At 70.3% G+C, this 56,994-nt stretch carries 50 protein-coding genes and 1 pseudogene (1 of these 51 running past the window's edge); 26 read left to right on the plus strand and 25 right to left on the minus strand.

Annotation, left to right across the window (positions count from 1 at the left end; all coding sequences use genetic code 11):
* The first annotated feature begins 25 nt into the window (after nt 1–25).
* Entirely contained in the window at nt 26–2,422 is a 2,397-nt protein-coding gene (locus tag ACFXK0_RS02750; RefSeq protein WP_379407948.1) for an ADP-ribosylglycohydrolase family protein, read from the plus strand.
* Between the two features lie 162 nt (nt 2,423–2,584).
* On the opposite strand, the gene ACFXK0_RS02755 is transcribed toward ACFXK0_RS02750, so the two are convergent.
* The 6 genes from ACFXK0_RS02755 to ACFXK0_RS02780 form a co-directional block, all read right to left on the minus strand.
* Complete coding sequence (locus ACFXK0_RS02755) at nt 2,585–5,104, minus strand: ABC transporter permease (RefSeq protein WP_379408073.1); 2,520 nt, start codon at nt 5,102–5,104, stop codon at nt 2,585–2,587.
* Between the two features lie 38 nt (nt 5,105–5,142).
* Entirely contained in the window at nt 5,143–5,919 is a 777-nt protein-coding gene (locus ACFXK0_RS02760) for an ABC transporter ATP-binding protein (protein WP_379407949.1), read from the minus strand.
* A gap of 55 nt (nt 5,920–5,974) precedes the next feature.
* A complete protein-coding gene (locus ACFXK0_RS02765; RefSeq protein ID WP_379407950.1) occupies nt 5,975–6,889 on the minus strand; it encodes a hydroxymethylglutaryl-CoA lyase in 915 nt (304 codons plus the stop codon).
* Nucleotides 6,886–7,056 (minus strand): hypothetical protein, encoded by a 171-nt coding sequence (locus ACFXK0_RS02770; RefSeq protein ID WP_336085865.1) that lies wholly within the window; start codon nt 7,054–7,056, stop codon nt 6,886–6,888. The genes ACFXK0_RS02765 and ACFXK0_RS02770 overlap by 4 nt, the downstream gene beginning before the upstream one ends.
* Nucleotides 7,053–8,264: a CaiB/BaiF CoA transferase family protein gene (locus ACFXK0_RS02775; RefSeq protein ID WP_379407952.1), complete on the minus strand. Its 1,212-nt coding sequence runs from the start codon at nt 8,262–8,264 to the stop codon at nt 7,053–7,055. The genes ACFXK0_RS02770 and ACFXK0_RS02775 overlap by 4 nt, the downstream gene beginning before the upstream one ends.
* An 85-nt stretch (nt 8,265–8,349) precedes the next feature.
* The gene (locus tag ACFXK0_RS02780; protein WP_379407953.1) at nt 8,350–9,117 is read right to left on the minus strand and encodes a deoxyribonuclease IV; all 768 of its coding nucleotides are present in this window, start codon (nt 9,115–9,117) and stop codon (nt 8,350–8,352) included.
* Nucleotides 9,118–9,236: 119 nt separating this feature from the next.
* On the opposite strand from ACFXK0_RS02780, the gene ACFXK0_RS02785 reads away from it, so the two are divergent.
* The 3 genes from ACFXK0_RS02785 to ACFXK0_RS02795 all read left to right on the plus strand — a co-directional run bounded on the left by ACFXK0_RS02785 (nt 9,237) and on the right by ACFXK0_RS02795 (nt 13,685).
* Nucleotides 9,237–10,373: a serine/threonine-protein kinase gene (locus tag ACFXK0_RS02785; RefSeq protein ID WP_379407954.1), complete on the plus strand. Its 1,137-nt coding sequence runs from the start codon at nt 9,237–9,239 to the stop codon at nt 10,371–10,373.
* 136 nt (nt 10,374–10,509) lie between these two features.
* Complete coding sequence (locus ACFXK0_RS02790; protein ID WP_379407955.1) at nt 10,510–12,351, plus strand: protein kinase; 1,842 nt, start codon at nt 10,510–10,512, stop codon at nt 12,349–12,351.
* Nucleotides 12,352–12,356: 5 nt separating this feature from the next.
* Nucleotides 12,357–13,685, plus strand: coding sequence for a protein kinase (locus ACFXK0_RS02795; protein ID WP_379407956.1), 1,329 nt, complete (start codon nt 12,357–12,359; stop codon nt 13,683–13,685).
* A 164-nt stretch (nt 13,686–13,849) separates the two neighbouring features.
* Here the strand turns inward: ACFXK0_RS02795 and ACFXK0_RS02800 are convergent, their stop codons facing one another.
* A complete protein-coding gene (locus ACFXK0_RS02800) occupies nt 13,850–14,128 on the minus strand; it encodes a hypothetical protein (RefSeq protein ID WP_379407957.1) in 279 nt (92 codons plus the stop codon).
* A 256-nt stretch (nt 14,129–14,384) separates the two neighbouring features.
* On the opposite strand from ACFXK0_RS02800, the gene ACFXK0_RS02805 reads away from it, so the two are divergent.
* Nucleotides 14,385–15,062, plus strand: coding sequence for a hypothetical protein (locus ACFXK0_RS02805; protein ID WP_379407959.1), 678 nt, complete (start codon nt 14,385–14,387; stop codon nt 15,060–15,062).
* A gap of 45 nt (nt 15,063–15,107) precedes the next feature.
* Here the strand turns inward: ACFXK0_RS02805 and ACFXK0_RS02810 are convergent, their stop codons facing one another.
* On the minus strand, nt 15,108–16,235 hold the full coding sequence (locus ACFXK0_RS02810; protein WP_379407960.1) for an acyl-CoA dehydrogenase family protein: 1,128 nt from the start codon (nt 16,233–16,235) through the stop codon (nt 15,108–15,110).
* 9 nt (nt 16,236–16,244) lie between these two features.
* Entirely contained in the window at nt 16,245–17,417 is a 1,173-nt protein-coding gene (locus tag ACFXK0_RS02815) for an acyl-CoA dehydrogenase family protein (protein ID WP_379407961.1), read from the minus strand.
* A gap of 191 nt (nt 17,418–17,608) precedes the next feature.
* Between ACFXK0_RS02815 and ACFXK0_RS02820 the strand changes: the two genes are divergently transcribed.
* The gene (locus tag ACFXK0_RS02820; protein ID WP_379407962.1) at nt 17,609–18,439 is read left to right on the plus strand and encodes a hypothetical protein; all 831 of its coding nucleotides are present in this window, start codon (nt 17,609–17,611) and stop codon (nt 18,437–18,439) included.
* A 35-nt stretch (nt 18,440–18,474) separates the two neighbouring features.
* Here the strand turns inward: ACFXK0_RS02820 and ACFXK0_RS02825 are convergent, their stop codons facing one another.
* Nucleotides 18,475–19,380: a hypothetical protein gene (locus ACFXK0_RS02825; RefSeq protein WP_379407964.1), complete on the minus strand. Its 906-nt coding sequence runs from the start codon at nt 19,378–19,380 to the stop codon at nt 18,475–18,477.
* A gap of 246 nt (nt 19,381–19,626) precedes the next feature.
* Between ACFXK0_RS02825 and ACFXK0_RS02830 the strand changes: the two genes are divergently transcribed.
* The 4 genes from ACFXK0_RS02830 to ACFXK0_RS02845 are packed head-to-tail and all read left to right on the plus strand — an operon-like array spanning nt 19,627 to nt 22,623.
* A complete protein-coding gene (locus ACFXK0_RS02830; protein WP_379407965.1) occupies nt 19,627–20,232 on the plus strand; it encodes an alpha/beta hydrolase in 606 nt (201 codons plus the stop codon).
* Between the two features lie 18 nt (nt 20,233–20,250).
* Entirely contained in the window at nt 20,251–20,649 is a 399-nt protein-coding gene (locus ACFXK0_RS02835) for a hypothetical protein (protein ID WP_379407966.1), read from the plus strand.
* Entirely contained in the window at nt 20,642–21,922 is a 1,281-nt protein-coding gene (locus tag ACFXK0_RS02840; protein ID WP_379407967.1) for a WXG100 family type VII secretion target, read from the plus strand. The genes ACFXK0_RS02835 and ACFXK0_RS02840 overlap by 8 nt, the downstream gene beginning before the upstream one ends.
* A complete protein-coding gene (locus tag ACFXK0_RS02845) occupies nt 21,919–22,623 on the plus strand; it encodes an ESX secretion-associated protein EspG (protein WP_379407968.1) in 705 nt (234 codons plus the stop codon). The genes ACFXK0_RS02840 and ACFXK0_RS02845 overlap by 4 nt, the downstream gene beginning before the upstream one ends.
* 52 nt (nt 22,624–22,675) lie before the next feature.
* On the opposite strand, the gene ACFXK0_RS02850 is transcribed toward ACFXK0_RS02845, so the two are convergent.
* Nucleotides 22,676–23,878: a lipid-transfer protein gene (locus tag ACFXK0_RS02850; RefSeq protein WP_379407969.1), complete on the minus strand. Its 1,203-nt coding sequence runs from the start codon at nt 23,876–23,878 to the stop codon at nt 22,676–22,678.
* Nucleotides 23,871–24,317, minus strand: a complete 447-nt coding sequence (locus ACFXK0_RS02855) for a Zn-ribbon domain-containing OB-fold protein (protein WP_379407971.1) — start codon at nt 24,315–24,317, stop codon at nt 23,871–23,873. The genes ACFXK0_RS02850 and ACFXK0_RS02855 overlap by 8 nt, the downstream gene beginning before the upstream one ends.
* 101 nt (nt 24,318–24,418) lie before the next feature.
* On the opposite strand from ACFXK0_RS02855, the gene ACFXK0_RS02860 reads away from it, so the two are divergent.
* The gene (locus tag ACFXK0_RS02860; RefSeq protein ID WP_379407972.1) at nt 24,419–25,186 is read left to right on the plus strand and encodes a GTP-binding protein; all 768 of its coding nucleotides are present in this window, start codon (nt 24,419–24,421) and stop codon (nt 25,184–25,186) included.
* Here ACFXK0_RS02860 and ACFXK0_RS02865 read toward each other — a convergent pair.
* Together ACFXK0_RS02865 and ACFXK0_RS02870 are read right to left on the minus strand one after the other, a co-directional pair.
* On the minus strand, nt 25,183–28,953 hold the full coding sequence (locus tag ACFXK0_RS02865) for an AAA domain-containing protein (RefSeq protein WP_379407973.1): 3,771 nt from the start codon (nt 28,951–28,953) through the stop codon (nt 25,183–25,185). The genes ACFXK0_RS02860 and ACFXK0_RS02865 overlap by 4 nt on opposite strands.
* 95 nt (nt 28,954–29,048) lie before the next feature.
* The gene (locus tag ACFXK0_RS02870) at nt 29,049–30,854 is read right to left on the minus strand and encodes a DEAD/DEAH box helicase (RefSeq protein WP_379407974.1); all 1,806 of its coding nucleotides are present in this window, start codon (nt 30,852–30,854) and stop codon (nt 29,049–29,051) included.
* Nucleotides 30,855–30,916: 62 nt separating this feature from the next.
* Here ACFXK0_RS02870 and ACFXK0_RS02875 point away from each other — a divergent pair, with 62 nt between their 5' ends.
* Both ACFXK0_RS02875 and ACFXK0_RS02880 read left to right on the plus strand, forming a co-directional pair.
* The gene (locus ACFXK0_RS02875; protein ID WP_379407976.1) at nt 30,917–31,774 is read left to right on the plus strand and encodes a carbon-nitrogen hydrolase family protein; all 858 of its coding nucleotides are present in this window, start codon (nt 30,917–30,919) and stop codon (nt 31,772–31,774) included.
* An 11-nt stretch (nt 31,775–31,785) separates the two neighbouring features.
* Entirely contained in the window at nt 31,786–32,406 is a 621-nt protein-coding gene (locus ACFXK0_RS02880; protein ID WP_379407977.1) for a phosphoribosyltransferase, read from the plus strand.
* 52 nt (nt 32,407–32,458) lie between these two features.
* Here the strand turns inward: ACFXK0_RS02880 and ACFXK0_RS02885 are convergent, their stop codons facing one another.
* Both ACFXK0_RS02885 and ACFXK0_RS02890 read right to left on the minus strand, forming a co-directional pair.
* Nucleotides 32,459–33,637: an alanine racemase gene (locus ACFXK0_RS02885; RefSeq protein ID WP_379407979.1), complete on the minus strand. Its 1,179-nt coding sequence runs from the start codon at nt 33,635–33,637 to the stop codon at nt 32,459–32,461.
* 48 nt (nt 33,638–33,685) lie between these two features.
* On the minus strand, nt 33,686–34,165 hold the full coding sequence (locus ACFXK0_RS02890) for a TetR family transcriptional regulator (RefSeq protein WP_379407980.1): 480 nt from the start codon (nt 34,163–34,165) through the stop codon (nt 33,686–33,688).
* Between the two features lie 403 nt (nt 34,166–34,568).
* Here ACFXK0_RS02890 and ACFXK0_RS02895 point away from each other — a divergent pair, with 403 nt between their 5' ends.
* Nucleotides 34,569–35,312 (plus strand): tyrosine-protein phosphatase, encoded by a 744-nt coding sequence (locus ACFXK0_RS02895; protein ID WP_379407981.1) that lies wholly within the window; start codon nt 34,569–34,571, stop codon nt 35,310–35,312.
* Here ACFXK0_RS02895 and ACFXK0_RS02900 read toward each other — a convergent pair whose 3' ends face one another.
* The gene (locus ACFXK0_RS02900; protein ID WP_379407982.1) at nt 35,313–36,560 is read right to left on the minus strand and encodes a class I adenylate-forming enzyme family protein; all 1,248 of its coding nucleotides are present in this window, start codon (nt 36,558–36,560) and stop codon (nt 35,313–35,315) included.
* A gap of 81 nt (nt 36,561–36,641) precedes the next feature.
* Nucleotides 36,642–37,436, minus strand: coding sequence for an enoyl-CoA hydratase/isomerase family protein (locus ACFXK0_RS02905; protein WP_379407983.1), 795 nt, complete (start codon nt 37,434–37,436; stop codon nt 36,642–36,644).
* Between the two features lie 117 nt (nt 37,437–37,553).
* On the opposite strand from ACFXK0_RS02905, the gene ACFXK0_RS02910 reads away from it, so the two are divergent.
* The 7 genes from ACFXK0_RS02910 to ACFXK0_RS02940 all read left to right on the plus strand — a co-directional run bounded on the left by ACFXK0_RS02910 (nt 37,554) and on the right by ACFXK0_RS02940 (nt 48,123).
* Entirely contained in the window at nt 37,554–38,285 is a 732-nt protein-coding gene (locus tag ACFXK0_RS02910) for a hypothetical protein (RefSeq protein ID WP_379408074.1), read from the plus strand.
* The gene (locus ACFXK0_RS02915; RefSeq protein WP_379407984.1) at nt 38,282–39,256 is read left to right on the plus strand and encodes an ATP-binding cassette domain-containing protein; all 975 of its coding nucleotides are present in this window, start codon (nt 38,282–38,284) and stop codon (nt 39,254–39,256) included. Before ACFXK0_RS02910 ends, ACFXK0_RS02915 begins: the two co-directional genes overlap by 4 nt.
* On the plus strand, nt 39,253–40,035 hold the full coding sequence (locus ACFXK0_RS02920; RefSeq protein WP_379407986.1) for an ABC transporter permease subunit: 783 nt from the start codon (nt 39,253–39,255) through the stop codon (nt 40,033–40,035). The genes ACFXK0_RS02915 and ACFXK0_RS02920 overlap by 4 nt, the downstream gene beginning before the upstream one ends.
* On the plus strand, nt 40,035–43,643 hold the full coding sequence (locus tag ACFXK0_RS02925; protein WP_379407987.1) for an ABC transporter ATP-binding protein: 3,609 nt from the start codon (nt 40,035–40,037) through the stop codon (nt 43,641–43,643). Before ACFXK0_RS02920 ends, ACFXK0_RS02925 begins: the two co-directional genes overlap by 1 nt.
* Nucleotides 43,644–43,748: 105 nt before the next feature.
* On the plus strand, nt 43,749–47,474 hold the full coding sequence (locus tag ACFXK0_RS02930) for a multifunctional oxoglutarate decarboxylase/oxoglutarate dehydrogenase thiamine pyrophosphate-binding subunit/dihydrolipoyllysine-residue succinyltransferase subunit (protein ID WP_379407988.1): 3,726 nt from the start codon (nt 43,749–43,751) through the stop codon (nt 47,472–47,474).
* A gap of 110 nt (nt 47,475–47,584) precedes the next feature.
* On the plus strand, nt 47,585–47,863 hold the full coding sequence (locus ACFXK0_RS02935; protein ID WP_379407990.1) for a type II toxin-antitoxin system Phd/YefM family antitoxin: 279 nt from the start codon (nt 47,585–47,587) through the stop codon (nt 47,861–47,863).
* Complete coding sequence (locus tag ACFXK0_RS02940; RefSeq protein ID WP_379407991.1) at nt 47,860–48,123, plus strand: type II toxin-antitoxin system RelE/ParE family toxin; 264 nt, start codon at nt 47,860–47,862, stop codon at nt 48,121–48,123. Before ACFXK0_RS02935 ends, ACFXK0_RS02940 begins: the two co-directional genes overlap by 4 nt.
* 26 nt (nt 48,124–48,149) lie before the next feature.
* On the opposite strand, the gene ACFXK0_RS02945 is transcribed toward ACFXK0_RS02940, so the two are convergent.
* From ACFXK0_RS02945 to ACFXK0_RS02955, 3 genes are all read right to left on the minus strand, one after another.
* On the minus strand, nt 48,150–49,388 hold the full coding sequence (locus tag ACFXK0_RS02945; RefSeq protein ID WP_379407992.1) for a protein kinase: 1,239 nt from the start codon (nt 49,386–49,388) through the stop codon (nt 48,150–48,152).
* Complete coding sequence (locus ACFXK0_RS02950; RefSeq protein WP_379407994.1) at nt 49,295–49,639, minus strand: protein kinase; 345 nt, start codon at nt 49,637–49,639, stop codon at nt 49,295–49,297. The genes ACFXK0_RS02945 and ACFXK0_RS02950 overlap by 94 nt, the downstream gene beginning before the upstream one ends.
* A gap of 426 nt (nt 49,640–50,065) precedes the next feature.
* The gene (locus ACFXK0_RS02955) at nt 50,066–50,374 is read right to left on the minus strand and encodes a hypothetical protein (protein WP_379407995.1); all 309 of its coding nucleotides are present in this window, start codon (nt 50,372–50,374) and stop codon (nt 50,066–50,068) included.
* Between the two features lie 207 nt (nt 50,375–50,581).
* On the opposite strand from ACFXK0_RS02955, the gene ACFXK0_RS02960 reads away from it, so the two are divergent.
* Nucleotides 50,582–50,944, plus strand: coding sequence for an ADP-ribosylation/crystallin J1 (locus ACFXK0_RS02960; protein WP_379407996.1), 363 nt, complete (start codon nt 50,582–50,584; stop codon nt 50,942–50,944).
* A gap of 1 nt (nt 50,945) precedes the next feature.
* Here the strand turns inward: ACFXK0_RS02960 and ACFXK0_RS02965 are convergent, their stop codons facing one another.
* Nucleotides 50,946–51,554: a hypothetical protein gene (locus ACFXK0_RS02965; RefSeq protein ID WP_379407997.1), complete on the minus strand. Its 609-nt coding sequence runs from the start codon at nt 51,552–51,554 to the stop codon at nt 50,946–50,948.
* A gap of 84 nt (nt 51,555–51,638) precedes the next feature.
* On the opposite strand from ACFXK0_RS02965, the gene ACFXK0_RS02970 reads away from it, so the two are divergent.
* Together ACFXK0_RS02970 and ACFXK0_RS02975 are read left to right on the plus strand one after the other, a co-directional pair.
* A complete protein-coding gene (locus ACFXK0_RS02970) occupies nt 51,639–52,196 on the plus strand; it encodes a TetR/AcrR family transcriptional regulator (RefSeq protein WP_379407998.1) in 558 nt (185 codons plus the stop codon).
* A gap of 93 nt (nt 52,197–52,289) precedes the next feature.
* Nucleotides 52,290–52,382: pseudogene (locus ACFXK0_RS02975) on the plus strand (biotin carboxylase N-terminal domain-containing protein); the annotation flags it as partial.
* Between the two features lie 108 nt (nt 52,383–52,490).
* Here ACFXK0_RS02975 and ACFXK0_RS02980 read toward each other — a convergent pair.
* On the minus strand, nt 52,491–53,603 hold the full coding sequence (locus tag ACFXK0_RS02980) for an NAD(P)/FAD-dependent oxidoreductase (protein ID WP_379407999.1): 1,113 nt from the start codon (nt 53,601–53,603) through the stop codon (nt 52,491–52,493).
* Nucleotides 53,604–53,683: 80 nt separating this feature from the next.
* Here ACFXK0_RS02980 and ACFXK0_RS02985 point away from each other — a divergent pair, with 80 nt between their 5' ends.
* Nucleotides 53,684–54,274 carry a helix-turn-helix domain-containing protein gene (locus ACFXK0_RS02985; protein ID WP_379408000.1) on the plus strand — a complete coding sequence of 197 codons (591 nt, stop codon included), beginning with the start codon at nt 53,684–53,686 and terminating at the stop codon, nt 54,272–54,274.
* A gap of 9 nt (nt 54,275–54,283) precedes the next feature.
* On the opposite strand, the gene ACFXK0_RS02990 is transcribed toward ACFXK0_RS02985, so the two are convergent.
* Together ACFXK0_RS02990 and ACFXK0_RS02995 are read right to left on the minus strand one after the other, a co-directional pair.
* Nucleotides 54,284–55,141, minus strand: coding sequence for an alpha/beta fold hydrolase (locus tag ACFXK0_RS02990; protein WP_379408002.1), 858 nt, complete (start codon nt 55,139–55,141; stop codon nt 54,284–54,286).
* A gap of 89 nt (nt 55,142–55,230) precedes the next feature.
* Nucleotides 55,231–55,731: a hypothetical protein gene (locus tag ACFXK0_RS02995; protein ID WP_379408003.1), complete on the minus strand. Its 501-nt coding sequence runs from the start codon at nt 55,729–55,731 to the stop codon at nt 55,231–55,233.
* Between the two features lie 277 nt (nt 55,732–56,008).
* Here ACFXK0_RS02995 and ACFXK0_RS03000 point away from each other — a divergent pair, with 277 nt between their 5' ends.
* Nucleotides 56,009–56,994, plus strand: the 5' portion of a protein-coding gene (locus ACFXK0_RS03000; RefSeq protein ID WP_379408004.1) for a hypothetical protein. 202 nt of this gene lie beyond the right edge of the window; 986 of the gene's 1,188 nt are visible here — the first part of the coding sequence; the start codon lies at nt 56,009–56,011; its stop codon lies beyond the right edge, outside the window.

Genomic DNA, 56,994 nt, shown 5'->3' on the forward strand with positions numbered 1-56,994 from the left:
GAAGTTCGGTGAACGGGGTGAGGCGATGTTGCGGCACGGGGAGGTCTTCGCCGGGTTCGTCATCGAGCGGGAGCTGGGGCGCGGCGGGATGGGCGCGGTGTACGCGGCCCGGGACCGGCGGCTGCCGCGGCTGACCGCGCTCAAGCTCATGCACCGTGACCTGTTCACCGACTTCGAGGTCCGGACCAGGTTCGAGCGCGAAGCCGATCTGGTCGCCCAGCTCGATCATCCGAACATCATCACCGTCTACGACCGCGGGATCGATGAGGACCGGTTGTGGATCGCGATGCAGTTCGTCGACGGTGTCGACGCGGCGGCGGTGCCGGTCCAGCAGCTCGGCGTCGAGCGGATCGCGCAGATCCTCACCCAGACCGCGAGCGCGCTGGACTACGCGCACCGTCAGGGCGTGCTGCACCGGGACGTGAAGCCGGCCAACATCCTGCTCTCGCGCACGGCAGGCGTGGGCGCGGGTTTCGACGAACGGGTGCTGCTCACCGATTTCGGCATCGCCAAACTCCTCGACGAGACCGGCGGCCTGACCCGCACCGGCCAGTTCACCGCCACCATCGCCTACGCCTCCCCCGAACAGCTCAGCAGCGCGCCGCTCGACGGTCGTGGCGACCAGTACTCGCTGGCCTGCACCGTCTTCCGCCTGCTCACCGGCACCGGCCCGTTCGACGCCGCCAACCCCGCCACGGTCATGCTCGGCCACCTCAACGCCCCGCCGCCCTCGGCCAGCACCCGCCGCGCCACCCTCCCCCCGGCCGTCGACACCGTCCTCGCCAAGGCGATGGCCAAGAACCCCGCCCACCGCTTCCCCACCTGCACCGACTTCGCCACCGCCCTCACCACCGCCCTGCGCCGCACCCCCACCACCGGCCCCCTCCCGACAACCCCGCCCGGCCCCGCCCCAGCCACCATCCCGGCCGCCACCAACACCGCCCGCCGCCTCGACCCCACCACCCCCGGTCCCGACCGCGCTGCACAGCCGATCTCCACCGCGCGACCCAGCACCACCGGTGAGCCCGGCCGTCACAACAACGACCACAACCACGCCCCCCAGCCGGTCTCGACCGCACATCCCAGAACCCCGGGCGAGCCCGACCATCGGCACGGAGACAACGCCCCATCACCGATCACCGCCGCACAACCCAGCACCCCGGGCGAGCCCGACCCTCGGCACGGCCACGACAACGCTCCGCCACCGATCTCCACCCGCTCCGGCACCTTCGGTGAGCCCGTCCGCCGGCGCGAGCCTTCCCGCGACGGTGCCATCGAAGGCGCGGGGCCCTGGATGTTCGCCGTGGAAGGCTGCCTGCTCGGTGGGGCGATCGGGGATGCGCTCGGGGCGCCGGTGGAGATCAAGTCGCTGCAGCAGATCCGGCGGGAGTTCGGGCCGGACGGGCTGCGCAATATGGAGACGCTGCGGATCTCGGAGGAGACGCAGCTGACGGCGTTCACGGTGGAAGCGCTGATCCGGGGGTCGGTGCGGGCCAGGGCCAATGGTGTCGGTGGGGCGACATTGGGGTTGTTGCAGCAGGGGATGCTGGTGTGGTGGCGCGGGCAGATCGGCGAGGTGCCCGAGCAGCCTGCCGCGTTGTTCAGCACGCTCAGTCAGCATGCCGAACTGGTCGAGCAGCGTGGCCTGGCGAATTCGGTGTACACCGCGCTGCGTCAGGCCGCCGCACGGCGGGCGCCGACCGATCCGCTCGGTACCCGCGACCAGCCGATCAACAGTTCCAAGGGCAGTGGCGCGGTGATGCGGGCTGCGCCGTGCGGGTTCGGGTACGCGGCCGACCGGTCGGGCGCGGCACAGAGTGCGATCTTCGAATTGGGTTGTGACACCGCCGCACTCACCCACGGTCATCCCAGCGGGTGGTTGCCCGCCGGCACGCTGGCCGCGCTCGTCTACCACCTGTCCCGGGGTGCGGACACCCGCACGGCGCTGGATCGGGCGCGAACCGAACTCGCGAGCTATCCCGACCACGCGGAGACCTCGGCGGCGCTCGAGGCAGCGAGCGCGCTGGCCGCGCGGGTCGCCCGCGCCGGCCGGCGGCCGACGCCGGAGGACCTGGAAACCCTCGGCCAGGGCTGGATCGGTCCGGAGGCACTCGCGATGGCGGTGTTCGCGATGCTCGCGGCCGAAGCCCTCGGCGGCTCCGCCCATCGGATCGTGCGCACCGGACTCCTGTTGTCGGTCAACCACTCCGGCGACAGCGATGCCACCGGCTCCCTGGCGGGCAGCCTGCTCGGCGCCCGCTACGGCAGTCTCGCCCTGCCGCGCCGCTGGTCGGAAACCGTCGACGCCCGCCCGGTCCTGATCCGTCTGGCCGCCGACTACTGCACCGAATTCGGCCTCGAGCCACCGAAAGACGATCACGGCCAGCCACCCAGGTCCTGGATCGAGCGCTACCCGGCCTGACCTACCGGTCCGGCAGTCGCCCATCGAGAACTCGCAGCATTCGCGCGCCAGGTACTCCCAGCTGACACCCGAAGCGGTATCCGGCGTCATCGTGCAATCCGGCCCGCGCCAGTCGTTTTTCTGACTGTGACACGACGAATTGCACGATGACGCCGGATGCTCCTACAGATCCGCGATGGCCGCCAGCGGTGGCGTGCGCGCGGCCCGGATTCCCGGCCAGACCGCCGCCAGCACACCCACCACCGCCGAGGCGATCAGTACCGACACCAGCTGGGTCCACGGGATGGTGATCTGGTCGATGCCCATATCGCGCAGGGTGCGCAGGAATCCGACACCCAACGCGATGCCGAGGACCAGGCCGACGATGGCGCCGAAGATGGCGATCAGCATGGATTCCAGGTAGATCGTGCGACGCACCTGCGCGCGCTGGGTGCCGACCGCGCGGAGCATGCCGATCTCGCGACGCCGCTCCACCACCGACAGCGCCAGCGTGTTGATGATGCCGAGCACCGCGATCACCACGGCGAGCGCGAGCAGGCCGTAGAGGATGGCGAGCAGGGTGTTGATCTGCTTGCCCTGGGCGCCCTTGAACTCCTCGCGGTCCTGGACCTGCACCACCACGAACGGCTCGGTGGCCTTCTCCAGATTCGTCCGCATCGCGGTGAGATCGGCCCCCGGCTCGGCCTTGACCAGCACGAAGATATTGGTGCGCAGGCTCTGCGGCATCAGCTGCTCGTAGACGCCGGGATCCACCACCATCGGCCCCAGCAGCGGATTGTTCGCGTAGACGCCGCTGACGGTCAGCTCGAGCTTCTTGCCGTCGAGGCTGGTGATCTCGACGTTGTCGCCCTGTTGCCAGCCGCGCTCCTCGGCCGCGGTCTCGTCGACCAGCAGACCGCGCTCGGGCACCGTCGAACTGCCGCTGAGCATGTCGATGTCCATGACCGGGTCGAGCGGGCCGTCCGGTGAGGTGGCGCCGACCTGCTCGCCGTCGACCTTGAACGCGACCACCCGGATGCCGGTGACATCGCTGATGCCGGGCACCTGGGTTCGCACCGCGTCCACCGCGCCGATCGGCGCACCGATCATCTGCGGTCCGGCCAGCACGTATTCGGCCTTCACGCCCTTGTCGATGAGCACACTGACGCTGGTCTTGGCCGAGGCGCCGAGAATGCCGATCGCCGAGACCAGCATCAGGCCGAGCGTGAGGGCGAAGGCGGTGGCGGCGGTGCGGCGCGGATTGCGGACCGCGTTGTTGCGCGCCATCTGCCCGATCGGGCCGAACGGGCGGGTGAGCACGCCGAGCACGATCACCATCGGCCGCGACAGCGCGGGCGCGGCGAGCAGCACGGCCAGGATCAACCCGAGCGCGCCCAGTCCGACGGTCACCGCCGCGCCCTTGCCGGTGCCCTGCGCCCCGACGTAGACGAGCACGCCACCGATGACCGCCAGCACCGCGCCGACGGCGGTGCGCAGATGCAGCGAGTCACCGGTGCTGGCGAACTCCGAGCGCATGGCCTCCACCGGCGGCACCTTCGCCGCCCGCCGGGCCGGTGCATAGGCGCTGGCCACGGTGACGATCAGGCCGACGAGCAGCGCGACGATCGCGGTGCGCGGCAGCACCGTCAGCGAGCCGGTGGGCAAGCCGAGGTCGAAGGCGTTGAGCAGTGCGGAGAGCCCGAAGGCCAGCCCGATGCCGGCGGCCAGCCCGATCATGCTGCCGATCACGCCGATCACCACGGCCTCGCCGACCACCGAGCGCCCGACCTGCTTGCGGCTCGCGCCGATCGCGCGCAGCAGCGCCAGTTCCCGCAGGCGCTGGGCCACGATCATCGAGAAGGTGTTGTAGATGATGAATGTGCCGACGATCAGCGCGATGGCGCCGAAGGCGAGCAGGAAGTAGTTGATGAAGGTGAGCGCCTCGGAGATCTGTTTCTTCATGTCCTCGCGGACCTCGTCGGCGTTCTGCACCTTGTAGTCGGGCAGCCCGGCGGCGAGGCGATCGCGCAGGTCGTCGGGCGAGGTGCCCGGCGCGGCCGCGATATCGGCGTAGGCCACGTGTGTGCCGTCGGTGAACAGCTTGCGGCCCTGCGGTTCGGTGAACATGGCCGCGACCACGCCGCCGCCCTCGGTGCCGGGCATTTCGTAGATGCCGGTCACGGTGACCTCGATCGGGTCGCCCTTGGACGGGATCAGCACCTTGGTCTTGTCGCCGACGCCGAGTCCGGCCTTCTCCGCGCCGGTGGTGTTGAGCGCGATCTCACCGTCGCGCGTCGGCGGGCCGCCCGCGACGAACTTCTGGGGTTCGCCGACCGACTTCTCCGGCGGCAGGTAGGACAGGCCGAAACTCGGTGCGCCACCGGTCTGTACAGCCTTCTTGCCTGCGGGATCGAGCAGTACGATCGGGCCGTTCACGGCCGGGGCCACCCGGTCGACACCCTCGGTCTTGGCCAGCGCGTCGACGATATTGGTCGGCAGGCCGAGCGACTGCTGCGCCTTCGGCCCGACGCGCACGTCGACGCCTTGAGCCTGGCCCTCGAAGATGCTGTCGAAGGTGCGTTGCAGGGTGTCGGTGAAAACGAACGACCCGGAGATGAAGGCGGTACCGAGGACCACCGAGAGCACGGTCAGCGCCAGCCGCACCTTGTGCGCGGCGAGATTGCGCAGCGCGACCTTGCGCATCGGGTTTCCGCCAGCGGTGCGCACCTGAGTCGGAGTGCTCACTTGTTCTCCAGCGCCTTCATCCGGTCCAGCACCGAGTCCTGCGTCGGATCGCGCAACTCGTCGACGATGCGGCCGTCGGCGAGGAACACCACCCGGTCGGCGTAGGAGGCCGCGCGCGGATCGTGGGTGACGATGACGACCGTCTGCCCGAACTCGTCGACCGAGGCACGCAGGATCGAGAGCACCTCGCCGGAGGAATGCGAGTCCAGGTTGCCGGTCGGCTCGTCGCCGAAGATGATCTCCGGCTTGCCGACCAGTGCGCGGGCACACGCCACCCGCTGCTGCTGGCCGCCGGACAGTTCGGAGGGCCGGTGGTCGAGACGGTCACCGAGGCCGAGCCGCTTGACCACGGTGTCGAGCCAGTCCTGGTCGGGTTTGCGGCCGGCGATATCCAGCGGCAGGGTGATGTTCTCCAGCGCGGTCAGCGTCGGGACCAGGTTGAACGCCTGGAACACGAAGCCGATGCGGTCGCGGCGCAGCGCGGTCATCTGCTTGTCGGAGAGCCCGGTCAGGGCGGTGTCACCGATGCTGACCTGCCCGGAGCTGGCGCTGTCGAGGCCGGCCAGGCAGTGCATGAGCGTCGACTTGCCCGAACCCGAGGGGCCCATGATCGCGGTGAACTCGCCCTTGACGAAATCCGCTGACACCCCATCCAAAGCCCTGACCTGTGTATCTCCCGTGCCGTAGAGCTTCACCAGATCAAGCGCTGCGGCCGCGGTCTCGGTGACGGCCGCCGGATCGACGGCCTCGGTCCCCATGGGGTGCGAAGTCATGGTGTCCAGTCTGGCGGGCCGCGGTGCGCTGCGCCATCCGGATTTCCCCCGAGACCTACCGGATGACCCAGTCGAACGCCTCGGCCTTCGAACGCGCGCCCTCGGCGGTGCGCGAGCGGTTCGGTTCGCCCAGGTCGGCGAGCAGTTCCTCGGTGAGGCCGACCAGGCTCGCCAGGGTCGCGGGGGTGAACCAGCCGGGGCGGGTGGCGAAGAGAATGTCCTCGGAGGCGGTGTTGCCGCTGGCGCCGGGCGCGAAGGGGCAGCCGCCGAGACCGCCGAGCGCGCCGTCGACCATGCCCGCGCCCGCGGCGACGGCGGCGAGGGTGTTGGCCACGCCCATGCCCCAGGTGTCGTGACCGTGGAAGACGATGCGCCGCGGCGGCGTGCTCGCGCGCACAGCGGCGACCAGCGCGCCGACCTGGCCGGGATGGGCCTGGCCGAGGGTGTCGGCCAGGACGATGTCGACGGCGCCCTCGGTGCGCGGGTCACGGGCGATCCCCAACACGCGCTCGGGGTCGACCGGTCCGTCGAACGGGCAGGTGAAGGTGGTGGCCAGGCACAGCTGGAGCTGCCCGCCCGCCTGCTCGGCGAGCCGGATCGCGTCGGGCATCGCGGCGACCGAGGCCTCGGTGTCACGGCCGATATTGGCCTTGTTGTGTGCGTCGGAAACCGAGAAGCAGTACTGGAAATTGCGCGCGCCCGCCGCCGCGGCCTTCTCGATATGGCGCGGCGTGGCCACCCAGACCCAGCATTTCGCCAGCTCGTCGGGGGTGAGCGCGGCGATCAGGTCGAGCGAGTTGGCCATCGGCGGGACCAGGTCGGGGCGGGCCATCGACCCGATCTCCAGCGCGGGCACCCCCGCGGCCAGCAGCCGCCGGACCACGTCGACCTTCTGTTCGGTGGGCAGCACCTTGCCGGTGAGCTGCAACCCGTCGCGCAGGGTGACATCGCGCAGCAGCGGCGCTGTCATCGGCGCTGCTCCGGCTCCTGATGCGGCACACACATCACGCCGCCGCAGGGCTTGTCACCGACACTGGCCGGGGTGGGGTGCACGGTCGGGCGCACGTGGCCGGGGCCGCGCGGTTCCCATTTGCTGCGCACCGGCGGGCGGCGCCTGCCGTGTACTCGCCTCGTCACGATGCCTCCAGCGCGTCGATCTGGTCCTCGGTCATTCCGAGCAACCCGCCGAGCACGTCTCTGGTGTGCTCGCCGAGGTCGGGGCCGACATTCCGGATCGGCAACGACTCGCCCCCGATGACCGGGACGATGCCGGGGAAACCCACCTGCTTGGGTTCGGGCTCGCCCACGTCGACGGGGAACGTCTGGATCATATTGCGTGCCCGATATTGCTCGTCGGCCACGATGTCGGCGGCGGTGTAGATGGGGCCGCAGGGGATGGCCGCGGCGTCGAGCAGCTTCAGCGCCTCGTCGCGGGTGCGCTGGATCGTCCACTCCGCGATCGAGGCGTCCAGCCGTTCCCGATTCCGCCAGCGCCCCGCGTTGTCGGCCAGTTCCGGGTCGACAGCAAGGTCGGCACGGCCGATGACCTGCATGTATCGCTGGAAGATGGCGTCGCCGTTGCCGCCGATGATGATGCTGTAGCCGTCGCTGGTCGGGTAGGCGTTGCTCGGGGCGATGCCCTCCATCCGCCCGCCGACCCGCTCGCGGTTGATGCCGTAGGCGAGATGGTCCGGGACCAGCGACTCCATCACCGACAGGATCGACTCGTTGAGCGCCACATCGATGATCCGCTCGGCCTGCGGCACCGGCCCGCTGACCCGTTCCCGCTGGAACAAGGCCATCACCGTGCCGAACGCGGCGTAGATGCCCGCGATCGAGTCACCGATCGACACCCCCACCCGCACCGGCGGACGGTCCGGGTCACCGACGAGCTCGCGCAGCCCACCCAACGCTTCGGCGACCGCGGCGAACCCCGGCCGCGCGGCCATCGGCCCGGTCTGCCCGTACGCCGAGATCCGGGTGATCACCAGTTCCGGATTGGCCGCCTCGAGCACCTCCGGCCCGAGCCCCCACTTCTCCAGCATTCCCGGCCGGAAGTTCTCCAGCAGCACATCGCACTGCTTCAGCAGCTCGAGCACCACCGCCCGCCCCGCCTCGGTCCGCAGATCCAGCACGATCGACTTCTTGTTGCGGTTGACGGTCCGGTACAGCATGGAGGTATCGCCCCCGTACAACCGCCAATTCCGTAACTCGTCGCCCGTCCCCGGCCGCTCCACCTTGATCACCTCGGCACCGAAGTCGCCGAGAATCCGCCCAGCGGTGGGCGCGGCAACATAGTTACCGAGTTCCAGGACGCGAACACCATCCAGCGGCCGAATACTCATGCAGAGAGTATGGCGGCTGGTACCAACGGGGAGTACGCGCCACCTACCAACACTCCCAGCCCCGCACATCCCGACTGAGGAGGGATCACACTACTTCTCGCAGGTAGGCGAGGTCGTCGGCGACACCGTCGACCGGGGTCTCCAGGATGACCGGGGCGCCCGCGGTGCGGCAGACCTCGGCCAGCAACTGCGGGTCGATGGTGCCGTCGGCGAAGTTGGCGTGCCGGTCGGCGCCGGAGTCGAACTCGTCGCGCGAGGAGTTCAGGTGCACCAGGTCGATGCGGCCGGTGATGGCTTTGATCCGTTCGACGACGCCGACCAGTTCCTCCCCGCCCGCCCAGGCGTGGCAGGTGTCGAGGCAGAAGCCCGCGCCGTAGTCGCCGACGGCGTCCCAGAGCCGGGCGATGGAGTCGAAGTGGCGGGCCATCGCGTGATTGCCGCCCGCGGTGTTCTCGATCAGGATCGGGACGGCGAATCCGCCCTTGTCCTGCTGGCGTTCGAAGAGCTTGCGCCAGTTGTCGATTCCGGTGTCGAGTTCGGCGTCGGAACGCACGTGTCCGCCGTGCACGACCAGGCCGAACGCGCCGAGCTCGGCGGCGGCCTTCGCCTGCTGGGCCACCGCGTTGCGTGATGGCATGCGCAGCCGGTTGTTCAGGCTGGCGACATTGATCTGATAGGACGAGTGCACGACGACATCGATCGGACTGGCCAGGATCTCGGCGGCCCTGGGGTGCGGCTGGGGTTTGTCCCAGCTCTGCGGGTCGACCACGAACAGCTGGATGACCTCGGCGCCGAGCTTCTCGCCGAAGCCGATCGGATCGCCCTCATCACGAACGTGTGCTCCAATGCGCATAGGCAAGACCCTAGACCCCGGCACCGACAGGATTCGGTGGCATGTTGCACTCGCGGGGCCCGGGGAGATACATCGGTAGAATTCGGACGGGTGCTCTGCCCTGGAGGGGGTGACTTCGCGTGTTGCGCAAAGGCGACGTGTTCGCCGGGTACACGATCCGGCGTGTGCTGGGTCAGGGCGGGATGGGCGTGGTGTATCTGGCGCGTCATCCCCGGCTGCCCCGGCTGACGGCTCTCAAGCTGCTCAGCCGTGAGCTGTCGGCCGACGCCGAGATCCGCCAGCGCTTCGAGCGTGAGGCCGATCTGGTCGCCCGGCTCGAACATCCGAATATCGTCAATGTCTACGACCGCGGCACCGACGACGATCAGCTGTGGATCTCCATGCAGTTCGTGGCGGGCACCGATGTCGCGACCGCCGATGTGAACGTGCTGACCCCGGACCGGGCCGTGCAGATCGTCATCGAGACCGCGACCGCGCTGGATTTCGCGCACGCGGGCGGTGTGCTGCACCGCGATGTGAAACCGGCCAACATCCTGCTGGCCAAGCCGCCGATCGGCCGCCCGGAACGGGTGGTGCTCACCGATTTCGGGATCGCGGCTGTGCGCGACAGCGAGACCACGCTGTCCTCGGCGGGCACGATCACCGCGACGCTGGCCTACGCCGCGCCCGAGCAGCTGGCCGGGGCGCCGCTGGATCACAGCGCCGATCAGTACTCGCTGGCCTGCACGCTGTTCTGGATGCTGACCGGTTCGGTGCCCTTCCCCGGCCCGAATCCGGCCACCGTCATCCAGGCGCACCTGAACCAGCCGGTCCCGCCGCTGCGCAGCCTGCGCCCCGATCTGCCGCCGACGCTGGACGCCGTGCTGGCCAGGGCCACCGCCAAGCGGCCCGACCTCCGGTTCGGCAGCTGCGCGGAGTTCGCGCAGGCCGCCAGGGCGGCGCTGTTCGCGGCGCCGGGTCCGTGGCAGCACCGGGTCCAGCACACCGCGACCGGGGTGGTGTTGCGCGCCCGCGAACAGCACACCCAGACACCCGGCTACCCACGGCCGAACACGCCGCCGCAGCCTTATCCCCAGCAGCCCACCCAGCATCCGCACGCGCCGTCGAGCACACCGGCGCAGCCGTATCCGCACGCGCCGCGACCGCCGTCGACACCAGCGCGCCGGGTCACACCGCGTCCGGCCACCATCGATTTCCCCGGTGGGCGTAACCATCCGGGCTATATCGTGCCGCCCCAGCACCGCCGTCCGCAATGATCGAGGCACCCGTCGGCGTCGTGACCGGCTGCTAAGGTTTCGTTGTTTTTCCCGTGGCGGGCCACCCGGCCGCGGCTTTCTTGCTGTACGCGCGTGCGCTGGTGGGTCCCGGCGCACGGCGGGAAGTGGAGCAGACATGCTGGCCAACGGAGATGTCTTCGCCGGCTACGTCATCGAACGCCAACTCGGCCGCGGTGGCATGGGTTCGGTCTATCTGGCCAAACACCCGCGGCTACCGCGCATGACGGCGCTCAAGCTGCTCAATCGCGAGATGTTCTTCGATTCCGAGGTGCGGGCGCGATTCGAACGGGAGGCGGATCTGGTCTCGCGCCTGGATCATCCGAACATCGTCACCGTCTACGACCGCGGTCTCGACGACGAACAGCTGTGGATCTCCATGCAGTTCATCGACGGCGTCGACGCCGCCTCGGTGGATCCGCAGACGCTGCCGCCCGCCCGCGCGCTGCAGATCGTGAAGGAGACCGCCGACGCGCTGGACTACGCGCACGGCATGGGCGTGCTGCACCGCGACGTGAAACCGGCCAACATCCTGCTCGCCCGTTCGGGCGCGGGCCGGGGCGAGCGGGTGTACCTCACCGACTTCGGTATCGCCCGATTGCGTGACGACACCGGACATCTCACCCAGACCGGCACCTTCACCGCCACCCTGGCCTATGCCTCGCCCGAGCAGCTCACCGGCGCCGCGCTGGATCACCGCTCCGATCAGTATTCGCTGGCGTGCACGCTGTTCTGGTTGTTCACCGGTTCCGGCCCGTTCGCGGCGACCAATCCGGCCGCGGTGATCCAGGGTCATCTGCAGCAACCGCCGCCGCCGCTGAGCAGCGTGCGCCCCGGTCTGCCGTACACCCTCGACGCGGTGCTGGCCAAGGCGATGGCCAAGCGCCCCGACGACCGCTTCGACTCCTGCTCGGACTTCGCCACCGCCGCGCTCGCCGCGCTGAACAATCCGAGCGCGCCCGCGCTGCCGATCGTCGGCCAACGGCCCACCACCGGCGGCGCCATCCCGCTGACCGGCGGTCCGCGCCCGACCACCGGCGGGCCCATCCCGCAGACCGGAGCTCCGCGCCCGACCACCGGCGGCGCCATCCCGCAGACCGGTTCGCCGTACCCGATCGCCTCGCCGATGACCGGCGGCGCGACGGGCACCGTCGGCCCGCAGGGCCCGTTGACGGGTGGTCCGATGACCGCCGGTCCGATGACAGCCAACCAGATGCCGACGCCGCAGACCACCGGCGGCGCCCCGACCCCCTATACCCAGCAGTCGCGGCCGCAGTACGCGCCGCCCGCCCCGCCGCGACCGCCGGCGAACAATTTCGCCCAGTATCCGCAGGGTGCGCGCCCGCCGGGCAAGTCGTCGAACAACGGGCTGATCATCGGCATCGTGGTGGCGGTCCTGCTGGTGATCGTGCTGCTGATCGCCATCGGCATCGCCGTCAGCGACGACAAGTCCGGTGGGACGACGACCACCACCACGACGACGACCAGCGTGGTCGCCGGTAAGCAGGTCACCCCGAACGCCGACGCGATCAGCGCCGAGTTCGGCCGGATGGTGCCCGCCGATGTCAACGGCGAGACCGGCTACAACCAGGCCACCTGCTGGGAGACCGATACCGGCTACACCCCGACGGCCAACGACGGCGACCCCGAGTTCGGTGCGTGGGTGTGGCAGTGGCGCTGCTACGGCGGCGACGACAGCGACGATCCGTTCTACCGGTTCTACGTCTACAACTCCGCCGCCGATGTGCAGGCGGTGATCAACGGCCTGCCCAGCAACACCAAGTCCGTCGACACCAACGGCGGCCAGCAGTACACCAACTACAAGTACACCGACAACGGGAACAAGATCATCACCCAGTTCACCGGCGATCCCGATCGCGCCCAGTTCCTGATGTTCACCGACGGCTACGGTGACGCCGCCGACGTGCTGAGCTGGTGGCGCTCGGCACCGCTGAACTGACCTCGATGCACGAGGAGACCGGCGTCTTCGCCGGCTACACCATCGAGCGGCTGCTGGGCCGCGGCGGCATGGGTTCGGTGTATCTGGCGCGGCACCCGCGCCTGCCCCGGCGCACCGCGATGAAGTTGCTGAACCGGGAACTGTTCTTCGACAACGAGATCCGGGCCCGGTTCGAGCGCGAGGCCGATCTGGTCGCCCAGCTCGAGCACCCGAACATCGTCACGGTGTACGACCGCGGCGTCGAGGACGAGCAGCTGTGGATCTCGATGCGCTACATCGACGGCTCCGACGCGGCCTCGCTGGCCGCCCCGGTCGATCCGGCGCGGGCGGTGCGCATCGTCGCCGAAACCGCGGCGGCGCTGGACTTCGCGCACAGCCGCGGGGTGCTGCACCGCGATGTGAAACCGGCCAACATCCTGCTCGAGCAGGCACACGGTGGCGAACGGGTGTATCTCACCGATTTCGGCATCGCCCGGCTGCACGACGACAATGCCGCCAAGCTGACCCAGACCGGAACCTTCACCGCCACGCTGGCTTTCGCCTCGCCCGAGCAGCTGTCCGGGATCGCGCTGGACGGTCGCGCCGACCAGTATTCGCTGGCGTGCACGCTGTTCCGGCTGCTCACCGGCACCACCCCGTTCGAGGCGACGAACCCGGTGGCGGTCATCTCCGGGCACCTGCAGCAGCCGCCGCCCAGCGCCCGCGCCCTGCGCGGTGACCTGCCGCCCGGGCTGGACGCCGTCATCGCGCGTGCCATGGCCAAGCGGGCCGACGAGCGATTCGCCTCGTGCGCCGAATTCGCCGCCGCCGCGGCCCAGGCGCTGACCGGCGGCCACACCGCCGCAGCCGCGCCGACCCGCACCTATCCATCGAACTCCCCCTTCACCCCGGCGCCCGGGTACCCGATGGCGGGCGCTCCGAACGGCGGCCGGCCGCCGACGCCGGGGCAGGGCTGGCCCGGCGCGAGTGGTGGATCCTGGCCCGCCGCTGGGGTATCCGGGCCGTCGTGGCCCGGCCCGACGCCCGGCCCGGCCGGGGCGAACGCGGCGCTCCGGACGGGCGAACGGCCGCAGGATGCCGCGCGTCCCGAGACCGGACCGCGCCGGTCCGCTGTCGCCGACGCCTATCTCGGGAAGAAACGGAAGTCGCGCTGGAGCGCGACGCCGGGCGGCTGGATCGCCATGATCCTGCTGATCGTGGCGCTGGTCGCGCTGATGGTCAAAGCCTTCGAGACCCCGGCGGACACCACGTCCTCGGGGCTGCCGTCGAGCGAGATCGCCACCTCGGCCACCCAGCTCCCGGCGGCCACCGCACCACCGCGGACCGAAAGGTGATCGACGCCCGCACCACCATGTTCAGGTACAGCCGAGGCGTCGTCGCCGACGAGGCCACCGCGCTCGGCTGACGGCACGCAGCCCTCTTGTCCAGCCCCGCGCGAGCGAGGTCGGAGAGGGCCGGGCAGTGGGCGGGACGAGTGATGGCCGGGTTCGGCTGGGGCTCAGGTTGTTTCGCGGGCGTCCCGGTCGGTGCGCAGCTTGAGCAGGATCAGGCCGGCGGTGCAGGCCAGGATCAGGCCGGCGACGGTGATCTCCACGTGTAGTCCGGCCAGGCCGAGCCCGGCGCCGACGAGTCCGCCGACGAAGAACAGCCAGCCCATGACCCGGGCGACGACCGCGAGACTGCGATTACCCGGCGGGGGCGACAGCGCGGGCGTGACGGCGGCCGAATCGGCGTTCGCCGTTGCGGTTTCCAGCCGGGACGTGGAATATGCTCCCATCAGATTCTCCCTCGATGACGCCGATCAGATTCTTGCGTCGCGCAGACCTCGCGCGTCAGGGGTTTCGTTCCGGGCGTCTCATGCGTAACTTTGCTCACACACGCTACGACCCGGAGACGACGAATGCGCGCGACACGTCCCCGCGACACGCCGAAGAGACCAATCCGATATGTGGACCATGACCATTTAAAATGCGCTGTTTTCGTCGACCTGCACTACTGTGAGGCGACTCGAAGCCGACGAGGAGTAGTAGGCGATGGATGACAGCAGGGCCAAGGTCGTAGGTCCGGCAATCGCTGTTGGCGCGGTGTCGCTCGGACTGATCATCATCGGTGCGTGCGGTGTCGGGCAGCAGGATGTCTATGTGCCGCCGCCACCGATCGAAGCAGATCTGGCCGTGGCGCCCGCCCCGATCGCCGACGAGGTCACCTCGACGACGAGCTCGCGGGTATCGATCCCGCCCTCGCCGAGCTGGCGCATCGCCCCGCACATGTCACCGCGGAAACCGTTCAGTCTCAGCTCCACCGAGACCACCCCGTCCGAGCCGCCCACTGAGGGCGCCCCCAGCGAGGAATCGCGCCCGTCCGAGGCGACCACCGAATCGCAGCCACCCGAGACGACCGTCGACGACCAGCCGGTGACCACCACCCGGCCCCGCATCACCACCCGGCCCAGCCCCACCCGGACGATCCCGCCCCGCACCACAACGCCCCGCACCACCACGCCCCGGTTCACCATCCCGGACGGGGACACCGAAATCACCATCCCGACCACGCGCGCCTACGACAACGGGACGCCGACGCCGACCGATTCCGCCGACACCGGCGCGACACCCACGCCCGCGGCGACCGGCGAACTCACCGACACCGAGGCGACCCTCCCCCAAGCGGCGACCACCGACCCGGCCACCCCACGCCGCGACACCGAACGCTGACGCCACGATGGTGCGCACCCGGGCACGCACCATCCTCGCGACGACCTAGAGCTGCGGCAGATCGTAGGTGCCGACGCGGTCGGCCAGGACCCGCCGGTGCTCGAGCGCACCACCGAGCGTCTGCCCGATCGCCGTCAGCCGGGCGACGTAATGGCTCACCGGGTACTCCGCGGTGACACCGATACCACCGTGCAGCTGGATCGCCTCCTGCCCGATGTGCTCGGCGGACTTGCCGACCTGTAGCCGCGCCCGCGAGGCCACCACCGGATCGTTGCCGCCGTCGGCCAGCGCCGCGGTGGCCCACAGGCTCATGCTGCGGGCCAGTTCCAGCGAGACGTAGCAGTCGGCCGCGCGCTGGGTCAGCGTCTGGAACTTCGAGAGCGTGACGCCGAACTGCTTGCGGGTCTTGAGGTATTCGGTGGTCAGCGTGAGCGCGACCTCCATCGCCCCGACCGATTCCGCGCACAGGGCCGCCTGCACGTAACCCTGGACCAGCGCGATCTGCTCGGCCGCGTCGACGGTGTCGCCGAGCAGTTCGCCGGTGGCGCCGTCGAAGTCGAACTGCGCGCCGCGCCTGCCGTCGAAGGTCCGGTAGGTCCGCCGCGTCACCCCGGCCTGCTCCGGGTCGACGAGCAACAGCCCGACCCCGCCGCCGGGCAGCACCGCGCTGACGATCAGCTCGTCGGCGCAGTCACCGCGCAGTACCGGATTCTTCACCCCGGTCAGCGTGTAGGCGTCGCCCTGCGCGGTCGCGGTGGTGGCGATCTCGGTGGACGGCCAGCGGGTCCCCGGTTCGGCGTGGGCGAAGGCGAGCAGCTTCTCGCCCGCGGCGAGTTCGGGCAGCAGCCGGGCCCGCTGTTCGGCGCTGCCCGTCAGCTTCAGCAGCGCGGCCGGGATCACCACCGCGTCCAGCACCGGTTCCGGCGCGAGCGCGCGGCCGAGTTCCTCCTGCACGAGCATCGCCTCGACCGGGCCCGCGCCGACGCCGCCGTCGTCCTCGTCGATGGTCAGACCGAGTACGCCGAGGTCGGCGAGCTGTTTCCAGGCCGCGCGGTTCCAGCCCGGATCGGTGTCGCCGGCCTTGGCCAGGGCTTCGCCGTCGTAGAAGCGGTGCAGCAGCTCGCGCACGGTGTCGCGCAGCATGGTCTGTTCGCCGGTGAGTTCGAGATCCATGTCAGCGCCTCACAATCCGAGGATCGTGGAGGAAATGATCGAGCGCTGGACCTCGCTCGAGCCTCCGTAGATGGACACCTTGCGGTAGTTCAGGTAGCCGGGGCCGGTGTGCTGGGCCCACGGTGGTGACGCGATGCCCTCGGCGCCGACCGGCAGCGCGTCGGCGCCGGCGATCTCGAGCAGCAGTTCGGTGGCCGCCTGCTGGAGTTCGGAGCCGCGCAGCTTCAGCACCGAGGACGCCGGATTCGGTTTGCCGTCGGCGGAATTGGACACCACCCGCAGCTGGGTCAGTTCCAGGGCGAGCAGCTCGTTCTCCAGTTCGGCCACCCGCGCGGCGAAGACCGGATCCTCGAGCAGGGTGCCGTGGCCGGTGCGGACCGCGCGGGCGTAGTCCTTGGCCAGCCCGATCTTGACCTTGGTCTTGCCGACACCGGTGATGGAGGTGCGCTCGTTGCCGAGCAGGAACTTCGCGTAGGTCCAGCCCTGGTTCTCCTCGCCGACGAGCTGGTCGGCCGGCACCCGGACGTTCTCGAAGAACACCTCGTTCACCTCGAAGCTGCCGTCGATCAGCTTGATCGGGCGCATGGTGACACCCGGCGACTTCACATCGAAGAGCAGGAAGGAGATGCCCGCCTGCTTCTTGGGCGCGTTCGGATCGGTGCGCACCAGGCAGAAGATCCAGTCGGCGTACTGGCCCAGCGTGGTCCAGATCTTCTGGCCGTTGACGATGTAGGAGTCACCGTCGCGGACCGCCGTGGTGCGCAGTGAGGCGAGGTCGGAGCCGGCGTCGGGCTCGGAGAAGCCCTGGCACCACCAGATGTCGAGTGCGGCGGTCGGCGGGAGGAAACGCTGTTTGAGTCCCTCGGAGCCGAACTGGGCGATGACCGGGCCGACCATCGAGGCGTTGAAGGTCAGCGGCTCGGGCACCGAGGCCAGCTGCATCTCGTCGAGCCAGAGGTGGCGCTGCATCGGCGTCCAGTCCTTGCCGCCCCAGGCCACCGGCCAGTTGGGTACGGCCAGGCCGTGGTCGTTGAGGATCTTGTTGGCGGTGACGATGTCCTCGCGGGACAACTCGTTCCCGTATTTCACGCGGTCGCGGATCTCGACGGGGATCTCGGTGCGATAGAACTGCCGGAGCTCGTCGCGGAACGCGACCTCTTCGGGGGACAGGGCCAACTTCATACGGGTCTCCCAGCGTCTAGTAAGCCGTCGAGAAGAAAACCTACCCCTTGGTAAACCTCGGTGTCGACTACATCACACCTCCCCCCGGCCGTCGCGTGCCGCGCCGGCTACGCTCCCCGGCCCGCGAAGCGACCTGGTACGTTGCCAGACGAGCCGGGGAACCGGCGACGAACACCATCGAGGAGTTACGGGTGAACGGCAGATCCCTCGCGGGCAAGGCGGCGACGGTCACCGCGGCGAGTATCGGCGCACTGGCGCTGCTGGCGACACCGGTCGGCGCGGCCCCCCTCGATGACGGCATCACCCATCTCACCGAGATCGCCGGCGAGGACACCGCGACCAAGGCCGGTGTCGACGCGCTCGCCAGCTTCACCAGTCTCGTCGGGGCCGACGCGCTGCAGGACGTCTCCGCGCAGTTCACCCCGTTCACCTACGCGGCGCCGACCTTCGGCTGTGGCAGCAACGGCCCGATCACCACGATCATCGCCGCCGCCACCTACGAGGGCCCCGGCCCGCGCACCGAGCTGAGCCTGACCCCCGGCGACATCCGCTTCAGCGCGAGCCCGCGCCACACCGGCATCCCGCTGTCTTCCGGGCTGAGCGTGGCCTGGGTGAATGTGAACACCGGCCACAGCGGCATCGTCGCCCTCGACGATCAGACCGAATACCACTCGCCGTCGCTGTCGAAGACCGTGCACACCGGCGCGGGCACGGTGATCGCCTCGATGTGGGGTTCCATCGACTACCCGGGCGCGCGCTGCGTGATGACCCCCACCGTCGGCACTTTCGTGATTCCCGACCTGCCGGTCGAGCAGACCGAGGCCCCCGCGGCCCCGCCCGCCCCCGCACCGGAAGTCGTCAACCCGGGCTCGGGCGAATCCTCCTCGGGCGCACCGAACACCCAGGCCCCGGCCCCTGAAACCCCCGCTCCCGCACCGGCTCCGGCCCCCGCGGAGACCACGACGCCCGCCCCCGCACCGGAGCCGCCGAGCGCCCCGTCCGCGGTCGAAGTCGGCGGCTGAACCCAGGCCGACCGCGTCGGCTCCGGCCGGTGGGTCTAGCCGATCGGGCGGATGCGCAGGACGGTTCCCTCTTCCGAACCGGCCAGCAGGGCCGACGGATTCGCCGGATCGGCGACCACGGCGGTGAGTGGCTGGGTGGACAGCACGTTGCAGGCGATGCCGGAGACCGGGTCGACCCGGACGAGGTGCCCGGCCAGCGTGGTGACGTAGAGGATGCCGTCGCGTACGACCAGGTCGTCGACGAAGTCGGGCATGGTGCCGAAGGAGGTCAGGTCGGCGATGGTGGTGCTGACGGCGGGGTCGGTGCGGGAGAGCCGCAGCACCCGGGCGACCTGGCCGGAGCCGGCCACGAAGTTCGCCGTGACGTAGACCGAATCCCCGGACACCGCAATGCCGTTGGGGCCGTCGACGGCGACACCCGCCCACCAGTCCATGTCCTCGCTGCCGTCGCGGCGCAGGCGGTGCACGCCGTCGGCGGCGGTCACGTAGAGGTTGCCCTCGGTGTCGAAGGCGGCGCCGTTGGGCTGGGGGAAACCGGTCGCGAAAGCGGTCGGGTTCGGGGCGTCCGGGTCGAAGCGGACGATCCCGCCGGTGCCGGCCAGCGGCGAATTGCCGGTCACCACATAGATCAGCCCGTCGGGGCCGAGGCGGACCGCACCCGGGGCGGCGACCTCGACGGTGGCGGTGAGCCGCCCGTCGCTGTCGTAGCGCTGCACCTGCCCGCGCAGGACCCGGGAGACCCACAGGTTCCCCGAGCCGTCGATACCGAAGTTCTCCGACCAGTCCAGCAGCGGCACCGTCGAATGGATGGCGACGTCCGCGCTCGCCTGCGCGCACGCGGCCACCGGCGCGGCACCCGCACCGCCTGCACCGATCGAGGCGGTGGTCACGGCGGCCGCACCGACGACGACGTGGGCGACGCAACGACGGAACGACAACATGCACAACCTCGACTCTGTGGGACCCAGTTCGACGCGCGAAGTCTAACGGCTCGAGCCGCGCGATGGTGAGCGCACCTTGCCCTCCCGACCGCCGCCACAACCCACAGCCTGCACACCGGGGCACGCTCGGACTGATCTTGTCGCACAGGACAATTCATCAGCTCGACGCGGTGATCACAAGACAGCGCCCGGAAAAACCGGGTGGTCCCCATACCGTCGCCGCCCATCGACGGCCATAATCGAACGGTGCCCTACTTCGACAGCGACCGCGGCCGCCTGCACTACCGGCGCCGGCCGCTCGACGAGCCGGCGGCGAGGCTGGTGCTGCTGCCGGGCACCGGTCAGCACAGCGGCCACTATCACCGGTTCGCGGCCGCGCTGCGCCCAGCCGGGATCGAGCTGTGGGCCCTGGACACCTCGGGTCAGGGGTTGAGCGAGGGCGATCCGGCCGCGCCGGGCACCCTCGACGAACTCGCCGCCGACGCCCGCGGACTCCTCGATCTCGCGCGGGCGGACAGCACCTCGGCGCCGGTGCTGATGGGGCACTCCCTCGGCGCGGCGACCGCGCTGACGGTGGCCGCCGAGAAGCCCGGCGACCTGGCCGGACTCGTCGTCTGCGGTACCCCGCGCCGGTGTGCCGAGATCGGCGTCGACCCCGAGCCGGCGGTCCTCGCGGTGCACGGTGTGGATGATCGGCGGGCCCCGATCGATGTGATCCGGCTATGGACAGCACGGCACGGATCGGTAGATTTGCGCGAGTACGCCGACGCGGGCCACGACCTGTTGCACGAACCGGTGCAGCAGCGCGTGACCGCCGATATCGCGGAGTGGGTTCTCGCCGCGGTGCGATGAACGACGAAGGGGGAAACGGTGCAACCGAATCGAACGGGGCTGCCGAACACGGCGGCGCTGGGCACTGCGGTCGACGAGGGCGGGTTGTGGCTCGACGGCGTGCTGGTCGCCGACGGCGCACCCGAACAGTGCGCGCTGCGCTACGAACGGCTGGCCGCCGCCGTGGAGGCCCAGCTGCCGGTACTCGGGCAGGCCGAGGTGCTGCCGGGGTTCGGTGAGCTGGCCTCCGGCACCGCGCTGCGGACCGGCTTCGAGTCCAAGACCGGTGACGCGCTCGAGCAGCTGCGGGCCTATGCGCGCGCCGCGCGTGAGCTGGCCGCCGTGCTGCGTGCGGCGGGCGCCGCCTACCGCGACAACGACCAGGCACTGGCCGGCGCGGTCACCGCCCTCGAACTGCAGGGAGACAGCGATGCGTAGCCTGTCCGGCACCGATCCCGATTACGTGGCCGCCGTCGAGGTCTTCGACAATCTCTCGCACGCGCAGATCCACCAGGCCGTGAGCCGGCTCGACCCGGCCGCGCTGAGTGCCGCCGGCACCGCCTTCCTGACCGCCGCCACCGGCCTCGGCGACGAGGTGGACAACGCGCACAGCGAGATCCGCGCCGCCCTCGCCGACGGCTGGCGCGGCGGCGCCGCCCAGCAGGCGGCCGACGCGGTGACCGAGTTCGAACAGGCGGGCAGGCGCATCGCCGATGTGCTCACCGCGGTCGGGGTGCGGCTGACCCGCGCGGGCGACGCCGCCGAATCCGTGCGTGCCGCCGTCGCCGAACCCGATGCGGCACAGCCGGATCCGGCCGCCGCGCTGCTGGATTCCGAGCGGGCCGCCGACAATGCCACCATCGCGCGCGATGCCGAGAACGCGCGGCTGGACGCGGTGCAGGCGATGGAGACGATCTACGTGGGCGCCCTGGTGCCGACGGGATCGGGCGTGCCGTCCTTCCCCGGTCTCGACAACGGAACCGGCGGGACCGTCCCCGGCTCCGATCTCCCGGCCGGCAATCCGGGCACCCCGGCGGTCACGCCGGCCGGCTCGAACCCGGCGGTGACGGCGCCCTCGACCACCGACGAGGTCCAGGTCGCCGGAGTGGCCGTGCTCCCCGTGGACACCACCACCGCGGCATCGGGCACCCCCACCCAGCCGACGACCACCGGCTCCGGCCCGGCCGCTGCGTCGGCACCGGCCACGACGACCGCCGCCGCGACCCCGCTCGGTGCCACCCAGCCCGGCCGCGTCGCCACGACAGCGACGACAACCACCTCCGGTGCAACGCAGAGCCCCACCATCGCGACGGGAGTTCCCGGCACCGGCCCCCGCAACCGCCGCTCCGACACGCGAACCGACGCTGCCGCAACACAACCCGCGAGCACTGAGAGCACCGACGCGGCCGGCACCGATATGCGCCCGGACCTCGACGCCACCGCGGCCGGCGGTGACGCCGCGGCGGGCATGAGCGCCGGGGCGGTCGGCGGCCTGATGGGCGGGGCGATGGCCGTCGCCGACCAGCAGCGCGCGCCGGGCGGTCCGCGTCATCCCGCGCCGCCGGAGGAGTTCGAGGACGACGACGAGTTCCTGCGGTTCCTGGACGAGGAGCCGACCTATCTGGAGCCCGCCGACGAAGTGAACGCGCTGATCGGCAGGATGGATCCGACCAGCCCCGCCGTGCTCGGTGAGTGGACCGAACGGGAGTGAACTGGCATTTCACCCCGGACCAGTTCGCGCTGGCCTGGGCGCGCACCGACGGCGACCGGATCCCGTATCCGCTCGCCGTTCGCGCGTCCGCCCGCGACACCCTCGAACGCGCCGCCCAGCAGCCCGCCCTGGACGCCTGGTGCGCGCGCACCGTGGACGCTGATGTGTCGGCCGCGCTGCGCGTGCTGGCCAAGCCCGAGATCCGGGTCGAGGTGTGCGGCCGCGATACCGCGCCGGTGCGCATGCTCGGCGCCGTGAGCGCCGACATCGCGGTGCTCGCCGTGCAGGCGCCCGGCAGCGCCGAGGATCGCGGCGACGCGGTGCACGTGCAGGTCGGCAGCACGAAACGGTTTGCCGCCCAGGTCTTCTCGCGGCTGCCCGGCCAGCGTCCGGGCGGGCTGCCCCGGATCGGCGCCACCGCGGCCAAGGTCCGCGAGGACAGCCGCGACCTGGTCACCGCGCCGGTGGCGGGCCCCTCGGACGCGGCGCGCATCCGCAAGCTGCTGCAACGCCCGCGCACCGGCATCGGCCAGATCCTAGTGGCCGCGGGCAGCGACGAGAAGCCGGTCGGTGTGCTGTCCTGGATCGATGTGGCCGGCGACGGCCGCTACCTCGTGCACGCCGCGCACCACATCGACATCACGCCCGCCACCGCGGACGCCTGCGTCGACTGGCTGCGGCGTCTGTTGCGCAGCGTCTGAAACCCGAAAACCCGGGCGTCACCCGGGTTTTCGGTGTCTCGTCGCCGCTGGTTCAGCGCGTGGCGATGAGCGCCGAACCGTGTCCGAACAGGCCCTGGTTCACCGCGATGCCCGCACGCGCGCCCTCGACCTGGCGGCCGTCGGCCTGGCCACGCAGCTGCCAGGTGAGCTCGCAGACCTGGGCGATGGCCTGCGCGGGGATCGCCTCACCGAAGCAGGCCAGCCCGCCGCTGGGGTTCACCGGGACGCGCCCGCCCAGCGTCGTCGCGCCGCTGCGCAACAGCTGTTCGGCGCCGCCGACCTCGCAGAGCCCGATGTCCTCGTACCAGTCCAGTTCGAGGGCCGTGGACAGGTCGTAGACCTCGGCGAGGGACAGCTCGTCGGGGCCCAGGCCCGCCTCCTCGTAGGCGGCGTGGGCGAGGTCGGCCCGGAACGGGCGCTGCGGCGCCTCGACGGCCACGGCGGAATCGGTCGCGAAGTCCGGCAGGTCGAGCACGGTCTTCGGGAAGGTCGGCGTCACCGTCGACAGCGCCTTGATCCGGACCGGATCGGCGATGCCGTGGCGGCGCGCGTACTCCATCGAGGTCAGTACCAGCGCGGCACCGCCGTCGCTGGTCGCGCAGATGTCGAGCAGGCGCAGCGGATCCGAGACGATCGCCGAGGCGGCGACGTCCTCGGCCGAGACCTCTTTGCGGTAGCGGGCGTACGGGTTGTTCAGGCCGTGCTTGGCGTTCTTCACCTTGACCGCGGCGAAGTCGTCCAGGGTGGCGCCGTGCAGGGCCATCCGCCTGCGGGCGTAGAGCGCGAAGTAGATGGGGTTGGTCGCGCCGAGCAGGTGGAACCGCAACCAGTCCGGATCGTCGCGGCGTTCCCCGCCGACCGGCTGGAAGAAGCCCTTCGGGGTGGTGTCGGCGCCGACCACCAGCGCCACGTCGGTCAGACCGGCCAGGATCTGGGCGCGCGCATTGGCGATGGCCTGGGCACCGGAGGCACAGGCCGCGTAGCTGCTCGAGATCCGCGCACCCGACCAGCCCAGCGCCTGGGCGAAGGTCGCGCCCGCGACGAAACCGGGGTAACCGTTGCGGATGGTGTCCGCGCCGGCGACGTAGCCGACATCGCGGTGGTCCACCCCCGCGTCGGCCAGCGCCGCACGGGCCGCGACCAGCCCGTATTCGACGAAGTTCCGTCCCCATTTGCCCCACTGGTGCATACCGGCACCGAGGACGGCGATATCGCGATCATTCGTCTCAGGCATCGACCGGCCTCCACATCCACACCGTGTGTTCGGCGTCATCGTCCTCGTAGAGCACGCCGACGGTCAGTTCGACCGGCATGCCGACAGCCAGGTCGTCCACGCTCACCCCGCGCACCACCTGTCCGAGGATCACCATCTTCTCGACCTCGAGTTCCACCGCGGCGACGATGTAGGGCTCGAAGGGCTCCGGTGAGACGTACGGTGGCGGCGGTTTGTACCTGGCGTCGGCGTAGGACCAGATCCGGCCGCGCGTGGAGAACGCGTACTCGGCCAGTTCGGAGCCGTCCTTGGGCGCGGTGCACTGCGGGTTGCGGCAGGCCAGCGTGTTCCGCGGGAAGTACGGTGTGCCGCACACTTCGCAGCGACTGCCCGCGAGACGTACCGCGCCGTCCTCGGCGGTGAACCAGCCTTCTACCGCTGGGCGTTGTTCTTTCTGCACCCGGCCGACGATATAGGAACACGTTCTACTTTGGTGTGAAAACCCGCACCTCCGGGGCACCGGCGGCGGTACGGTGAGGTCCGGATTCACCGGAGGAGCACTTGGGCACCGACGCCATCGACCCGCAGACGATCTGCAATGTCACGATCATCGGGGACCCCGCGCAGACGGCACGGATCCGGCATCGGCTGAGCCGGGGCCGCACCGAGATCCGCTGGTCGGCCGACGGTGTCGAGCACACGATCCGCCTCGCCGAACTGTCGAGCCACGCGCCGCTGGCCGAACTCGAACGGTTCATCCGGGTGGCCGAGGGGGTGATCGCGGTCGTGCCCGCCGCCGGGGGTGACGCGGCACGGCTCGAGTCGATCCTGCGGGTCGCCGACGACTATCAGGTGGCCCGGCTGTGCCTGGTGACCGGACTCGACCAGCCCGCCGCCGATTTCGACCGCTGTGTGCGCACCATCGCGGGCACCCGGGGAGCGGTCCCGCTGCCACTGCACGCTCCACTGGGCAGCGGCGCCGGGTTCGACGGCGTCGTCGACCTGGTCGGGATGTGGGCGCTCGCGCCGATGGCCGCCGAGTTCTTCGGCAGCCGTTGGGCGTTCGCCGAACGGCGCTATCGCGAACTGGTCGCGGCGGTGCTGGCCCAGGATCCCAGCGCGGCCGCCGAATTCCGCGGCCTGCGCGAAATCCCCGCCGCCGATCTCTCCGACCGGATCCGCCGGCTCACCCGGATCGGCGAGGCGGCACCGATCCTGTGCGATCCGGCGCCCAGCAGCGACGACATCGCCCCGCTCCTGGACGCGATCGTCCGGTACCTGCCCTCGCCCCTGCACGTGTGCCAGCCCGAACACACCCTCGACTACTAGTCCGCGCCCCCGAGCCGCAGGAAACCGGTGAGGGCCGCCAGTTCTTCCGGAGTGCCGGGCAGGTATTCGGTGAGCAGGGGTGAGCGCAGGATGATCGCCTTCCACATGGCGCGGCTCAGCGTCGCGTGGATGACGGTGGGCGAGAGCAGCGCCCGCATGCCGAAGGGCGCGTCGGCGGGGGTGGAGGTGGTCATCGACAGCAGGACCACCGCGGCTTCGCGGCCACGGAACCGATCCGGCGTGCCGACCAGCACGTCCTCGATCTTGGCGCGCGCCAGCGATGTCCGGATCCGGGCGACCTGCGCGGCGTACGGGGCGACCACGAAGACATCGTGCGGGTGCAGCTTGCGGGTGCGCCCGCCCGAGGTCCAGGTCTCCCCGAGCAGCAGGCGGACCCGGCGCACCACTTCGCGTGCCTCGGCGTCGGATTCGGTGGCATTGCCGCGATGTTCGACCAGTACGGTGCTCACGCCCGGCGCGATCCCGGCCAGATCGCGGGCCAGGGTGATGGTTTCGCTGGCCCGCAGGGCGCCGTCGTAGCAGCTCGCCGACACCGGCGCGCACACCGCCGGGTGCATCCGCCAGGTGCGGTCCAGGAAATATCCGTACGCGGCGGGCAGGGTGGGCGCGCCGTCGCAGAGCCAGCCCAGCGCCGAGAGCTGGACCGGCAGCGGGTGCGCGGCCTGGGCGCGCGGCGGCTGCGGGTCACCGACGAGCAGCAGATTGCGCGCGCTCACGGCGACGGCGACGGTGTCGGCCACCGAGATCTCCCCCGCGTCGGCGATCACCAGCAGGTCGAGGCTGCGCGGCAGGATCAGCGAGTCGTCGACGAAATCGGCCGGGGTACCGCCGATCACGCAGCCGTTGACCGCGTTGTCGAGGAAGCGCGGATAGCGGGCGGCGTCGATGGCCGACCATTCCCGGCCCACCGCGGCGACGTCCTTCTTGGCCACCAGCTGCGGCAGCAACCCGGCCTCGACCACCGCGTCGAAGATCCGCTCGATCACCGCGTGCGATTGCGCCACCACCCCGATCCGCCACCGGTGCCGGGTGACCAGCCGTTCGATGGCGTGCCCGGTGGTGTCGGTCTTGCCGGTACCGGGCGGGCCGTGCACGGCCAGGTAGGAGGCGTCCAGCGCGCCGACGGCGGTGGCCAGCGCGGCGGCGAGATCGCCGTGCGGCGCAGGCAGCGCCTGGCCGTCGCGCAGCCGGGGCGGGCGGCGCAGCAGCAGGTCGTAGACGGCGTTCTCGGGCACCCAGGGCAGCGTGACCAGCAGGTCCTGGGCGGTGGACTCGAGCGCGGCCTCGATCTCGGCCTCGCCGTCGGGCGGGCCGGGGGCGATGGCGGCGGGGAGGTCATCGTACGGCGGACACCCGGCGGGCAGGAGTTCTTCCAGACGGACGACGTCGTCGAAGTTCGCGTCGACGGCGCTGCCCAGCACGGTCGCCGTCGCGGTGGCGCGGCGGCCCAGGGTCTGGGTCATGCCTGCCGCGGCGGCGCCGTCGTAGATGGTGACCATCTGGGTGCCCGGGGTGAGGGTGGCGCCGGTGCCGAGGCGGCCGGTGAGGGTCAGATAGCGGCGCATCGTCGGAAGTTGTGGCGTGCGATGCCAACTGGTGTCGACGGTGCCGCCCTCGGCGACCAGGACGCCGGGTTCGTCGGCCCATTCGCCGACCGGATGACCGAGCCGGTCGATGTGCGCCCACCAGCGCGGCTGACGTTCCCGCCGGTGGTAGCCGAGCACCGCGGCCATCAGCGCGGCGGCCCTGGCGGCGTCACCGTCGGCGTCGGCGGCGAACTCGGTGAGCGCGGCCTCGAGCGAACCGGTGCGCAGCGACGGCGGGAAATCGGCGGCGCCGACCTCGAATCGGCTGCCCGGCACCTCGATTCCGGCATCGGCGGCCCTGGCGAGCAGCCAGTCGCGGATACCGAGGACGGTGCCCGCGCGGCTGTGCGTCTCGGGCAGCAGCGCGGCGAGACCGGTCGTGTCGTAGGACTGTTCGCCGATCAGGACCGCGGTGCGCACGATGGGCGCCAGATCGACCAGGGCGCCCGCGGCCAGCAGCGCGTCGAGCAGATCGGCGCCGGCGCCGGTCCGGCCGGACCAGTCGAGCAGGGCCGTGCGCACGGCCGAACCGTAGTGGTAGACACGCACATCCGGGTCGGTGGCGCGGTGTTCGGTGACGATGTCGAGGAGTTCGTCGAGGGTGGTGTCGGGGATCGGCCGGTCGGGCTGGAAGACGACGGAATCCGCGTCGGCCAGTTCGACCGTGGTGACCGTGCCGTGCTGGTCGACATCGACGATCAGGGCGAGGTCACCGGGGCAGGGCGCGGGCAGGGCGCCCAGCGCGCTGGGATCGCGCAGGGCGTAGGTCGGTTCGCCGGTGCGTTCGCGGTGCAGCTGGATCTCGGCCTGGCGGCGCAGCGCGCTCACGGTGCGCGGGGTCAGCCCCGGGACCGGGGTGCCGGTGGTGGCGAGGCGATCGACGGTCAGTATCCCGGCTTCGCGCAGGCGGGCCCGCTGGGTCGGCCGGATCCCGGCCACCAGCAACAGATCCCGCGCCGTCGCCACCGCGGTCCGGCAGCTCGGGCACCGGCCACACGCCAGATAGCGCGGGTCACCCCACTGCACCGGCAGCAGTTCGGTCAGCTTCTCCTCGACGATCCGTTCCACCCGCGTCCGCCGAGCCAGATACAGCGGGGTGAGTTCGGCCGCGTCCGTGCGCTCCTCCCCCAGCGCCGACGAAAGATACGCCGACAGATCGACACTCGCACCCGCCGCGACGAGCTCCTGTGCCACAGCCGCGAATTCGAGCCGCGCGACCAGCGATTCCCGGACCGGATCGGCCCGCACGACCGGCACCGACGCAGCCACCCGCTCGAACGGCGTACGCCCCGCCGCCAGCTCCCGGCGCAGCACGCGCACATCCTCGGCATCCGGCGATCCCCCGGCCCGATGCCCGGATCCGGCTGCCGGGAAACGACTTTCCCGCGCACTGCCGGTCACCCCACGATCGGCTCCACCGACTTCCGAAGGGTCCGCGAACTCCGCGGGCATCCCCGAACCCGGACGCCAGTGGTCGACCTCAGAACGGTCCGCGAACTCCGCCGAACCCGAGCGCTGGTAGTCGACCTCCGGATGATCCGCGAAATCCGCAGGCATCGCCGAACCCGAGCGCCGGTGGTCGACCTCGGAACGGTCCGAGAACTCCGCCGACATCGCCGAACCCCGACGCCAGTGGTCGACCTCAGAACCGCTCGATCGGGGGTCGACATGATCGGTATGCGCAGCTCGCGCGACAGGCGCACCGGAGGCGGCCGCGACCGGTGGGCGACGGACGATGGCGGGTACCACCGGTCCACCGGAGGCGAGCGCGGAGTACATCGTGTAGCGGGGTTCGTCGGTGGCGCGGAGCAACAGGTCTACCCCGCAGGCGAATCGGCCGTCGAAGAACACCGCCCCGGCGATCGCCTCGGCGCCGGCGCGCACCGCCTCGTCGGTGAGCCTGGCGGCGGTGGTGAGCGCGGCGATCCGGGCGGCCGGATCGGCCCCGGGAACGTCCGCGGCCGGGATGGCGATCAAGCGGGAACCGAAGTGCGCCAGCAACTTCGGGGCAGGCTCGGCGCGGTGACGCAGGGGCACGGCGGTATCCGGGCCCGCGGGCAGGTTGCCGAGGGCGGCGTCGACCGCACGCAACAGCGCGAACTCGCAGTTCGCCGCGCGTGCGAGGTCGCCGACGGCACCGATCACCCGATCACCGGACACGAACAAGCGCGGCCCTCCTGTGTTCACGCACACCCGACGGCAAACACCTTAACCAGCGCTGCGGGCGACCAGGGCGCTACCCGCCGTAAGCCCCGTCAGGAACGCGGCTTACGACGTTCCGTGCGCGGACGTGCTTCGCGATCGCGGCGCGGACCCCGCGAATTCAGCCGCTGCGCCGGCGGACCCTGATCGGGCTGCAGCTGGATCAGCACGCCGCTGATCCTGGTGCGCCGCAAGGCTTCCAGCGTCTCGTGCGGCAGGTTGGCAGGCAGCTCGACGAGGCTGTAGTCCGGGCGGATGCTGATGTGCCCGAAATCGCTGCGGCGCAGGCCGCCCTCGTTGGCGATGGCGCCGACGATCGCGCCGGGTACCACGCGGTGTCGCTTGCCGACGCTGATCCGGTAGGTGGCCAGCTCCTGGCCGGTCTCGCGGGAGAACGACGGCGGGCGCGGGCCACGGTCCTCGTCGTCGTAGCGGCGCGGGGCACGCTCCCGATCGCGATCACGGAACTCGCGCTCCCGGCGCGGGGCCGGTTCCGGCTCGGGGGCCATGAAGAAGTTGTCGCCGTCGTAGGACGCGACGGCCAGGGCAGCAGCGATGTCGACCAGCGGCGTGTTGTGCTCGGCCTCGTAGTCCTCGATCAGCTTGCGGAACAGCGCCACATTGTCCGAGGACAGGTTCTCGGTGATCGAGTCACCGAACTTCGACACGCGCTGGGCGTTGACGTCGTCCACGCTGGGCAGCTGCATCTCGGTGAGCGGATGCTTGGTGGCCCGCTCGATCGCCTTGAGCAGGTGCCGCTCGCGGGGCGCGACGAACAGCAGCGCCTCACCCGAACGGCCGGCGCGACCGGTGCGGCCGATGCGGTGCACATAGGACTCGGTGTCGTGCGGGATGTCGTAGTTCACCACGTGCGAGATGCGGTCCACGTCCAGACCACGCGCGGCCACATCGGTGGCGACCAGGATGTCGAGCGCGCCGGACTTGAGCTGGCCGATGGTGCGCTCACGCTGGTTCTGCGCGATGTCACCGTTGATCGCGGCGGCGGAGAAGCCCCGCGAGCGCAGCTTCTCGGCGAGCTCCTCGGTGGCCTGCTTGGTGCGCACGAAGATGATCATCGCCTCGAAGTCCTCGACCTCGAGTACGCGCGTGAGGGCATCGAGCTTGCGCTGATGCGACACCTGCACATAGCGCTGGGTGATGTTGGTGTTGGTCTGGGTCTTGGACTTGACCGTGATCTCGACCGGGTCGTGCAGGTACTGCTTGGAGATCTTGCGGATCGCGCCCGGCATGGTCGCCGAGAACAGCGCGACCTGCTTGTCGTCGGGCGTATCGCGCAGGATGCGCTCCACGTCTTCCTGGAAGCCCATCTTGAGCATCTCGTCGGCCTCGTCGAGCACCAGGTAGCGCAGCTGGCTCAGATCCAGCGTGCCCTTCTCCAGGTGGTCGATGACGCGGCCGGGCGTGCCGACGACGACGTGCGCGCCCCGGCGCAGACCCGACAGCTGCACGCCGTAGCTCTGCCCGCCGTAGATGGGCAGCACGTGCAGGCCGGGGATGTGCGCGGAGTACTTACCGAAGGCCTCGGCGACCTGGATCGCGAGCTCACGGGTCGGCGCGAGCACCAGGGCGCTCGGCTTGCGCTGCGCGGTGTCCAGACCCATCAGGATCGGGATCGCGAATGCCGCGGTTTTGCCGGTGCCGGTCTGGGCGAGCCCGACGACGTCGGCGCCGGACAGCAGCGGAGGAATCGTCGCCGCCTGAATGGGGGACGGCGACTCGTAGCCCACATCGGCGATGGCCCGCAGCACGCGGTCATCGATCCCGAGGTCGGCGAAGGTCGGGCCGTCGTCGTGCCTGTCGTCGTCGGCAGGAACGCTGTCGACCTCATTGGTACTCATTGACCAGGACTTTACCGCCTGACGGTAGCTGTCCCAACCACCAGGTGAATACGGTGAGACCTATGCAACTACAGAACCGGTCAGCGCATCAGGAGCCGGTGCCGGTCGCGGTCGTCCAATTCGCGCCGCGGACCGACCCGGTCGCGAATCTGTCGTCCCTGCGCGAACACCTCCGCGCCGCCGTCGCGGCGGGGGCCAGGGTGGTGCTCGCACCCGAATACTCGATGTTTGCGGTGACCCGCCTCGACGAGCGGGTGGTGGCCGCCGCCGAGCCCCTCGACGGCCCGTTCACCACCGGACTCGCCGCGCTGGCAGCCGAATTCGGGGTGTGGCTGGTGGCCGGTGTGGTCGAACGCCCGGCGCCGGATTCGCGCCGGATCAGCAATACGCTCGTCGCGCACGGACCCGGGGGCGACCTACTCGCGGTGTACCGGAAAGTGCATCTGTACGACGCGTTCGGGCACCTGGAATCCGATGTCGTCGCGGCCGGTCCGCTCGTCGCGCCGGCCACCTTCACCGTCGACGGTGTGATATTCGGCATGCAGACCTGTTTCGACCTCCGTTTCCCGGAGGGCTGTCGGCGTGTCGCCGCGGCGGGCGCGCACGTGCTGCTGCTGCCCGCGCAGTGGATTCCCGGCCCGGCCAAGATCGACCAGTGGACGACGCTGCTGCGCGCCCGCGCCATCGAGAACACGGTGTATGTGGCGGCGGCCGATCAGTGCGCGCCGCGCGGGGCGGGCGCCTCGATGATCGTCGACCCGGCCGGCGCGGTACTGGGTGAACTGGGCGATGAGCCGGGCGTGCTCGTCGCCGGGATCGACCCGGCCCATCTCGCCCGGGTGCGCACCGCCAATCCGAGCCTGGCACTGCGCCGTTTCAGCGTGGTCGAGCGCGTATCGCCGGAGGCCGTCGCGGAGTAGCGTTCGAGGCGATGGTGTACCCGGATCGCGCAGCGGCGGGCCGCGTCCTCGGCACGGCTCTCGAGCATCTGCGCGACACGAATCCCCTGGTTCTCGGGCTGCCGCGCGGCGGGGTGCCGGTGGCCGCCGCGGTCGCGACGGCGCTCGGTGGCGAACTCGACGTGCTGCTGGTGCGCAAACTCGGCCTGCCCTGGCAGCCGGAGCTGGCGATGGGCGCCCTCGGCGAGGGCGGGGTGCTGGTGCTCAATCGCGATGTCGTCGATCGCAGCGGTGTCTCGCAGCAGGCGTTCATCGATGTCGAGCAGACCGAGCTGGCCGAACTCGCACGCAGGCAGGCAGTGCTGCGCGAGCGCGACCCGATCCCGCTGACCGGCCGCACGGTGATCATCGTCGACGACGGCATGGCCACCGGCGCGACGGTGGCCGCCGCCTGCCGGGTCGCCCGCGAGCAGGAACCGGTGTGGATCGTGGTCGCGGTCCCGGTGTCCTCCCCGGAAGCCGTGCGCCGGGTCAGCCCAGAGTGCGACGAACTCGTCTGCCTGTGGACCCCGGCCGACCTCGGCGGCGTCGGCCTGGCCTACACCGACTTCCACCAGCTCGCCGACGCCGAGGTCACCGAACTACTCGGCTGACCGGGCTGCCTTCCACTCGCGCACGACGCGGCCCAGCTCCGAACCTTTCCGGTCAGCCGAAGCACTGGCCTTCGCCGCGGTAGGTGGGGACGGTGGTGCGGTTACCTGCTTCGTCGACGAGGTGGATCTCGGTGAAGCGTTCGCAGAGTTCGCCCGCCTTGGCGTGGCGGAACCAGACCCGGTCGCCGATCTCGAGTTCGGCGCCGCCGGACAGAGGGGTCTGTACCTCGCCCGCGCCCTCGGAGCCGAGCAGTTTCAGACCGGCGGGCCAGACCGGCAGCGGTACCCGGCTGGGGCCTGCCGGGCCCGAGGCGATGTAGCCGCCGGCGAAGACCGTGGCGATGCTCGGGGTGGGTTTGCGCAGGACCGGGGTCGCGAAGAACAGCGCGGGGCGCGGGGTGAACGAGCGGTAGTGGTCGAACAGGGTCGGCACGTACAGGCCGGATCCGGCGGTCACCTCGGTGACGTCGGGATCGGTGATCGAGACCTCGATCGAACCGGTGCCGCCGCTGTTGACGAGCTCGAGCGGGCCGGTCACCGAACGCACCGCGTCGAGCACCCTGGTCCGCCTGCGGCCGATCTCGAGCGCGGAGAGCCGCTTGACCACCCGGACCGCAGGATTGCTGTCGGGCAGGCCGGCGATCTGCGCCTCGTAGGTCATCACGCCGACCACGTCGAATCCGCGCATCGCGGCCGCGGTGGCCAGGGCGGCGGCCTGGTCGGGGCTGCGGACCGGGGAACGGCGGGTGCCCAGGTGCAGGGGGCCGATCCGCAGCGCGGCGTCGACATCGAGGCAGACGCGGGGGTGGACCAGCGCGGTGCCGAGGGCTTCGCGGGTGGCGTCGAGCTGGGCGGCGTCGTCGATCATCAGGGTGATCGAGCGCACCAGGACCGGGTCGGCGGCGAGTTCGGCGAGGGCGGCCCGGTCGACCGTGGGGTAGCCGAGCAGGACGTCGCGGGCGCCGAGGCGGACCAGCCAGACGGCCTCGCGCAGCGAGTAGGCCATGATGCCGGCGAATCCGCCCTGGGCGGTGAGGTCGGTGCCGAGGACGCGTTCGAGGACGGCGCGGCAGCGCACGGACTTGCTGGCCACGCGGATCGCGACGCCGTTCGCCCGGCGGACCAGGTCGTCGGCATTGGCATCGAGGGCGGCCAGGTCGAGGGCGGCCAGCGGCGGATCGAGCTCGGCGGTCGCCGCGTGCAGATCGTGCAGCGAGGTCGGGGAGGTCACCCGACTACTGAACCACCTATTTGGTCAGTCGTCCAGCATTGTTGGGGGTCAGACTTCGACGGCCTTGAGGGTCAGGCAGCCGACCAGGTCGTCGATGACGACCAGGGTGGTCTCGTCGTTGCCGTCGGCGAGCCAGCGCAGCACCGCGCCGTAGAGCACCGACACGAGATAGGAGGCGACCGAGTCCAGCGGTTCGATCCACTGGGTGCCCGAGCGCTGTGCGCAGAGCCCGAGGAAGGCCACGGCCTCCTCGTCCATCTGCCGGAACATCGCGGCCGCGGCCGGATCGCCGACCGTCTCACCCGTCGGCGACCAGCGCTGCCGCAGGGTCTGCACGGCCGATTCGTAGGCGGCGACCTGCCGGGCCGGGGCGGCCTTCACCAGCGGCCAGTAGGCGCTCATCCCGGCGTGCAGGAATACCCGCAGGGCCCGCAACCCGGTGACGTCGATACTCGCGGCGGCCTGCTCGACGGCGTGGCAGATGGCTGGCCGCAGCGGCGCTTCGGTAAGTTCAAAACTGGCGCTCAACGACAACTCCTCGGCAACAAATTTCGCTGCCCGCGTCGATGCGAGCTCTGTAGACAGGTCACTCGATGACCGATCGTCCTATCCAGCGAGCTCGATCTTAGAAGGTTTTCTGGATTCACGAACTGGTTCTCCCGCCATTTTCAGACTGAAAGATTGTTTTGTTATCCGAATGCGACCTTATGTAAAACCGACCATACGGCCTGAATTTGATCACATTCCAAAACATCCGACGCCCCCACGCGCCGAAAACCACATACTTGGTCAATCGTACAAGTCAGCGTCCGCTCGACCCCGAGCTGTGGGGGACAACACAACGACACCTCGCGAAACGGACACGACACACTGCGTGTCCGTTCCGCGAACTCGGACGCGCCACGCCCGGTGCCACCGATAACCTGGTCAAGTGACTCTCTCCCCCTCTGCCGACCAGTTCGCCATCAGCGGCACCTTCAACTTCCGCGATGTGGGCGGGCTGCGCACCGTCGACGGCGCCACCACCCGCCCCGGCATCCTGCTGCGCTCGGCCCAGCTGAGCGGCCTCGACGAGCGGGGCCTGGCCACCCTGCGCGAGCTGCGGGTCACCGATGTGCACGACCTGCGCGGCCGCGCCGAGATCGACCACATCGGCCACGACACCCTCCCCGACGGCGTGCGCCTGCACATCACCCCGTTCGACTCCCGGATGGACGACGCGCCCCCGCACGAGGCGCGGACCAGCTCGGCCCGCACCCACATGATCGAGGTGTATCGCCACTTCCCCACCCTGCCCGAGGCGCACACCGCCATCACCCGGCTGGCCGGCTCCATCATCGCCGGTGACGGCGCCGCGCTCGTGCACTGCGCGGCGGGCAAGGACCGCACCGGCTGGGCGGTCGCGACGCTGCTGCGCGCGGTCGGCGTCACCGAGGAGGCGGTCTACGCCGACTTCCTGGCCAGCAACGACGCGGTCGAACCACTACGCAGGCTGCTCGAACCCAAGATCTCCGACGGCAACGCGCTCTCGGTCGACCTGCTCGGCGTGCACGCCGAATACCTGCGCACCGCCGACGCCACGGTGCGCGAGAAGTACGGCGACACCGAGGGCTACCTGGCCGAGATCGGCCTCACCGGCACCCTGCGCGCCGACCTGCGGGAGTGTCTGGTCTGACTAGAGCCCGCTGACCCGACGCGGCTCGGCGCGGACCAGGCCGTCGGCGTCGATGCTCACCAGATCGCCGGTGTGGAACCAGGTTCCGCTGAAGCGGGTGCGCGAGGCGGTGGGGTCGTTCCAGTAGCGGCGGCTGACATTCGGCCCGCGGCACAGCAATTCGCCGCGGCCTGCCGTCGCCTCGGGGCCCGACAGCGCCAATTCGGTGCCGCCGAAGGCGAATCCCAGGGTGGAGCCGGTGTCGGCGAGGTCGGTGTCGTCGACCATCAGGCCGATGCCGCTGGTCTCGGTGGCACCCCACACCGACCACTGTCTGGCGGCGGGGAACAGCTCGCGCAGGGCGGCGGTGAGGGTGGCCGGGGCCGCGGCGGCGGCGCGCTCGGAACGGTGACAGGCCTTGCTGATCCGCCGGACCGCCGAACCCGCCCGGCGCACAGCGAGTTCCGGTAGCAGCCCGGCGAAGATCCGTGGTGTCGCCGAGACGGTGTCGATGCGTTCGGTGATCAGCACGTCGGCGAGATCACGCGCGGTGGGGGCGAGCACCACCGTGCCGCCGACGGCGAAGGTCGGCAGCAGCTGGTCGACGCAACCGCTGGCGTGTGCGAGCGGCAGCAGCACCAGATTGCGCAACCCGTCGGCGGGCAGGCCGAGCGCGCCGACCACCGAAGACACTGCCGAGAGCAGATTCTCGTTGCTCAGCTCCACCCCGGCCGGCACCGGCTGCCGCGCAGCGGTGCCGGTGTAGCAGAGCAGGGCCGGGTCGTCGAGAGCGGCGCCGTCATCGATGAAGGCGGTGCCGTCGGGCAGCGGGCCATCGGGGCCGAGCACGAAATCGGCACAGCTGTCGGCGATCACGCGCGCGGCGACGGCCGCGGGCAGGGCGTCGGGCACCAGCACCGGCACCGCGCCGGACAGCAGCGCGCCGAGGAACGCCTGCACCCAGCGGACGCTGGTCGGCATGTGCACCGCGACCCGGTCGCCGTAGCCGATGCCGTGCGTCTGCAGCCCGCCCGCGATCCGCGCGGCGCTGTGCCACAGTTCGCGATAGGTCAGCCGCGGGCCGCCGACCTCGACGACGGCCTCGCGGCCGGTGAACGCGTGCACCCGCAGGTCGAGCAGCTCGGTGAGCGCGGGGCTGAGATCGCCGTAGCGCAGCACGCCGTCGGAACCGCGGCGCAGTGGCCCGGCCGCACAGTGCGCGGGGAACTCGATGATGGTCGCGCCCGGTTCGTGCTCGCTGTGACCCATCCGGACCTCCACGTACGTCGATGCAGCACCGCACCTGAACTATATGACGTGGATCACATACCTGTCAGGCACTCGGCGCGCTCACTCGCCGCGATAGGTCGCCTTACCTGGCCCGATCTCGAGGAAACTGCGCACCGCGCCCCGCAGGTCCTCGGTCGCGAACAGCGCGCCGGAGACCTCGGGGGTCACCGAATCCGCGTGCGCCACACCGCCGGAACGCCACGCCTCGATGATCTGCTTGGTCGCCGCGTGCGCCCGGGTCGGGCCATCGGCCAGCCGGGTGACCAGTGCCAGCGCCGCGGGCGCGAGGTCATCGTGCACGGCGTTGACCACGCCCCACTCGGCCATGGTCGCCGCGTCGTAGAGGTCGGCGGTCATCACGAACTCCCTGGCCCGGCCCGAACCGGCGCGCTCGGCCAGCCGCTGTGGGCCGCCCATCGACGGTGTCAGCCCGACCACGGTCTCCACCAGCCCGAACTTGGCCTTCGGGGCGGCCAGGATGATGTCGCAGGCCAGCGAGATCTCGAAGGCCGCGGTCAGGGTGAGCCCGTGCGCGGCGAAGACCACCGGGCAGGGCAGCGCCTCGATCGGGTGGATGATCTGCTCGAACAGCTCACGCCACAGCTGCGCGCCCTCCTCGACGCTGCGCCCGTCGAAGATGTTCACGTCGACCCCGCCGGAGACGACCTTGCCCTCGGCGTTGATCAGTACCGCACGCGGCGGTTCGGCGGTCACCGCGGCGAGATCGGCGATCAGCGAGTCGATCAGCGCGCGGTCGAACAGGTTCAGCGGCGGGTGGGCCAGGGTGATCGTGGCGATCTCGGCACCGGCTTCGGTGAATTCGCGCGTCAAACGGGTCGGCTTCGTATCACTCATCCGGTCAGCGTAGAACCCGCGGAACCCCGGGGTGTCGGTGGTCGTTGGCATGATGAGCTGTCCAGCACGGAAGTGCCCTACAGTTTCGACTCGTCGGGCGAAGAGGAGGACGACGCCGTGTTCAAGAACGCGATCGAAAAGGCCGTGGTCGATGTACTCGACACCGGTTCCAAGCTGCAGGCGCCCGCGGTGCGCCGCTACGTCGAATTCCTTCGTGAACGTCATCCGGGTGAGAATCCCGCCCAGATCGTGGCCCGGCTGGAAAAGCAGTATCTGCTCGCGGTCACCGGCAGCGGCGCGGCCGTCGGCGCCACCGCCGCCTTTCCCGGTGTCGGGACGGTGGCCGCGCTGGGCGCCGTCGGCGCGGAGACCGCGTTCTTCATGGAGGCCTCGGCCCTGTTCACCCTCGCCCAGGCCTATGTCCACGGCATCGAACCGGAGAACAAGGAGGCCAGGCGCGCGATGGTGCTGGCGGTCGTGCTCGGTGACACCGGCATCGCGATCGTGCAGAAGGGCCTGAGCACCTCGTCGAAGAACTGGGCGGGCGCGCTGGCGGGCAAGGTGCCCGGTATCTCCGCGATCAACAGTTCGCTGCTGCAGCAGTTCATCAAACGCTTCATCACCAAACGCGCCGCGCTGATGGCGGGCAAGATCCTGCCCGCGGGCATCGGCGCCGCGATCGGCGGCGCGGGCAATCGCGCGCTGGGCAAGGCCACGATCGACAACGCGCACAAGGCCTTCGGTCCCGCCCCCGCTCGCTGGGCCACCCCGCTGCACAACGTGATCGACGCCGACCCGCTGCCCGCACTCGGTGCCGCCGTGATCGATACCGAGGTGAAGAGCAAGTGAGCGCCCCCCGCGGTGACGCCGTCCGGGTACGCGGTGTCGGTAAGCAGTTCGCCCAGGTCAGCGCGGTGGAAGGCATCGATTTCAGGGTGCCCGCCGGTGCGGTGACAGCGCTGGTTGGGCCGACGGGCGCCGGCAAGACCACGGTGCTGCACCTGGTGCTCGGCCTGCAACAGCCGAGCAGCGGCAGCGTCGAACTGGATCTGCCGGGGCGCGGTCCCGCCGCGGTCGGTGGCGTGCTGAGCCCGCGCGGGCTGCATCCGGCCCGCACCGTGCGCGCTCAGCTGGACTGTTACGCGCCGGTCGTCGGGGTCTCGCGGCGCCGCGTCGCCGCGGTACTCGAGCACACCGGGCTCGCCGCGGTCGCCGATACCGTTGTCGCCCAGCTGCATCCGGCCCAGCAGACCCGGCTGGCAGTGGGCATCGCACTGCTCGCCGATCCCCCGCTGCTGGTACTCGACGACCCGTTCGCCGACACCCACGGCATCGAACGCACGTGGGTGCAGGAGCTGCTGCGCGGGCACGCCAACCGCGGCGGTGCGGTGCTGGTCGGGGCGAGCACCCTCGCCGATGTGGTCGCGGTGGCCGATCAGCTCGTCGTGCTGAGCGAGGGCGCGGTCGTCTGGCAAGGCACGCCGGCCAAGCTGCGCCGCGGGCACCCCGATCGCCTGGTGATCGCCGCCCAGCCCTCGATCGCGCTGGCCACCGCGCTCGCCGCGCAGGGATACACCGACGCGGTGATGCGCCCCGACGGCAGACTCGCCGTCGCCGAGGCGAGCGAGGCCACCATCCGGTCGGTCGCCGAGGCCGCGCAGGTGCGCATCGGCAGCATCGTGTCCGACCCGATCCACCCCGACCGGGTACTGGCCTCGCTGACCAAACCGCGCAGGCACCCGCACCTCGCCCCGACCCCGCCGGTGAATCCCACCCCCGGATTCGCGCCGGCGCCGACCTCGTATGGGATGCCCCGATGACCGCTGTGCTGCCCGCCGACCTCCTGCCCGGTGCCGACACCGAGGCGCGCAAGATCGTCGCGGGCCCGCACGTGCGGCTGCTGCTGGGCACACCGGTGGCGCTCGCGCTGATCGGCACGCTGATCACCGCGCTGATGTCCGGGCCCGCCGATCCGGCGGGTCAGCCCGCGACCGGCGCCGCCACCATCGGTCTCTACCTCGGGATGATCGCGGTGTTCGTCGCGGCCGCGGTGCTCGGCATCACCGCCACCGGCGGGGAGTACCGGCACCGGACCATGGCGCTGTCGGTGCTGCTCGCCCCCGACCGCGATCGTCTCGTCACCGCGAAGTACCTCGCCACCGCCGGGTTCGCCCTCGCGCTGGCGGTGGTCGCCGAGCTGGTGAGTTTCGCCGTGCTGCTGGCCGCAGGGCGCGGCAAGTTCGAGCTCGGCTGGCAGCTGTTCGAGGTGCTCGGGGCCGGGCTGCTGGTGGCGGTGTGCTGGGCCGTGCTCGGCGCGGGTATCGGGCTGCTGCTGCGCACCTTCACCGGCGCGGTCTGGCTGGTGCTGGGCTGGGCCTTCGTTCTCGAACCGCTGATCTGGCTGGTGGCCAAGGGCTTCGGGGCCGGTGGCCTCGCGGCGATCCTGCCCGTCTCGGCCACCGTCGCCGGTGTGAGCGCAGGCTCGTTCTCCGACGCTGCGGTCTTCGCGCCGACCCCGGCCGCGCTGGTGGTGCTGCTGCTGTGGACCGCCGCCGTCGGCGCGGCGGGGTGGTGGGACCTGCGCACACGCGACCTGTAGTGGGGGCCGAGGCGGGCTGGATCCGCAGGCTCTGGCGGCTGTGCCTGGGCCATCCCCGGCTGCTCGCCGGCATCGCGGTGTCGGTGCTGGCCGGTGCGGTGGTCGCGATCGCGGCGCCGCTGGCCACCAAACGCGCGGTCGACGCCGCCCAGGCAGGCGATACCGCTGTCATCGGCGGCGCCGCGGCGCTGCTCGCGGTCCTGGCCGTCGGCCGCTTCGCCGCCACTTTCGCGCGCAGGCTCTGGGCGGGCAAGCTCTCGCTGGAGGTCCAGCACCAGCTGCGGGTCGCGCTGCTGGCCGCCCTGCAACGACTCGACGGCGCAGGCCAGGACACCATCCGCACCGGTCAGGTGGTGTCGCGCTCGATCACCGACCTGCAATTGGTGCAGGGCCTGCTGGCGATGGTGCCCTGGTCGGGCCTGGCGGTGCTGCAGTTCGTGCTGTCGGCGGTGGTGATGGTGTGGCTGAGCCCGCCGCTGGCGCTGGCCGCACTGCTGGTCGCGCCCGCCCTGGCGGTGGTCGTGCTGCGGCTGCGCCCCCGGCTCTACGCGGCGACCTGGTCGGCCCAGCAGCGCGCCGCCGACCTGGCCGAACACGTCGAACAGACGGTCACCGGCGTGCGCGTGGTGAAGGGCTTCGGGCAGGAGGCCCGGATGGTCGACGTGCTCGAGGACCACAGCCGCACCCTGTTCGCCGAGCGGCTGCGCGCGGCCCGGATCAATGCCCGCTTCGCGCCGGTGGTGTCGGCGCTGCCGCAGGCCGGGCTGGTCGCGGTGATCATCGTCGGCGGGGTGCTGGCCCGGCACGGCGCGATCGGCGTCGGCACCTTCCTCGCGTTCACCGCCTATCTCGCCACGATGACGTCCTCGGCGCGCACCATCACCTCGGTGGTGATCATGGGCCAGCTCACCAAGGCCGCCGTGGACCGGGTGTTCCAGGTGATCGACGCCGCCCCGGTGCTGGTCGACCCGGACGCGCCGGTCGAGCTGCCGCCGGGACCGCTCGGCATCGACTTCGAGGCGGTCCGGTTCGGGTTCGACCCCGAGCAGCCGGTGCTGCGTGAGCTCGACCTCACTGTGAAACCGGGCGAGACGGTGGCGATCATCGGCCCGGCCGGGTCGGGCAAGTCGACGTTGTCGCTGCTGCTGCCCCGCTTCTACGCACCCGACGCGGGCCGGATCAGCCTGGTCGGCGCCGACGGCACCCGCGCCGATCTGGCCGAGCTGCGCGCCGAGGACCTGCGCGGAGCCCTCGGCGTGGTCTTCGACGACCCGTTCCTTTTCTCCGACACCATCGCCGCCAATATCGCCCTGGGCCGTCCCGAGGCCACCGACGCCGAGATCAGGGCCGCCGCGACCGCGGCCGCCGCCGACGCCTTCATCGCCGAACTGCCCGAGGGCTACGACACCGTCATCGGCGAGCGCGGTCTGACCCTCTCGGGCGGCCAGCGCCAGCGCATCGCCCTGGCCCGAGTGCTGCTGACCCGCCCGCGCGTGCTCGTCCTCGACGACGCCACCTCCGCGGTCGACGCCGTCACCGAGGCCGAGATCTTCCGCAGGCTCCCCGACCCGGGCGGGCGCACCACGCTGATCCTGGCCCATCGCGAGTCGACGCTGGCCCAGGCCGACCGCGTGATCCGGTTGCCCGCCCCCGCGGGCTCGACCGTGCCGACGGCACCGGCCACCGACAAACTGCGCACCGACGCCGGCAAACCGCGGTCGATGTCGGCCACCTCGACCGAGCTCAGCGAGACCCCCGAACTGCGCGCCGCCGTCGCGGCCCTGCCACCGGCGACCGAAGCGCCGCGCCTGCCCGGTGACCTGCGCGCACCTCTGCCCGGCTTCGGCCTGCGCGCCCTGCTGCGGCCGGTGCGTGGTCTGGTGCTGGCGGTGATGGCCTTGCTCGCCGCCGAGGCGCTGATCGGCGTCGCCTTCCCGCCGCTGGTCCGCTACGCCATCGACACCGGCGTCACCGCGGGTGACGGCACCGCACTGGTCATCGCGGCGGTCGCGGGGATCGGGCTGGTACTGGCCGGGTTGGTCGTGGGCGCGGCGGTCACCGTGCTGACCGCGCGCACCGGCGAACGGGTGCTGTTCGGCCTGCGGGTCCGCAGCTACGCCCAGTTGCAGCGGCTCGGCCTGGACTTCTACGAGCGCGAACTGTCCGGACGGATCATGACCAGGATGACCACCGACGTCGACGCGCTCTCGACGTTCCTGCAGACGGGTGTGGCGACCGGGCTGGTCGGGGTGATCACGCTGGTCGGCGTCGCCGCCGGCCTGGTCTTCATCGACGCGAGTCTGGCGCTGGTCGTGCTGGCCACGGTGCCGCCGATGCTGCTGGCCACGCTGGCGTTCCGGCGGGTCTCGTCGAGCGCCTACACCGTCTCCCGGGAGCGGGTCTCGGTGGTCAACGCCGATTTCCAGGAGAACATCGCCGGTCTGCGCGCGGTGCAGGCCGCCCGCAACGAACCGGTCGCGGCCCGGCGCTTCGCCGAGTACTCGCACCGCTACCGCGACGCGCGCGTCCGCGCCCAGCGCGCGATCGCGGCCTACTTCTCCTTCGGCCTGGCCTGGGCCGACCTCGCCCTGGCGGTGGTGGTCTATCTGGGCGCCAACGCCGTGGCCGAGGGCCGGACCACCACCGGCACACTCGTCGCCTTCGTCCTCTATCTCGGGTTGCTGTTCAGCCCGATCCAGGAGCTGTCGCAGGTGTTCGACGGGTATCAGCAGGCCAGGGTCGGGTTGCGCCGTATCGGCGAGCTGCTGCGCACCGAGTCCTCGATCGCCGCCGATCCGCCCGACGCGGTGCCTGTCGACCGGCTCGACGGCGAGATCGTCTTCGACGAGGTCGCCTTCCGCTACCCGGGCGCCAACGCGCCGGCGCTCGACGGCGTCTCCTTCACCGTCCCCGCGGGCGCCACGCTGGCGCTGGTCGGCGCGACCGGGGCGGGCAAGTCCACCATCGTGAAGCTGCTGGCCCGCCTCTACGACCTCCCCGACGACCCGGCGGCGGGCTCGATCCGCGTCGACGGTGTCGATCTACGTAAATTTGTGCTCACCGAGTACCGGCGGCGGCTGGGAATTGTGCCCCAGGAAGCTCACTTGTTCACCGGTGACGTGGCGAGCAACATTGCATTCGGGCAACCTCTCGCCTCGGCAGGCGACATCCGTACCGCGGCCAACACCGTCGGAGCAGGGGCGATGATCGACGGATTGCCCCGGAAAATGCGTCAGCCGGTCGGTGAACGCGGCCGCGGGCTCTCCGCCGGGCAGCGTCAGCTGATCGCGCTGGCCAGGGCCGAACTGGTCGATCCCGACCTGCTGCTGCTCGACGAGGCCACTTCTACCCTCGACCCGGAAACGGAGGCATCGGTGCTGGTAGCGAGCCGTTCGCTGGCCCGCGGCCGGACCACCGTGGTGGTCGCGCACCGGCTGGCCACCGCGGCCCGCGCCGACCTGATCGGCGTCGTCGACGCAGGACGCATCATCGAATTCGGCACGCATCAAGAATTACTCGCCCACGGCGGCCACTACGCACGACTCTGGGCGGCGGGCGCCGAAGCGGAGGGAATAGTGTCGGCGAGCGACCGGTCACCGGGTCAGTAGCAACATCGGTATGCCGCTGGGCATATGCTCGGTGAGGGCGCATCGGCAGCCATCCGCTGATACCCCTGCCGGGCACGTCACAAACGTCGCAGCGCGAAGAACGAAATGAGGCGAACACCAGCTGTGAGCAGCTCAACTTCCCAGTTCGGACAGAACCAGTGGCTAGTCGACGAGATGTATCAGAAGTTCAAACAGGACCCGTCCTCGGTCGACGCGAGTTGGCACGAGTTCCTCGCGGATTACACCCCGGAAGCGGCCGCCGAATCCGGTAGCAGCCCGGCACCGGTCCCCGCCGCCGCTCCGGCTCCCGCCGCCGCAGCTCCCCAACCCGCTCCCGCGCCGAAGCCGGCGCCTGCACCCGCGCCCAAGCCGACGACCGTGCGCGCGCCGCAGACCACACCTGCACCGGTGTCCAACGCACCGGCCACCACCGCGCCCAAGACCGTCGCCGCCGGCCCGGAGAACAAGGTGCTGCGCGGCCCAGCCGCCGCCATCGCCAAGAACATGTCGGCCTCGCTGACCATCCCCACCGCCACCTCGGTGCGCGCGATCCCGGCCAAGCTGATGATCGACAACCGCCTGGTGATCAACAACCACCTGGCCCGCACCCGCGGCGGCAAGATCTCGTTCACCCACCTGCTGGGCTACGCGATCGTGCAGGCGGTCAAGGCGTTCCCGAACCTGAACCGGCACTTCGCCGAGATCGACGGCAAGCCGAACTCGGTCACCCCGGCGCACACCAACCTGGGCCTGGCGATCGACCTCGTCGGCAAGGACGGCAACCGCTCGCTGGCCGTCGCCGCCATCAAGGGCACCGAGGACATGAGCTTCGGCCAGTTCCACACCGCCTACGAGGACGTCGTCCGCCGCGCCCGCGAAGGCAAGCTCACCACCGACGACTTCGCCGGTGTCACCATCTCGCTGACCAACCCGGGCACCATCGGCACCGTGCACTCGGTGCCGCGGCTGATGCCGGGCCAGGGCGCGATCATCGGCGCGGGCGCGATGGAGTACCCGGCCGAATTCCAGGGCATGAGCGACGAGCGGATCGCCGATATCGGCGTCGGCAAGCTAATGACGCTGACCTCGACCTACGACCACCGCATCATCCAGGGCGCCGAGTCCGGCGACTTCCTGCGCACCATCCACAACCTGCTGATCTCCGACGAGTTCTACGACGAGATCTTCCACGGCCTCGGCGTGCCGTACGAGCCGGTCCGCTGGCGCAAGGACATCAGCGAGCGCGGCGTCGACAAGAGCGCGCGCGTGCTCGAGATGATCGCGGCCTACCGCAACCGCGGTCACCTGATGGCCGACACCGATCCGCTGCGCCTGGTCAAGGACAAGTTCCGCAGCCACCCCGACCTCGATGTCACCGAGCACGGGCTCACCCTGTGGGACCTCGACCGCACCTTCAACGTCGCCGGCTTCCACGGCCAGGAGCGGATGAAGCTGCGCGATGTGCTGTCGATCCTGCGCGACGCCTACTGCCGCCACGTCGGTGTGGAGTACACCCACATCCTCGAGACCGATCAGCTCAAGTGGATCCAGGAGCGGGTCGAGCAGAAGCACGTCAAGCCGACGGTCGCCCAGCAGAAGTACATCCTGAACCGGCTCAATGCCGCCGAGGCGTTCGAGACCTTCCTGCAGACCAAGTACGTCGGCCAGAAGCGGTTCTCGCTCGAGGGCGCCGAGGCCGTCATCCCGATGATGGACGCCACCATCGACCAGTGCGCCGAGCACGCGCTCGACGAGGTCGTCATCGGCATGCCGCACCGTGGCCGCCTCAACGTGCTGGCCAATATCGTCGGCAAGCCGTACTCGAAGATCTTCACCGAGTTCGAGGGCAACATGAACCCGGCGGCCACGCACGGCTCCGGCGACGTGAAGTACCACCTCGGCGCGCAGGGCCAGTACCTGCAGATGTTCGGCGACAACGAGATCGAGGTCTCGCTCACCGCGAACCCCTCGCACCTGGAGGCGGTCGACCCCGTCCTCGAGGGCCTCGTGCGCGCCAAGCAGGACCTGCTGAACAAGGGCGACGGGCCCGAGGGCTTCTCGGTCATGCCGCTGATGCTGCACGGTGACGCCGCTTTCGCCGGTCAGGGCGTGGTCGCCGAGACGCTGAACCTGGGTGGCCTGCGTGGCTACCGCGTCGGCGGCACCATCCACATCGTGGTGAACAACCAGATCGGTTTCACCACCGCGCCGGAGAACAGCCGCTCCACCGAGTACTCCACCGACATCGCGAAGTTCATCGGCGCGCCGATCTTCCACGTCAACGGTGACGACCCGGAGGCCTGCGACTGGGTCGCGCGCCTGGCGGTCGACTTCCGGCAGAAGTTCCGCAAGGACGTCGTCATCGACCTCGTCTGCTACCGCCGCCGCGGGCACAACGAGGGCGACGACCCCTCGATGACCCAGCCGGAGATGTACGACATCATCGACACCAAGCGTTCGGTCCGCAAGGCCTACACCGAATCGCTGATCGGCCGTGGCGACATCTCGCTCAAAGAGGCCGAGGACGCGCTGCGCGACTACCAGGGCCAGCTCGAGCGGGTGTTCAACGAGGTCCGGGAGCTGGAGAAGTACGTTCCGGAGCCGTCGGAGTCCGTCGAGGACGACCAGAAGGTGCCCGCGACCGTGCAGACCGCGGTCGACAAGTCGGTCCTGCAGCGCATCGGCGACGCGTTCAACACCCCGCCGGACGGTTTCAACGTGCACCCGCGCGTCAAGCCGGTGCTGGAGAAGCGTCGCGAGATGGCCTACGAAGGCAAGGTCGACTGGGCCTTCGCCGAACTGCTGGCCTTCGGCTCGCTGATCGACCAGGGCCACGATGTGCGCCTGACCGGTCAGGACTCGCGTCGCGGCACGTTCACCCAGCGCCACTCGGTCATCATCGACCGGATCAACGCCGACGAGTACACCCCGCTGCACAACATCGGCTCGGAGAAGCCGGGCTGGTTCGCGGTGCACGACTCGGCGCTGAGCGAATACGCGGCGGTCGGCTTCGAATACGGCTACTCGCTGGGCAATCCCAACGCCCTGGTGCTGTGGGAAGCCCAGTTCGGTGACTTCGTCAACGGCGCGCAGTCGATCATCGACGAGTTCATCTCCTCCGGCGAGGCCAAGTGGGGCCAGCTCTCCGACGTGGTGCTGCTGCTGCCGCACGGCCACGAGGGCCAGGGTCCCGACCACACCTCGGGCCGCATCGAGCGCTTCCTGCAGCTGTGCGCCGAGGGCTCGATGACCGTCGCGGTGCCGTCCACCCCGGCGAACTACTTCCACCTGCTGCGCCGCCACGCGCTCGACGGCATCCGTCGTCCGCTGATCGTCTTCACCCCGAAGTCGATGCTGCGCAACAAGGCCGTGGTGTCCGACATCAAGGACTTCACCGAGTCGAAGTTCCGTTCGGTGTTCGACGAGCCCACCTACGAACAGGGCATCGGCGACACCGCCAAGGTCAAGCGCATCCTGCTGACCTCGGGCAAGCTCTACTACGAGCTCGCCGCGGAGAAGGCCAAGCACAAGCGCGAGGACGTGGCCATCGTCCGGGTCGAGCAGCTCTACCCGATCCCGACGTACCGCCTCAACGAGGCACTGGCCAAGTACCCCAACGCGACCGATATCGCCTGGGTCCAGGAGGAGCCCGCCAACCAGGGCGCGTGGCCGTTCTTCGGCCTCAACCTCCCCGAGGTCCTGCCCGACCACCTGGGCAAACTCCGCCGCATCTCCCGCCGCGCCATGTCGGCCCCGTCTTCGGGTTCGTCGAAGGTGCACGCGGTGGAACAGGCCGAGATCATCGCCGAGGCCTTCGAGCCGACCGCGTAACTTCTCGCACCACAACGGCCGGCGCCGGGCGGATCACCACGATCCACCCGGCGTCGGCCGTTTCCACGCGCGAGCGTTTTTGTGTACACACTCAGGTGTACGCTTGATGGATGGACGATCAGCTCAGCATCCGAGAGGCGCGGGCCCAGTTGCCCGCCGTCGTCACCGCCGCGGCGCAGGACGGGCACGTCACGGTGATCACTCGCGCGGGTGAACCCGCTGCCGCGGTGATCCCGCTGTTCATGCTCGCCAAGCTCGAAGAATGGGAAGACGAGCAGTTGGGCCGCATGGCCGAGGCAGCCCTCGCCGAAGAGGGTGAACCAGCCAACATCACGCTGGGCCAAATGATGGACGAGATCCTCGCCCACGGCCATGAAGGCGCAGTGTGAAGTACGAGTTCTGCTGGACACCCGCCGCGCGCCGCGCGCTGCGCTCGATCCCGCAGCACGACGCCATCCGGCTGCTGACCGCTTTGACATTGCTCGGCGACGACCCGTATCGCCGCGACGGCGTGGACGTCAAAGCACTGTCCGGGCGTCCAGGATTCCGGCTCCGAGTGGGCAACTACCGCTTGGTGTACGAAGTAGACGACGGCAAACTGATCATCCTCGTGGTCACTGCCGGTCACCGCCGCGATATCTACGAGTAGCGGCCGATACCGCGCAGCCGGTCGACTTACGCTGGAGCGCACGGTGCGTCCGACAGCGTCAATCGAGCGCGCATTCCCATCACTCGAGCACTGCGTGCCCCTTCGAGAGTTCCCCGGTGGCGCCGTGACCAAGACTTGTTGCCATCCGACGAACCTACGCCCGCCGGTCGGGCCGTACATGTACGCCATACGGCGCACCTAGAGATAGGAATCGTCACCGATCCCGAGCGGGTGATCCCCGAAGTCGTGTTGGTCGCCGACACACGCGCCAACTCCCGGTCGCTGCGGAAGAACGCCTCGGCACTGTGGCCGTCGTTCACGACCTTGGCGAGCACGGTGACCGCCAGACCGCGGTAGGAGACCGAGCAGTGATGACTCGAATACGGATCGGAGTCACCGGATTCGGTGTGCGCGGGCGATTCGGGCGCCGGACCGCCGAGCTGTTCGAGGGCGGGCAGGTCGAGCAGCTCACAGGCGTTCGCGACGCTCTGTGTGGTGTAGACCCGGGCCGGTTCGCCACGGATCAGGTCGGTCGTCGTCATGACGACCAGCAGGGCGACCGTGGCCACCGTCAGCACGGCGGTGAGCGCCCAGGGCAGCCTGCGCCGTATCCACGGCTTATCGGGCGACCCGGCCGCACCACGAACCGTGACCGCAGCGGCGGGCGAGCTGCTCGGGGACAGCGGCGCGGGTTCGAATACCCGGGTTGCCGCGGCGGCGAGATCGGCACAGCGGGCGAATCGACCCTCGGGCCGTTTCGCCATCGCGGTCGCGATGACCGCGTCGATGGCGCGCGGCAGCTCCGGCCGGAGTTCGGAGGGGCGTGGCGGTGGCGCGCCGAGGTGCGCGGCGATGACGGCGGCCTGATCGCCGCGCGGGAAAGGTGTTCGGCCGGTGAGCAATTGATACAGCGTGCAGCCGAGGGAGTAGATGTCGGCACGATGATCCACCGTGCCCCCGTGGAACCGTTCGGGTGCGGCGTAGGCGAAGGTCGCCGCCATCCCGGACAGGGTGATGGTGTCATCGAGCGTGCGGGCGATACCGAAGTCGGTGAGCAGCGCCGTTTCCCGGCCCGCCGCATCACGTTCGACGAGCAGGTTCGCGGGTTTGACGTCGCGATGCAGCACACCCTGCTCATGCGCGAAGTCCAGCGCCGCGGCGGCGCCCTGGATCAGCGCAGGGCCCGGGCCGGGGTCAGCCCGCCGGGCTCGGCCTCGAGCAGACCGATCGCGTCCCCACCCGCGACGTATTTCATCGACAGCCACAGCACCGGATCCTGCGGACCGCTGCGATCGTAGACGGACACGATATTGGGATGCTCCAGCCGCGCGGCGACCGTCGCTTCACGCTCGAAGCCGTTGCGCGCCTTGTTGTCCAGCGACAGCCCGCTGCCCAGCACCTTGATCGCCACGCGGCGGTTCAGCCGCGGGTGCTCGGCGAGATACACCGCCCCCATCCCGCCGGTGCCGAGGAGCCGTTCGATCGTGTAACCGGCGAACAGTGTCCCGCGTTCCACCCCTGCCCACCTTCTACCGCCACCGTCCAGGACACGACACCGCTCGGCGCACCTGGGTCGGATCGAATCCAGGTGCCCACGATGGCCCGGGCAACTCACATCCCCTGATGGGCCCCCGATCACCGGGCTCGAAACCGTCGACGCGACCCGGCCGGACCGACGGACTGGCGTAATCGTGCAATCCAGCCGCGCCCAGTCGATATACCGACTGAGCCGCCCTCGATTGCACGATTACGCCAGCCCGCGGCACACCGACTGCGCACACCGAGGGCTCGGATCACACCGAAGCGCCGACGTCCGCGCGATCCGCGCGTCCAGCCGGTGCTGTAGAAGCGCCGCGAGATGGCCTACGCAGGCAAGGTCGACTGGGCCTTCGCCAGGCACCCAGGATTCCGGCTCCGAGTGGACAACTACCGCCCGACAGCGTCAAAAGAGGGCGCATTCCCATGACTCGATGGCTGAGTGCCCCTTCGGGAGTTCCCCCGTGCAGTACCGGTAGAGGAAAGCGGCGGCGCGGCTCTCTGCGTACTTCTCGTTGACCGGTTCGCCATCGTCGTCGAGTTCGAGAACATTGGCGAAGATCGCGAAACAGGTCTCCATCTGGGAAGGCGAGTCCTTCAGTTCATCCCAGTAGTTGATGCCCTCCAGCATCGGATAACCGACCGAACCACGCGCGACCCACCCGGCGAACCGGCGAATCGCCCCCGACGCGCCATGACCAAGATTCGTTGCCATCCAGCGAACCTATCCGGTGAGCCCGGACCCCGGCTCGGGGCAATCGGATGGAGCGCGGGTGGATCGCCGCACGAATGCGGTCCGTTCGCCGCACTCGATGGCTGTGGCGCGGGCCAGGCGAGCGCCACCGACGGCCGCCGGCACCGAATAACCGGTGGCCGCCGTGACCGCACCCGGATACGGTTCGTTCCTCGACAAGGAGGAGCGATGAGTACGACGACCCTGTGGCGGCCGACGGGACCGGACGAGCTGGCGCTGGTCGCCGCCGCGGGCTGGGCGGCCTGGCCGCCCCGGCTGCCTGACCAGCCGATCTTCTATCCCGTACTCAACGAGGCCTACGCGATTCTGATCGCCCGCGATTGGAACGTCCCTGCCTCCGGCGCCGGGTATGTGACCCGCTTCGAGGTCCGCACCACCTATCTCGCCAACTACGAAGTCCAGCAGGCCGGCGGTCGCGACATTCTCGAATACTGGATCCCCGCCGAGGATCTCGCCGAGTTCAACCGCAATATCGTCGGCACGATCGAGGTGGTCCGCCGGTTCCCGGACAACGCGCCACTGCCCGGGTGAGTCAGGTGGCGCGCGGCGCCGGTGCGGCGGTCCGGATGGCCGCGACCGCCGCGTGTGGGTCGTCGGCCCAGAAGGCGATGGCGCGCACCGTGACATCGCCCTGCGGAGTGGTGAAGCGGTGCGGTGCGGCGAGTTCCACCCGGACATTGGTCGAACTGCCGACGACGACCGCGAGCTGGCCGGTACCGGTGAGCTGCAATGATTTCGGGCCGTCGTAGGCGCGCAGGTCGTGGCGTACACCGCGGACGGCGGCCAGCGGGATGTCGAGGCAGGTCCGCCGCAGGTAACGCACGCGCAGGCGGCCCGGGTCGAGCACGTGTGGATACATGTGGTGCGCGGCGAGTATCCCGAGCATCCACACCGATCCCCAGACCCCGAGGACGACCGCGACGATCCGCACCGGCGCCCAGGGAATGAGCACGTGCACCGCGGGGATCTCCACCGCGCTGACCACGATGAACGCCCAGAGGATCGCCGACATCGCCCCCGCGTACCGAATCGGCGTTCCTTCCGCGATGTCGGGCCTGCGGGTGAGCGCTCGCGCGAGGCTGACCCAGATGTCGATTTCGAGCCGGACGAAGCCCCGTCCGAGCCGCATGATCGGGCGCATGATGCCCTCCTTTGCAATACAAATGCATTGTAAAGAGCGAGACGCACCGATAGCAATACGTTTGCATTGTGAAAAGATGGACCGATGCCGAAGCAGGTGGACCACAGCTCGCGCCGCGCGGCGATCAGTGACGCGGTGATGCGGGTACTCGCCCGCGACGGACTCGAGGCGGTCAGCGTCCGCCATGTCGCCGCCGAAGCCGACGTTTCCGCAGGTCAGGTCCAGCACTACTTCCCCACCAAGGACGCGATGATGGAGTACGCCGCGGGCACCATCGCCGAGCGGATCGCCACCCGCATCACCGCCGCCGGCCCCGACCCCGACCTCCACCAGCTGCTGACCGCCCTGCTCCCCACCGACGCGGACTCCGCGGCCGACGCCCGCAGCCTCATCGGCTACCTGGCCTTCGCCACCGTCCGCCCCCAGATCGCGGCCACCATGGCCACCAACGGCCGCGGCTTCCGCGACCACGTCGCCGGCCTGCTCCCCGCCCACCCCGACCCACACACCGCGGCCAACACCCTGCTCGCCCTCCTCGACGGCCTGTCCCTCCACGTCACCGTCGGCCAGATCCCCGCCGAAACCGCCCGCACCCTGCTGCTCAGCGCGATCGACGAGGCTACGGCCGCACGGCCGCACTGATCAGCAGTCGTTCGGTCAGACCGAGGCCGCGACATTCCGGCGCCCAGGTACAGAGCGCGGTGACCCGTCGAAAGGCCTCCCTTCGTGAAGCTCGCCCTCGGCGGTCAGACCTCGGCCGAGTCGTACCTCGTGTTCGACAAGATCCTCGACGCCGCCGCCAAGTCCGGCGCCGACGCGATCCACCCGGCGTAATCGTGCAATCCGGCCGCGCTCAGTCGGTATACCGACTGAGCTGTCCTCGATTGCACGATTACGCCGGGCCCCGGCGCACAAACTGCGCACCGAGAGATCCGGCTACACAGAAGCACCAACGTCCGAGCGGGCGGCGACGGCTCGGGCGGTGTCGGCCATCACCAATTCGGCATTGATCTGCGCCCCCGCCATGGCCCCGGCCGCCGCGGCCGCGCCGACCTGGGCCGACGGGTCGGTGGCATTACCCGCGATCCACACACCGGGCACCGAGGTGCGGCCGACCGGGTCGGCGGGGATGTGGTCGCCCATGCCGAAGGGGTGCGGTTCCGGGGTCAGGCCGAGATCGGCGAGGAAGGTGGCGCGGGTGTTCATGCGGGGAGCTACGACGAGCGCGTCGCGATCGACGACAGTGCCGTCGGCCAGGCGAACGCCGGTGATCCGGTCGGTCGCCAGCACTTCGGCGACTTCGCCCTCGACGATCCGGATGCCGCGGGCGGCAAGCTTTTCCGCGTCCTCGGGGCTCAGCGGGTCCGCTGTGTGGGCGAGGAAGACGATGTCGTCGCTGAGCTGACTGAACAGCAGCGCCTGATGGACCGACATCACACTGCTCGCGAGGATGCCGATGCGCTGGTCACGCACCTCCCAGCCGTGGCAGTAGGGGCAGTGCAGAACATCGTGACCCCAGCGTTCGCGCAGGCCGGGAACCTCGGGGAGTTCGTCGGCCAGGCCGGTCGCGACGAGGATCCGGCGCGCGGCGACTACCCGTCCGTCGTCCAGCGTGACTCGGAACTCGTGCCCCGGGCCCACCGGATCGGCAGCCACTCGCCGCGAATCACTGTCGCCCGCAGCGGCCTTCGGCTCACCCGCACCCGCAGCGGGCTCCGACTCCCCCACACCCGCAGCGGGCTCCGGTTCGCCTGCGCCCGCCGCGGTTCGGTCACCGGCCCGTACCCGATCGACGGTCACCACCCGACCCGGCACCACCTGCCCGCCGTACCCGCGTACCTCCGCGCGACCTCGTTCGAGTAGTTCCAGCGGCGGCATTCCTTCCCGTGCCAGCAGACCGTGCACCCCGTCGGCCGGTGCGTTGCGCGGGGACCCCGCGTCGATCACCAGCACCGAGCGCCGGGAACGCGCCAGCATGAGCGCCGCGTTCAGCCCGGCTGCCCCGCCGCCGATCACCACTACCTCGTACGAATCGTCCAGCTGTGTCATCTCGACCTCCTTCGCCGACCACCATGCATGCGAGCCGAACAAACTGGCAACCCTCTTTGCTGCTATGGCAAACTGGACGCATGGACGACCTCGAACAGACCCTCGACTCGGTCGGCCCCCGCCTGCGCGCCCTGCGCACGCAGCGCCGGACCACGCTGGCCGACCTCTCCCAGGAGACCGGCATCTCGGTCAGCACCCTCTCGCGCCTGGAATCCGGCGACCGCAAACCCACCCTCGAGCTACTGCTCCCCCTGGCCAAGGCGCACGGCGTCACCCTCGACGAACTCGTCGACGCCCCCGCCACCGGCGACCCCCGCATCCACCTGCGCCCGATCACCCGCCACGGCATGACCATGCTCCCGTTGACCAAACGCGCAGGCGGCATCCAGGCCTTCAAGATGATCATCGCCCCCGACGCCCGCGACCGCCCGAGCGAACCGCAGGTCCACGAGGGCTACGAATGGCTCTACGTCCTCAACGGCAGGCTGCGCCTGATCCTCGGTGACAACGACATCGTCCTCACCCCCGGCGAAGCCGCCGAATTCGACACCCACATCCCCCATTGGTTCGGCGCCGCTGACGACCACCCCGTCGAATTCCTCAGCCTCTTCGGCAAACAGGGCGAACGCGCCCACCTCCGCGCCCGCCCCCGCCGCAACGAACCGGACTGACCGGATCGCCTACCCGGCCGGGCGCCGGAGGAATTCGAGCGCGACGCGTTCGAACGCGTCCTTGGCTTCGGCCATCACCCAGTGCCCGCAGTTCGGGAACACGTGGACCTCGGCGTTCGGGATGAGACGCATAGGCACGAGCAGCATGTCCGGCGGACTCTGCCGGTCATTGATTCCCCAGGTCAGCAGGGTCGGACAGCGCACGGTGTGCAGCATCGACCAGTACGGAGCGAATTTCGCGGCCACCGCGCGTTGCGCCTCGAACGCCTTCGACCCGTACATCGCGGCCAAGGAGGCATGCGAGGCAGGATCTATCGCGGCTTGCCAGCGATCCTCGACGAGTTCCTCGGTCACCATCGAGCGGTCGTGAACCATGCAGTTGAGCCATCGCACGAGCTTGTCCCTGCTGGGCTCGTCGGCGAACTCCTGCAGCAACCGGGTGCCTTCGCTCGGCGCCGCGCTGAAGATGTTCGGCCCGACACCGCCGATCGCCACGAGCTTCGTGACGCGATCCGGCTGATGCATCGCGAGGTTGGCCCCCACCACCCCGCCCATCGAATTGCCGATCATGGCGGCGGACTCGATCCCGAGCGCGTCCATGAACCGCGCGACAGCGGCCCCGGCGGCGAGGACCGGATGCTGACCTGCCACCGGATCACTGATGCCGAAACCGGGGAACTCGAGGATGTAGCAGTGGAAGTGCTCGGCGAAGCTGGCGAGGTTCTTCCCGAAATTCTTCCAGCCGCTGACCCCGATCCCCGATCCGTGCAGCAGGATCAGCGGCTCGCCCGCGCCCGCTTCGTGATATCGCAGGACCCCCTCGTCGGTCGCGAGCTGCCGCCGTGTGCCTTCGTACGTGAAATCCATTCTCGCAGACTAGAACACGTTACAGAATCCAGCGCGGAGGTGCTGGTCCGCTGCCCGAGGCCGGGTGGGGGCCGGCCTCGGGTGGGGGGTCAGCCGAGGGTGAAGGTGGCGCGGCCGGAGATGTGTTCGAGTTCCTGGTGTTGGGGGAGTGAGTCGTCGGTGGTGACGATCCAGGCTTCGACGCGGCCGGCCCCGGGGCCCATGCCCATGCCAGTGATCACGCCGTCGGGGGCGTGCCGGAGCTCGCCGTTCTCGACGGCGTGGGACTGACCGTCGCTGTAGCCGGTGTCGAGATTGCGCCAGCGGACCGCGATCCGGTAGAGCTGGCAGGAATCGCCGGTCTGGGTGATCTCCACCTTGACGCCGAACTGGCCGGACTGCGGCTGGGGCACGGTCCAGGCGTTGATGATGGCCGCACAGTTGGCGCCGGGGGTGCGGCTGATGGTGGGCGTGAACTGGACTTCCGGGTCGGTGGGGAGCGCGGTGGCCGGGCCGGCGAAGCCGGCCGCGGCGGCCGCTGCCGCCAGCGTGACGACACCGGCGCGGCGCAGCAGCGAGGACTTGCGATCAGTGCTGTTCGTGAGAGTCATGTCTGGTAATTCGCGCCGCGCCGGAGCGCCGTTATCGATCGACGGTCTCAATTGGATAACCGAAATCCCAAGGGGCCCAATACTTTTGGGGTCTTGCTCGGCGATGCCGGCATTCCGCGGCCAGCACTGTTCATCGGTGTCGCAACATCCGCTGTGTCGTACCGCCCGGCCATCCCGTTAGCAGAAATCGCGCAACGCGCCCGGATCAGCGGACAGCCGCGGCGCACCCCGCACAGTCGTATCCTGAGCCGACCAGCACTGCCGACGAGGAGGGCAGATGGGCGCCGAACGATCCCCGCGCGCGAGCCGGCTCCGGTTCACCGCGACGGTCCTGCTCCTGCTGCTCACCGGCGTGCTCGTCGTCGCGTCGATCCTGGCCCGCTACCTCCGCTCCGACCTGCTCGACACCGACAGCTATGTCGCGACGGTGGGTCCACTGGCCGCCGAACCAGCCATCCAGGACGCGGTCACCGACCGGGTCACCACCGCGATCGTCGACCGGATCGATATCGAACGCCTGACCACCGACCTCACCGACGCCCTCGCCGGCGACCGCGCCGAGGACACGCCGCGACTGCGCGCCGCCCTGAACAGTCTGCCGCTGCTGCTCAGCAGCCAAACCGAGGACCTGGTGCGCGAAACGACCGAATCGGTCGTGCGCAGCGACCGATTCGCCGAACTGTGGACCGCCGCCAACCGCGGCGCGCACACGGCCGTGGCAGGCGCGCTGACCGGTTCAGGCCCACTGACCGTCGACGACGAGGGCACCGTACGCGTCCCGCTCGACCAGGTGGTGGCCGCGGTGCAGGCGCGGCTGCACGAGCGCGGCTTCACCGTCACCGACGCATTGCCCACGGTGCAGGCCGAGATCGTCGTCCTGCGGGATCCGCGGATCGCGCAGGCCCAGCGGTGGACGCGCCTGCTCGACCGCGCCGCCGACCTGCTGCCGATCCTCGCCCTGCTCACCGCGATCGCGGCCATCGTGATCGCCCCGCGTGGCCTGCGCCGCCGCGCGGTGGTGCTGCACGGCGGCATTCTCGTCGGCGCCATGGCGCTGCTGGCGGTCGCGATCGCGATCGGCCGCGCCCGCTATCTGTCCGAGGTCCCGTTGCGCCCGGACGTGGCCGAACTGCTCTTCGACACCGTCGCCGACCCGGTGCGCGGCAGCCTGCGCCGCATCGCCGCCTATGGCGCCGTCCTGGTGATCGTCGCGATCCTGGCGGGCCCGTCCCGCCCGGCGACCGCGCTGCGGACCCGGATCAC

The organism is Nocardia sp. NPDC059177, assembly GCF_042755165.1.
Classification (GTDB): Bacteria; Actinomycetota; Actinomycetes; order Mycobacteriales; family Mycobacteriaceae; genus Nocardia.

Coding starts and splice junctions, on each gene's coding strand:
- ACFXK0_RS02875 (WP_379407976.1), top strand. CDS start 30,917: ATGCAACTACAGAACCGGTCAGCGCATCAGGAGCCGGTGCCGGTCGCG.
- ACFXK0_RS02815 (WP_379407961.1), bottom strand. CDS start 17,417: ATGAAGTTGGCCCTGTCCCCCGAAGAGGTCGCGTTCCGCGACGAGCTC.
- ACFXK0_RS02995 (WP_379408003.1), bottom strand. CDS start 55,731: ATGACTCTCACGAACAGCACTGATCGCAAGTCCTCGCTGCTGCGCCGC.
- ACFXK0_RS02800 (WP_379407957.1), bottom strand. CDS start 14,128: ATGGGAGCATATTCCACGTCCCGGCTGGAAACCGCAACGGCGAACGCC.
- ACFXK0_RS02955 (WP_379407995.1), bottom strand. CDS start 50,374: ATGGCAACGAATCTTGGTCATGGCGCGTCGGGGGCGATTCGCCGGTTC.
- ACFXK0_RS02900 (WP_379407982.1), bottom strand. CDS start 36,560: ATGGGTCACAGCGAGCACGAACCGGGCGCGACCATCATCGAGTTCCCC.
- ACFXK0_RS02805 (WP_379407959.1), top strand. CDS start 14,385: ATGGATGACAGCAGGGCCAAGGTCGTAGGTCCGGCAATCGCTGTTGGC.
- ACFXK0_RS02935 (WP_379407990.1), top strand. CDS start 47,585: ATGGACGATCAGCTCAGCATCCGAGAGGCGCGGGCCCAGTTGCCCGCC.
- ACFXK0_RS02810 (WP_379407960.1), bottom strand. CDS start 16,235: ATGGATCTCGAACTCACCGGCGAACAGACCATGCTGCGCGACACCGTG.
- ACFXK0_RS02795 (WP_379407956.1), top strand. CDS start 12,357: ATGCACGAGGAGACCGGCGTCTTCGCCGGCTACACCATCGAGCGGCTG.
- ACFXK0_RS02920 (WP_379407986.1), top strand. CDS start 39,253: ATGACCGCTGTGCTGCCCGCCGACCTCCTGCCCGGTGCCGACACCGAG.
- ACFXK0_RS02905 (WP_379407983.1), bottom strand. CDS start 37,436: ATGAGTGATACGAAGCCGACCCGTTTGACGCGCGAATTCACCGAAGCC.
- ACFXK0_RS02870 (WP_379407974.1), bottom strand. CDS start 30,854: ATGAGTACCAATGAGGTCGACAGCGTTCCTGCCGACGACGACAGGCAC.
- ACFXK0_RS02880 (WP_379407977.1), top strand. CDS start 31,786: ATGGTGTACCCGGATCGCGCAGCGGCGGGCCGCGTCCTCGGCACGGCT.
- ACFXK0_RS02990 (WP_379408002.1), bottom strand. CDS start 55,141: ATGGATTTCACGTACGAAGGCACACGGCGGCAGCTCGCGACCGACGAG.
- ACFXK0_RS02760 (WP_379407949.1), bottom strand. CDS start 5,919: ATGACTTCGCACCCCATGGGGACCGAGGCCGTCGATCCGGCGGCCGTC.
- ACFXK0_RS02790 (WP_379407955.1), top strand. CDS start 10,510: ATGCTGGCCAACGGAGATGTCTTCGCCGGCTACGTCATCGAACGCCAA.
- ACFXK0_RS02970 (WP_379407998.1), top strand. CDS start 51,639: ATGCCGAAGCAGGTGGACCACAGCTCGCGCCGCGCGGCGATCAGTGAC.
- ACFXK0_RS02750 (WP_379407948.1), top strand. CDS start 26: ATGTTGCGGCACGGGGAGGTCTTCGCCGGGTTCGTCATCGAGCGGGAG.
- ACFXK0_RS02930 (WP_379407988.1), top strand. CDS start 43,749: ATGAGGCGAACACCAGCTGTGAGCAGCTCAACTTCCCAGTTCGGACAG.
- ACFXK0_RS02985 (WP_379408000.1), top strand. CDS start 53,684: ATGGACGACCTCGAACAGACCCTCGACTCGGTCGGCCCCCGCCTGCGC.
- ACFXK0_RS02840 (WP_379407967.1), top strand. CDS start 20,642: ATGCGTAGCCTGTCCGGCACCGATCCCGATTACGTGGCCGCCGTCGAG.
- ACFXK0_RS02765 (WP_379407950.1), bottom strand. CDS start 6,889: ATGACAGCGCCGCTGCTGCGCGATGTCACCCTGCGCGACGGGTTGCAG.
- ACFXK0_RS02850 (WP_379407969.1), bottom strand. CDS start 23,878: ATGCCTGAGACGAATGATCGCGATATCGCCGTCCTCGGTGCCGGTATG.
- ACFXK0_RS02775 (WP_379407952.1), bottom strand. CDS start 8,264: ATGAGTATTCGGCCGCTGGATGGTGTTCGCGTCCTGGAACTCGGTAAC.
- ACFXK0_RS02755 (WP_379408073.1), bottom strand. CDS start 5,104: ATGCGCAAGGTCGCGCTGCGCAATCTCGCCGCGCACAAGGTGCGGCTG.
- ACFXK0_RS02980 (WP_379407999.1), bottom strand. CDS start 53,603: ATGACACAGCTGGACGATTCGTACGAGGTAGTGGTGATCGGCGGCGGG.
- ACFXK0_RS02965 (WP_379407997.1), bottom strand. CDS start 51,554: ATGCGCCCGATCATGCGGCTCGGACGGGGCTTCGTCCGGCTCGAAATC.
- ACFXK0_RS02780 (WP_379407953.1), bottom strand. CDS start 9,117: ATGCGCATTGGAGCACACGTTCGTGATGAGGGCGATCCGATCGGCTTC.
- ACFXK0_RS02825 (WP_379407964.1), bottom strand. CDS start 19,380: ATGTTGTCGTTCCGTCGTTGCGTCGCCCACGTCGTCGTCGGTGCGGCC.
- ACFXK0_RS02960 (WP_379407996.1), top strand. CDS start 50,582: ATGAGTACGACGACCCTGTGGCGGCCGACGGGACCGGACGAGCTGGCG.